Source organism: Vibrio sp. J1-1 (genome assembly GCF_021728395.1).
In the GTDB taxonomy this organism is placed as follows: Bacteria; Pseudomonadota; Gammaproteobacteria; order Enterobacterales; family Vibrionaceae; genus Vibrio.
Window position 1 is genome coordinate 1 of sequence record NZ_JAKKCM010000004.1, and the last position, 56,157, is coordinate 56,157.

Consider the following 56,157-nt stretch of genomic DNA (forward strand, 5'->3'; position numbering starts at 1 on the left):
TCGATGAGGACGGTAGGTGCGCAAACATCAAAGGTTAGAAGGTAGCTCCTTCAATAGAAACCGAATATACGTACGCATCTTAACTTTGAATTGCTAAATCACTTTGTAAATACGTGGATTCCATATACAGAAAGGGGCAGAAATTTGTTAGCCAAGCACGAGCTGAAAGCGCCTCTGGACAACAACAATTTAGAGGATACGAATGCTTCAACGGCGTTCTATGCTTGCATGAGTCAAGCTTACGACAACCAGTGATGGTGTATCGGTATACCAAGACTCAAAGCTGTCGCTTAATCTCTTCTAACTCTTCCTTTGTAATTTCTCCTTTGGCATAACGCTTTTTGGCAATATCCAACGGAGTTTCTACAGTGTTAGAGCTATTTTTCGCTGAGAACAGAAGCCAAGCAATACCACCTATAATTACCAGCCAAATGATCATCATAAAGATATGACCAAATCCAAAACCGTATAATCCATTCATAAGTCACCTCTAAATTTAGTGGTAGTTTTCCGGTTGCTTCATCTATATTTCAGCAAATATCCAACAATAATGCGTGTTAATGTTCTATTTATTTATGACAAATTTTGACGTTAAGTCATGCTGACACATTTGGTCATATTTACTTTCTTTGGTACTTAACAAGCTTTTGGACAAAAATGAGCTAGAGTTACGCTCAGTGTCACCTAATTCAGGTGAGATTAGTTTGGGAAAATAGAAGTAGACAGCTTTACGTTACTTCCAGAGGGTGTCATACGGGATGGCAGTGCGTCTTCTTCATGTTCTTTACTCCACTCTAAAAAATCACAGAAATCATTACAGAAGCTCATTCTATGCTAATTGATTTCTGATGAAGAAATTCTTTCTCATACACAAAGGAGTAATTAATACTCACTACAAGAGCTAATGTGGATCAATCTTTGTATTGAGCTGGAGTAGCAGCTACTAGCTTTTTGAAATTGCGATGAAAGTGACTTTGATCATTGAACCCTAATTCAGTGGCAACAGATACAATATTATGTCCTTTTTTTAGCAATACTTTCGCTTCATTTATCCGCATGGCAATTTGCATGGCATGAGGGGTTATCCCATAAGACTTTCGAAAAGAGTGGATTAGGTGATATTCACTTAATCCAGAATGTTGAGCAATCTCTTTAATTGAGATATTGTTTTTGAAGTTGTCTCGAATAAAGCGATGAGCCTTAGCGATATTTGCTTTTGTTAGGCTCAACTCGTCGATATGTAGGGCGTTAGTGTTACGAAATAAATTGGAGAAAAATGCGATGCTTTCTTGCTCCACTTTCATATGATCGACATTGTTTATGATTGAGTCTGCCAATGATTGAAACTGACCGTAGAGCTCTGGAGAATTAGTATAGATACTCGAGAATGGTATAAAATTTTTTGACGGATTATCTACTATCATGGATTGTATGTTACCCAACCACTCCGGGCACACATACAACATTTTATAGCTCCAATTCGTATCCGGAATGGGGTTACATGAGTGTACTTCCAATGGGTTCACTATGACAAGAGAACCCATTTCAATTTTTCTGTCTATATTGTTGTTAAAATAATCACTTTGGCCTGAATCTACCGATCCAACAGAAAACTCTTCGCGAGTATGTTTGCCGTAACATGCGTTTGAATTAGTGGAACAACGCAGTTCTATTGGAATTACATTGGATCGGTAAAATTGCTGTTTTGCCATATCAATTAATACTGTTTCAACTAGATATAAAGAAAGTATATATAACTGTTAACGCTAGTAGTAGTCCCATAGAAATATTAAACGTCCTAAACTGCTTAGGGGTGCCTATAATAGAACTAATGGTAACCCCAAGTAGTGCCCATGCTGAAATCGAAATGTAGCAAACGACAAAGAATATCCCACAGAATAAAAGTAATATCTCCTGTCCTACGTTTTGTCCCGTATAAAAAACTGAAATACCAGCAAGAGAAACAATCCACGCTTTAGGGTTCAACCACTGACACATCATCCCCTGCAAGAATGATGGCGCAGCACTGCTTTTTTCTGAGTCTTCACTTTTGGTAGTCGGTTCTTGGGTAGCAACTTTATAGGCGAGATATAATAGAAAACCTCCTCCTACATACGTCATCCCCTTTGCTAAATAGGGTGTATTAGTCATGAATTGCGATAACCCGAATCCCAACAAAAACAAAATTGACACGAACCCGAAAGTAGCACCAGTGATATGAGGCACGGTACGGGTATATCCGTGATTAGCGCCTGTTACAGTGGCTAAAATGTTTACTGGGCCCGGTGAGATCGAAGTGACCAAGGCAAAAGCTGCCATCGCTATTGTTAGTGAAATCATTATCGTTCCTTAAAATTCAGTTACTTCACCAGTACCATCGATGAACCGATGCTCTTGTAAATCAACGATTCGGTATCTTTTTGGCTTGATCTTGCCTGTCTTACAATAGCCCGCTTTTCCTTCCCAGTACCCCTGTTCTAACTCGTCGGTTATATGTAACTCAGATAGACACTTAACTCCCTTATAGCGATACAATGAGAAATCAACCAACCTGATTGGATACCTCTCTTCCAACGACAAAGCCGCACCATCAATAGCCCAAATGATCATTGCTCGGTTTTCAAAAGCGTTGCTAAGTTCGATGGTTGAGTCATAAACTCCTTTTGCTGTACCTAAACTGAGTTGTTTTAGATTGTAGCAACGATACCTTGATGGATTGATTCCCAAATAATCGAATAGATCTTCCAGTAAGATACCCGTCCAGTTTCTTCTTATACTCCAATTGCATACACAAACAACTCTTCTATTTTCCGTAATAGTGGCTATCTTTTTGAGCTCTTCAAATGTAATTTGAATTGGTGACGACTCGTAAGGCAAAAATACCTTCAGGGTCCAAGTAGACATATCTATAGCGTCAAGTGATTCTGGCGGTCCTTCTTGATAGTAACGAAGAGAAGAAGGTTTCTTTTCAATATGTGGCGTTTGCATGTTTCGAATATCACCTTATAAATTTTTAACGCAGCGCAATCCGACAATGTTGTCTCGTACTGTTGGTGGGTAATTATCTCTACATGTACAACGCATGTAGTCCTCATCATGAAGACCTGAGCCGCCACGAACAATGTGATCTGCCTGTCTCTCACTGATATAGACAGGATCTGAATGAGTCTTGTCCCATGAATAGTCAGGCTGGTAGTTATCTTGACACCACTCAGCTAAATTACCCCCCATGTCCATACACCCAAATGGAGAACGACTTTGAGGGTGGGCATCCCACTCAGTAGAACATCTATCAAACTCTATTGGTTCACAGTCTGGAGCATAATTAGCTATTGAAGGAGATGGCTGGGAATCGCCCCACGGATATAGCCTATTATCGTTACCTTTGGCTGCAAACTCCCACTGGGCTTCTGTTGGGAGCTCTTTCCCAACGAAATTTGCGTACGCCTCTGATTCATACCAGCTTATCCCTGTCACTGGCTGTTTCGCGCCATTCCACTTTGGATTGCGCCAGTACAACGGCTCTGTTATTTCATTTTCTTGAATGAATTTAAATCCTTCTTCTGACCAATACTCTGCTCTTTCGTAGCCTTTTTGATTGACAAATACCGCAAATTCTTCATTTGTGACAGGATGGACATCAATAAAAAAATCACTCAATGTAACCAAGGACACGGGTTGTTCATCAGGGCTTAAATCTGAACCGCGTTGATATGGAGAACCGGACACGAGTACCATTTCTATTAATTTATTCATCGCATTAACCTCATATTTCCGGTGTATTTCGCAATCACTTTCTTATCTCCATAGACGGCTATACCAAGGTACTCAATATCTTTCGCTTCAGTCCCAGCAATAGCACTTGAATACTCCTCATAATTTTTTGTCCCTTTAGCCACATTCGAAAAATCTACGAGCGTTGTTACAGGTTGGAGCTTGTCTCGAATAATTTTGATCTCGTCACTACTGCTGGCCAGAATGGGAATCGGAATTCGAGTTATACCAAGATGCTCTCCACCGTCTCGGTTTATAATACTCTCACCAACCAGTTCAGGGTGAACCTTACCTAAGCTAAGGGTGAGTACCGCAGCAGTGTTTGCTATAACTCCTAATGGGAGTTCCTTATCAATAACTAGGACGCACTTGTTGCTTTCCATTATCAAATTCCTTTTGAGTGATTGTGTTTTTAGAAAATGCAGCCCATGTCATTTCAATATGTAGGGGCTGAGAAATGACGTTGAGATTGTGAAGGTTTATTGCATCGATATTTGCGAGACAGCAATCTACTCTCCCTGAGGCGGCTTTTGGGGCACCAACGCTTGTGGAGTCAATAAGCTGCACATCAATTTGAGATTTACGTATACCAGAAACTCTTTCTTCAGATGATTGTATGAGGTCTTCTAATCTAGATAGTGGTGCATGGTGAGACGCTATAGATATTGTCTTCTTACTCGATATTTTAAATGTCAGTTCAGAGATATCTTTACATGCCAAGTAATAGGTAGGAGGAGCAAAAAAAATGAACCTAAAAGGAGCGTTTGATTATTCATGTAGAAGTTATCGACCCTTTGATATGCATTTGCAACGAGGAGTAAACATGTATCATTGGACTCTACATGCTCTGACGCTTGTTCAAAGGTACTGAATAATAATATTTCTAATTGCTCTCCAATAATACTGGATAGATATCTTGCGGCACATTGGCTGCTTGAGCCTTCTGGTCCCAGTGTTGCTATGGAGGTTATATGTGGGGTTTGCCTAAGCCAAAAATTGTCGTTGTTTGGTATCATTATGTAGTCCTTTTACGTAATGCCCTACACAATAAAACCCTCACTAACGTCAGTATTGTACAAAATTGTTGTTTATTTCCTCAATTTTGAATAATCAAAAAGTCAGCTGTATACTTAAACAGCAAGTCATCGATCGTAATAAATGCCTCGAAAAATCTGCACCAAAGCTTGGTCATTTTTTCTAGAACAAATTGAGGTTGCCACCCCAAAAAAGGGGGGGGGGACTGAAGGAAACCTTACAACAGGTAGGGAGTACGCACAGTAACCTTCACACATACACGCCCCCATGGACACAATAATGCCTATTGATCATTATGACTTGGATAGAAGTGGCCTCCGATTTTCTGTCGCACCTTTTTGTGGGTGGCCATTAGCAAAAGTACGGTGATTTCAGTGGCACGATTCGCCATTGAGTAATTACGTTAACACCGAATGGGGCATTTTCGTGTTACATCCTTTGATAAATCAGTGTGATCACCAAGCGATTCTGTCGTACCTTAACTACCAACCGATTTTGTCGGTTGACTAATTACCAAGGGAAAATGACGGATCCGTTTCTATACCTAACCCTTTGAATAGGTCAAATCACCATTCAGGGGTTAGTAAGGATGATCATCATGGACTCTCGCTCCCAGCTTACTGTTGATGTGATCGCTAAAGTCACTCAAGGTAAGATCAGCATTAACAGTGCTTCCAAACTCCTCAATAAATCCCGTCGTACCATAGAGCGTTATCTCCACCGCTATCGCCGTGAAGGCATACGCTTTGTTGTCCATGGCAATACAGGTCGTGAGCCTGTCAATAAAACCCCTGATTCACTAAAAAGACAGGTTCAGCAACTGATCCAAACTAAGTACTTCGATTTCAATTTGCAGCATCTGGCCGAATTGCTCACGGTCAATGAAGGCTTGACCATCAAGCGTGAAACCTTGCGAAAGTGGGCGCACGCTATCCACCATGTGAAGCGAGCAAAGCGTCGTCGTAGCCGTGTAAGAAAACACAGAGAGCGGATGGAGCAGCCTGGACTGATGCTGCAAATGGACGGCAGTCCGCATCAATGGTTTGGTGAGCATCGCTCATGCTTGATTGCCATCATCGACGATGCGACCAGTGATATCCATGCCGAGTTCTTCCCTTCCGAAACCACGGAAGGTTGTATGAAAGTCATGAAGGCGTATATCGAAAAGCGAGGTCTGTTTAAGACGCTCTACGTCGATAGAGCGGGTATATTCGGTGGTCCAAAACGCAGTAACTTCTCTCAGATGCAACGCGCTTGTGAAGAGCTAGGGATCGAAATCATCTTTGCGAATTCGCCCCAAGGCAAAGGACGGGTCGAACGGGCATTCGATACGTTCCAAGACAGGCTGGTTCCAGAGCTTCGGCTGCATCATATTACCGATATTCAAAGCGCCAACGAGTATCTTCAAAACCAATTCATTCCACTGTACTGGCAACAGAAAATCGCGGTGCAGGCGAAGAACCCGAGGTCGGCGTTCAAGGTTGTACCTGAACACATCAACCTTGATACGGTCTGTGTTCACAAGGAATATCGCAAGGTTCGCCGAGATCATACCTTCAGTTATAACAATAAAATGTATCTCATCGACTCGCCCATACGGCACTCCATCGTCAATCAGAAACTGGAAATACGCTGCCAGTTCGATGGTGCATTCTCAGCCTATTTTGGTCACCGCAAACTGCATATTACCGAGTTAGAAGAGCCTCCAAGAGCGAGTGAGTATGGGATGGAAGTCCAGCGCAAGTTGGATGTCATCGAGCTTGCCGACCGCTTGGGTAATGCGACGGAAGCCGCTCGGATCAGCGGTTGCTCACGCCGAAGTATCTATAACTATCAAAAGGTCTTAGCCGAGGAAGGCATACTTGGCCTTAAGCGCATTAACAAACCGCTGCACCGCAGCAAAAACAGCATACCTGAGGAAACCGAACACAAAATTATCGAGCTGACCTTAAACAATCCGTATCAAACCTCAGTACAGTTGAGAACCATGCTAAAGAAGGAGTACAACATCACCGTCAGCAGTTGCACGATACGAAATATCTGGAAGCGCGAGGCACTGAATACCAGAGAGCTGAGAATACAGCGCTCAACGGCATTAAATAAAGAAGTCTAGCCTTTAGGCTAGACTTAAAGATGAACGACAAAGTCGCTTGGGATTTATCCCGTCAGGCTCCCTTGGTAATCACATCCTTTGATAAATCAGTGCGGGTCTAGCCAGCTCGGATGTAGATCAAAGCAAGATGTAGTGAGTACTACATTAGCAAACAATGGATGACCAAATGTATGGCAAACTCAGTAAACAAATAGAATGTACAGACCTTAAGACAGCAATTATATTTGAGGAAATAGCATTGGTTGCTTGCCAATAGAGATAGCGTCACTTTGCAGCTGAAAACAGGAATGATTAATGGCCGCCTAAGCAAAGCGGCCATTTTGTGCACTTAAGTTATTTATAAGTAGATAATTACAAAATCAGTAAGAATTCTACCACTGCCTATGTTCACTACGACTCCACTTTAAGGTTCGACATAGCCCACTACTTCAAGACCAAAACCAGATAAAGCATGATATTTTTTGGCCGATGAAGACAACAGATTCATCTTGATTACCCCCAAATCAGCCAGAATCTGAGACCCGACCCCGACTTGTCGAGTAGTATGCTCTTTCTTATTCAGCTTAACATCAATACCATTATCTTGATCTTGATAGTGCTTTACACGTGCAATAGTCGATTCTGGGGAGTCCTGATGACCTAAGATGACCAGCACTCCACCTTCAGCGCCAATTTTCTCCATGGACTTGTTTAATGGCCAACTTTGCTTTCTTTCGCGAGACGAGAAAAGAACATCGTTAAACGTATCCTGCACGTGTACTCTGACGTTAGCTGGTTCACTGTTCACCTCACCTTTACTCAATGCGTAATGCACTTGGTTGTCGACCGTATCTCGGTAAGTAGTCATAGAGAACTCACCGTATTTAGTCGGTAGTTGGCATTGAGCGATACGTTCAATGGTGGTTTCTGTCGAGTTACGATATTCAATCAAGTCGGCAATAGTCCCTAATTTTATGCCATGTTTATCAGCAAAGATTTCAAGCTCCGGACGTCGTGCCATCGTGCCGTCTTCATTTAAAATTTCAACGATTACCGAAGCGGGTTCAACACCTGCTAATTTCGCCAAGTCACAGCCTGCTTCAGTATGTCCCGCACGTACTAACACTCCACCTTCTTTCGCTGCAAGCGGGAATATATGTCCGGGCTGTACTAGGTCTACTGGCTTAGCATTTGATGCAACTGCGGCTTGTACGGTTACCGCTCGATCTTCAGCAGAGATCCCCGTTGTCACTCCCTGAGCCGCTTCAATAGAAACGGTAAAGGCAGTTGCCCAAGGTTCAGTTGGGTTTGATACCATCGGGAATAAATTAAGTGACTCACAGCGCTGCTTAGTGAGCGTTAAACAAATCAAACCACGACCATGGGTGGCCATAAAGTTAATATCTTGAGCGGTTACGTGCTGCGCCGCCATCATAATATCGCCTTCGTTCTCACGATCTTCATCATCCATCAGGATGACCATTTTTCCTTGACGATAATCTTCAATAATTTCTTCGATTGTACTAATTGGCATACTACAGCTCACTTAGTTAGTTATTGTTTTGATGTAATCAATACTTTTGTTCAATACTGCCACAATGTTTTCCATACTCTCAGGAGAGCGCCCGCGGATCGGAAAAGAGTCTTTGCGACGATACATTCGTAAAGGTTTTTCTATGCTGAAAGGAATTTGGCGTGACGATAACGACTCCAGAATTGGCTGGTAGCTGATCACTCCTTCTCCAAGTGCTGGGAAAGTAAATTTGTTATCATGAACTTGAACGTCTTTCACGTGGAAGTGACGACAAAACGGCAGTGCCATTTGCGCTTCTTCGCTAGGGCTTAAATTCGGCACCAAAGAGACAGAATTACCTGGATCAAAGTTAAGCGCTAAGGCTGAATTGTCAACTTCAGACAGTATCCGTATTCCATCATGAACGCTGGCAAACGCATTGAAGTTATGATCTCCGCCATTTTCGATACAAATTACGCAATTTTTTTCCTTCGCGTATTCAGCTAACACTTGAAGGTTTTCCACAATGATATAGCGGTCTGCAATTGGACCTGTGCAAGTATTCAGATAAGTCACACCAAGCGCATGAGCAAAGTCGATCCGCTGCTTGAAGTCTTTTATAGCGTTAGGTGCGGCTAAGTTCATAGTACAACCTAGCGCTTGGGTAGTGAGCAGCTCTTTTTCCAACAAAGACAGGAGGTATTGAGCGTGAGTTTCAGAAAACATATCCTTGTCTAAGCTGCCAACGTAACCCTGATTAAATGCAAACTCTACTTGGTTCACCCCAACATTTTTAATCGTTTTTAATGATGTTTTTAGATCATGCCCATCAAATATTGCTGTATTGATGGCTAATCGCTCTAGTACATCCATAGTATCCATCCTTTATGCCACCCACTGCTGTAACAACAGTTCCCAGCCAAACAATGTGATTAGTGAGAAACCAGTGGTAAATAAGATCACACCCGCGGTTGCTTCTTTCGCTACTTGATATCGCTCAGATAACAGATAGACATTCAACCCTGTTGGCAAACTGGCAAGCAACACCAACACTTGAGTTTCAATAACTGAAAGGCTGAACACATACTGTGCGCATATCAAGACGAGCAACGGGAATAGTAAAATCTTAATTATTAGTAATAGTCCTAATTTTTCTTGTACCAGCGAACCGAACGAATAAAAGCTCAGGCTCGCCCCCAATATGAACAAAATAATCGGTATAGCGGCTGCACCAATCACGGACAACCCATCAATAAACATTACTGGTAATCCAACGCCCCACACATTGAGCAACAGCCCAGAGACAATGCCCAACAAGATCGGATCCGTTGCGACCTTACGGTAGCTGTAAAAACCCTGCTCTCCAGAGCGAATCATTAAGATGTTGACCAATGGTAGTACAAGCAACAAATTCGTCACTATGATGCCCATTAACACCAATGTCGCTTTAGCCCCGTACAATGCAAGTACCAATGGCCCTCCTACCCCAACAGCATTAGGGTACAAAGCAGAGATCGCCTTAATATTGGACGAGGCGAGAGAATCGCTCCTCTGGCTCACCAACCAGGCTCTTACCCCTAAGAACAGGCCAGTGAAGCACAAGATGTAAGTCGCGAACACTGAGAAAGAAGGCAGGTTTTCAAGATCCGACCGATATACCGATGAAAAAAATAAACACGGAGCAAGGTAACCAAAAGCGAAACGCCTGACCGAATCAACCCTAGTTTGAGAAATCGCTGAAAAAAGCTTGGCACACCCAAGACCAAGCAAAATCCAGCTCATCAACTTAATTTGCTCCATATAACATCCTAATTACAACAACGCTGAGCAATACTCAGAAGCTCCGAGTAGCCCTCGGCTTCCCATGCGGTTCGTCCAACAAATACCCCATCAATATCTATTTGTTCAATCAAGCCTCCGGCATTGGACAAATTCACGCTACCGCCATATAAAATAGTCATGTCGTTAGCGATTTCTGCCCCATACTGTTCTCTGAGAGCAGTACGTATCGCTTTGTGAATCAGTTGAGCTTCGTCATTCGTTGCTGGCGTGCCATTCTCACCAATCGCCCATACTGGCTCGTACGCGACCAGGACGCTGGTTAACAAGTCACTTGGCACGTTATACAGCGCGATCTTTACCTGTCGAATCACAGATTCGGCCGACACGCCCCACTGCTTTTCTTGTGCGGTATCGCCCACACACACGAGTGGTGTTAAGCCATGCCGTAATGCAGTCTGCACCTTGAGGTTGACCGTTTCATCTGTTTCACCAAACATAGCTCGGCGCTCAGAGTGACCAATTTCAACGATGCTTGCGCCGCAATCTTTAGCCATCAAGGGAGAGACTTCTCCGGTATAAGCCCCTTCATCTTGCCAGCAGATATTTTGCACACCGATACGAATAGGCTGCTCAGTCAATTGATCCGCTACCACTTTCACATAAGGGAAAGCAGGAATAACAAACGGTTGGATGCGTTCCGAACACTGTTGCAACGCCGGCAAGACAGCAGAAACCCATGCTTCTGCTGCGTGCGCGTTTTTATTCATCTTCCAGCTAGTACCGACCCATATTTTTTTCACGCGGTTACCTGCTCTATCACATATTCATTCATGTACTGGAGGATAAACGCCATCGACATAGCACCTGGATCTGGATGACCAAGGGAACGCTCTCCTAAAGTCTTTGCTTTACCTGTGGTTGCAATCATGTCTTTAGTCGCTTCAACACCTTGCGCTGCGGCTTGAGCAATAGCAGGCAATGAATCAGACAATTGACCAGAGAGCTGATCCGACTTTTCAACGGCTGCAACTAGCGCATCGATCATCGTTTTGTCACCAGGTTTCGCACCACCTCGGTCATAAACACCTTGCAGGCCACCTGCAAGGAAAGTGGACAATATAGGCGTATCAAGTACAGTCGCGCCTTTAATAGATTTTGCTCCAGAACGAAACAAAGTGCCAAAAATCGCGCCAGATGCTCCACCCATGGTCGCCATCATGGTCGAGCCGATTTTCAATAACAGTTTACTGACATCTTCTGGTTGGTAATCACTCTCTAATAGCTCGCTTACCGCTTTAAAGCCACGCTCAATCCCGATACCATGATCGCCATCGCCAATGGCTTGATCGTACTTAGTTAATACTGGCTCACTTTCAACCATTTTTTGAGCAACATAAGCCATCATGTTTTTCGCAGTTAATGCATCCATCTTTATTTCCTCAACGCAAATGATTCACAAGGTAAGTCAAACAGTTCTTTCAGCTCATCGTCGAGCTTCATTAGAGTAATAGAGTAACCAGACATCTCTTGAGATGTGCAGTAATTACCAATCAGAGTGTCATGAACTTTGATTCCACGTTCAGCTAACTTTGCGTGTGCCTGGCGGTTAGCGATCAATAATTCCATGTATGTCGATGCACCTAGGTTATTTACCAATAAGCAGACCTCATCGCCAGATTGGTATGGTAAATCATCACAAAGTTGATCAATTAGACGGTCTACGACTTCATCCGCAGAAGTCATTTTTTCACGAGATACACCTGGCTCACCGTGTAAACCCATGCCGATTTCCAGCTCATCGTTTGGTAACTCAAAATTGAATGTATTGGTTTGTGGTACCGAGCCAGCCGAAAGCGCGACACCTATGGAGCGTGTGTTATCGCGAGCTCGTTCTGTTACTGCCACAATTTGTTCGAAGTCGTCAAAGAGCTGCGAAGCCGCACCCGCAATTTTTAAAACGTATAAATCACCAGCGGTACCTCTACGCTCTTGAATTTTTTCGAGAGGGGCGGAGGCGATGTCATCCCAGACTCGTATAGTGTGTGTTTTGATATCATCGTCATCAGCAAGCTCAGCAGCAATATCAAAATTCATATTATCCCCAGCATAGTTGCCGTAGATATAGATAACACCTTTGTCATTGTTGACTGCTTCTGTAGTTTGCAAAATCACATTTGGTGCTGGAGCTGCAAATATGTCGCCTAGCACTGCTGCATCAGCTAACCCTTTACCTACGTAGCCTGCAAACAGAGGTTCATGACCAGCGCCACCGCCAGTAACAATAGCAACTTTGTCAGTTGGGAAGTCTGTTCGCATTGCAGCGGTAATACCTGGTAAGCCTTCCAATTTGCCGTTCATCGCTGACAGCAAACCTTCGAATTGTTCTTTCGCCACATTCATAGGGTCGTTAATTAGTTTCTTCGGTTTTCTCATTGTCATCCCCACTGAATTACTGATTGTTAAATTGGTAGCTCGAAGCCATACGTACCGTTAACTTCAGTGCGTTTTCCATAGCAGGTGTTGAAGCCACATTCTTACCGTAAATATCAAAAGCACTGCCATGGTTTGCGGTTGCAATCGGAATTGGAATTCCGCCTTGAACTGTTACACCGCGGTCAAAGCCCATCATTTTTAACGCTGTAGCACCTTGGTCGTGATACATAGATACAATCGAGTTCATGTTTTCCTTTTGAACTACCCACATCGTCGTATCACCAGGATATGGACCAAACGCCTCAATACCTTTCTCTTTCGCTTTTTCAATCGCAGGCCTAATGACCGTAATTTCTTCATCGCCAAACAAGCCATTCTCTCCACCGTGTGGGTTCAGGGCCTGAACCGCGATACGAGGTTGTTCGAAGCCAGCTGATTTCAATGTATTATTCATCAGTTCAATCGTTTCTAGGACCGTATCAACGCTTAAATTATCCACCACATTTTTAAACGGAATGTGAGAAGTCACACGACCAGCCCAGATATCATCAACCACATTTACTTCACAGCCAAAGCCATGGAATCCGGTTAATTCAGCGAACCATGAAAGTTCGTCACGGTGAGCCAGTCCTGCCATGCTCATGGCTTGTTTGTTGAGAGGAGCGAAACAGATACCGTGTGTTTTATGAGATAACGTAAGATCAACCGCAATTTTCAAAGTTTCAAGAACATACGTTCCACCTTGTGGTGTCGCTTTGCCATATTCAATTTCATCAGCATGAGAGCTAGCAAAGCGCAGCAATACCGGTTTTCCTGGTTGGAAATTAGCTTGTTCAAAGTTATCTACGGAATCGTAGTCAAATGAAACACGAGCGATATCCATGCCTTTGCGCAATTCATACTCGTCAGCAATGACCAGGATATTTGCCTGTTGACGGTTTGCTTCATCGGCCAGTACTTTTACGGCTACTTCAGGACCGATACCTGAAGGGTCGCCAAGAACTAGTGCAATAGTAGGTTTAGTCATTTTTCAAATCCTTGAAGTTATTTATACATATAGTCGACAAAGCCAACAGAAAGTGCTGGTACGTATGTAGCAAGCATTAACACGGCAAACAGCACGCCAATAAACAGTATGTTCACTTTTGTTACTTGCCATATGTCACGCTTCGCTATTGAACACGCGGTTATCAACACACTTGCAACTGGTGGAGTTTGCTGACCAATCGAAATGTTCAGCGCAAGCATGATACCGAAGTGGATTGGGTCGATACCAAGCTCATGAATCAGTGGCAGAACAATAGGAACAGTGAGGATGATGGCTGCCGCGCCGTGTAAAAACACACCGACAACGAGAAGCATGAGGTTCAGCATCATAAGAACAACGTACTTATTCTCTGAAATGCTGAGAATTCCTGCCGCCATCGATTGTGGAACTTCTTGCTCTGTTAGGAATAAGCCTAGAACAGCTGAAGTCGCGACCAGTAACATCACGACAGAAGTACCAGTCACCCCTTCCATCATCGCTTTGTAGAACATCTTGAGATTCATTTCTTTATAAATGAACACGCTGATGATGATCGCCAGCAATACAGCGATGCCCGCCGCTTCGGTCGCTGTCATAAAGCCAGAGAGAATGCCGCCTAAAATCGCGAAAGGGAGTGTGAGCGCCCAGAATGCATCCTTAAATGCCACCCAAAGTTTTCTTAAACTGAAAGACTCTTCGCGTGGAAGGTTGTATTTCACGGCGTAGTAGTAGCACACAGCGAACATACCCGCCGCTCCAAGCAAACCAGAAATAATACCGGCAACGAACAGCTGAGAAATAGATACATCTGCCATTGCGCCATAGATGATCATTGGCAGTGATGGTGGAATAATGACTGCAAGTGAAGCCGAAGAAGACGTTACCGCCGCAGAAAAACTACCGGAATAACCGCGTTTTTTCATTGCTGGAATCAGAATCGAACCAAGTGCTGCGACATCAGCAACCGCAGAACCAGAAATCTCAGCAAAGATCATGGATACACCCACGTTTACCATCGAAAGGCCACCACGCACAAAACCCACAATCGCGTTTACGAAGTTAATCAGACGAAGTGAAATACCACCAGTATTCATCAATGCCCCGGCAAAAACGAACAATGGAATTGAAAGCAAGGTAAACTTAGAGCCACCTTCAAACATCGCTAACGCTGCGTTATAGATAGCATCAACACCTGAAGTTGCAACCATACCTACCAATGCAACAGCACCGATTGCTATTCCAATAGGCACATTGATCATCACTAAGCCAATTAAACAAACTAGTACGATTAGCGCACTCATTTTACTGCCTCCATGACTTCAGCCATATCTTTCTTTGCATCTTTGATGGCTTCCCTGATTTCTTCGCTTTCCTGACTTGAACCCAGACGTACCCAAGCCCACGCTTTAGGGAAAGAACACAATTGGGCCATAACAAATAACACCGCACCAACCGGCAAAGCAGATTGTGCAAAAGCTAAGGGGATAAAATCTAAGCTGGTTAGTGTCTCGTCGCCGAATATTTGCAAAATGTAATAACTGGCCCAAGCAATTACGATAAAGAAAGTTATTACGATAAATTCACTTAGTAAGAAAATTGCCTTCCGAATTCCAAGTGGCATGCTTGCAACGAGCCCACCAAACCCCATATGAGATCGTTTCAGCGCGCAAAGAGCTGAGCCATAAAAGGTTAGCCAAGCTAAAAGAATCGCCGACACTTCATCGTACCAATAGAGAGATGCGCCGCCGAATCGAGAGAAGACAGCAACAATGATAATGGTGCTTAGCGCAAGAAGTATCGTCATCGAAATCACGATAAGCACTTTTTCTAAAATATTTGAAAATGTATTTAAGCTCGCCCAAAAAGACATAGTAAGCCCTCAAACCAGTGACAACGAGACTGTGCCATCTAGGCACAGTCCATAGAGATTAATATTAGTTACTCACTGCCATGGCTTTGTCTAACATCACCTTTCCGTTGTTTACGTTTTTCACGAAATCATCGTAGATAGGCTGACTTGCGTTAACAAACGATTCACGGTTCGCGACGTTCAGTTTCATACCGCCTGCCACTAATTTATCTTTTAGTTCAGACTCTAGCTTTGCCGCTTGTTCATAGCCCCACTGCTGCGCATGCTTGGCAGAGCTTTCCAAAACCTTTTGTACTTCGCTTGGGAACTTACCATAGTGACTCGCGCCAGCAGTCAAGTAAGCCGGGGTATATACGTGGTTAGTTACGCTCAGGTAGCCTTGAACTTCATGCAGTTTAGCTGCGTAAATGTTGGTGTAGGGGTTTTCTTGCCCATCAATGACTCCGGTTTGCAGGCCGATGAATACTTCACTGAAGCTCATAGGTGTAGGATTCGCGCCCCAGTTTTTGAACATCTTGACGCGCCAAGAGCTATTCGGAGTACGCAGTTTCAAACCTTCCAGATCTTCTGGTTTATTAATTGGGCGTTTAGCATTGGTAATATTGCGGAATCCATTCTCCCAAAAACCAATAACCTTATAACCTTTCTTTTCAGCAGCGGGAGCAATATAAGGCCAGAACACCTCTTGCTCGATTTTTGAAACGTGATCACGGTCTGATACTAGGAACGGCAGTTCAAACAGTGCCATTTCGTCGACGTGCGTTGGCAAAGTAGAGGTGAGTAGAGCAAGGTCAACCGTACCCAGCTTCAGTTTCTGTTGAACATCTTTGTCTTTACCTAGTTGAGCAGCACCAAAAAACTTTAAGTTGTAGTCAATGCCTTGCTTCTTAAATTCTTCGTTTGCAACTTCAGTAAAATATTCTGTCGTGTTGTACTGTAAAGAGCCGACTTGTGCACTGGTTGCCACTTTGAGATCTTTAGCAAGTGCGTTAGTTGATAGTAGGGTTGTGATTGCAATAGCAGTAAGCGTTAGTTTGTTATTTTTCATTTTGATTTCCACGTTCGTCCATTAAACATTGAATTTAGATTAACTATTTAACTCTTTCTCTATCTCCTTGATTCTGTCTACTTTTGTGGTCGATGGGCCATCAGTAAACTCAGAATCTAACCAAGCATCTAAAATCGACTTAGCTAACTCATGACCAATTACTCGTGATCCCATCGTAATAATTTGAGCATCGTTGCTTTTACGAGCTCGCTGCGCTGAGAAAGTATCATGGCAAAGAGCTGCTCGAATGCCCGGTACCTTATTCGCAACTATTGAAACGCCAATCCCAGTACCACAGAGAATAATTCCACGTTGATGTTTACCTTCACTGACAGCCACACTGACTGTTTTAGCTATATCTGGATAAAGTGCTGGATTCTGGTGATCGACTCCATAATCAAAAAATTCAATACCTTTCGAAGCCAAATGCGCTTTTAAACACTCTTTCAGCTCAATCGCAGCATCATCACAACCTATCGCTATCATGTTTCCTCCTGTTCATATGACCACGAAAGCTGCAAATAATACTGAACTTTTAATCAACAAAATAACATATGAACATCGACCAATTGAGGTGCCGATCACCAATTAAAAACGAAACATTAACAATAACGTGATCGAAGTATTGATCCTTACTTAATTCCATAGTTATAGACCCCATAATAACTACGCCTCAAAACACAAAACATATAACCTTATATTACAACAACTTAAATTAGGCATAATTCAGATACAAAGTTGAGATTTAAATTTTTCAGCCGATTTCATGAATAAACATATCAGTAAAAATCACATTAAACATTGGTGGCCAACAAGAAAATTTTAACATACTTGTACATTAATTTTCCGTTTTACATTATGATCACCTGAACAGATAACTGTTCACATGAACACAATAGCGTTCAAATGAACGATCAGTAATGCAATATAGGAGTACTTAGGATGGATAATTTATGCTTTGCAATGGCACAAGTAACCGAAAGAGCAGCACTAGCTGGCTACAGTTGGTTAGGAAGAGGAGATAAAGAAAGAGCTGACGCAGCAGCAGTAGAAGCGATGCGACAACAGTTAAGCCATACTCAAATTAATGCCACAATAGTCATTGGTGAAGGAGAAATTGATGAAGCTCCTATGCTCTATATAGGAGAACAACTCGGATTAGGCGGTATTGAAGTGGACATTGCTGTCGACCCGATAGAGGGCACACGTATGACCGCAATGGGACAGTCTAATGCCCTAGCCGTCCTTGCCGCCGCACCAAAAGGGACTTTATTACAAGCTCCAGATATGTATATGGAAAAGCTGGTTGTAGGTCCGCAAGCGAAGCACGCGATAGATCTATCACGAAGCTTAGAAGATAATCTTAAAAGCATTGCCAGAGCTCTTAGTAAACCCATTAATGAGTTAGTCGTCGCGACTCTAGCTAAGCCAAGGCATGACCAAGTCATCGAAAAAATGCAAAATCTTGGAGTGAGGGTTTACGCGTTTCCAGACGGAGATGTTGCAGCTTCGCTTTTAACCTGCCTGGAAGAAAGCGAAGTTGATGCGATGTATTGTATTGGTGGTGCGCCTGAGGGTGTCATTAGCGCTGCAGTAGTCCAAGCGATGGGCGGAGATATGCAGGCTCGTTTATTGCTTCGCGACCATGTAAAAGGGAAAGATTCACATACCTTCGAGTTGGCGAAAATAGAACTGCAGCGATGCCAGGCAATGGGTGTAACCCCGAATACCGTGTTACCACTGAGCCGACTAGCAAAAAGCTCTGACATCATTTTCGCTGCAACCGGAATTACTAAAGGCGATGTGCTCAATGGAGTCCAAAAGCGCGGGAAATCACTAACTACGGAGACTCTTCTTGTACAGGGTCAGTCAAAAAAGATTAGAATAGTGAAATCCACTCACGGTTCAAGTCAGCTAGCCAGTGAGCTTAAGTTAATCGCAATATAAGTCGGAGCCGCTTTAAGCGGAAATGTCAAAAGGAACACCATGGAACCCAATAGTATCGAACAGGCCGAAGAGAACAACCTACTAACGGAAATCTCTGTTGCATATTACCATGACGGCGCCACCCAAGAAGAGATTTCAAAGCGATTTGGCTTATCTCGTGTCAAAATTGGCCGCCTTTTGAAACGGGCAAGAGATCAAGGAATTGTGGAAATTAAGGTTAAGTACCACCCAGTATTTGGCGCTAAGTTGGAAGAGCAGTTAAAAGAACGCTTTGGTCTGAAAAGAGCGCTTATCGCTCTTGATCAGCCAACCGAAGAGGAACAACGTTCATTACTGGCTGGCGTGGTATCTAATTATTTGTCTGCCACACTCAAAGACGGCATGGTGGTTTCCGTCGGCCAGGGACGAAATGTCTCAGCTGTATCTGATCACACTGGCATCGTCAACCCAAAGAAGTGTACTTTTGTGTCCAGTATTGGAGGGATTCATCCACGTGGGGGGATCCTCAATGCCGACCATATTTGCCGTCGTTTCGCGAAAACCTTTGATGGCATCAGTGAAACCTTGTATGCACCTGCTTACATTCGTAACCCAGAGTTGCGTAATGCATTATTAGAAGATGAAACCGTTCAACAAACTATGGACATCGCTCGAAAAGCGGACGTAGCATTAGTTGGTATCGGTGACTTGAATGAAAGCAGCTATATGGTCAATCTCGGCTGGTTTTCAGTACAAGAAATGGTGGAAGCGAGGATTCAGCAAGGCGTTGTCGGTGAGGTCGGCGGTTATGATTTCTATGATATCAAAGGCGAAGTGCAAAACACCAAAATGAGTAACCGTGTTATAGGCTTAACTATCGATGACTACCAAAAGATCCCACAAGTAATTGCTATCGCTGCTGAAAGCAGTAAACCGTTATCCATTGTTGGTGCACTGCGTACCGGAGCAATTGACATATTAGCAACTAGCGTCGCGAATGCCATCACCATATTGAACCTAGATGCTCAAAAATAGCAACCTGAATGCCATTTCAATATGTATCTGGACTATTTGCTAAAAACTATGACAAGACCTGGTCCATAAACAGGTCTTTTTCTTAGCTTCCTCTAAGTCGATATTTGTTCAATAGACGCTTTTGAGTTAGATAAACTAATTCAAAACTAAACTTTAAGTTACATTACGAGTAATCCCCAAACAAGCTGCGGGGCGTTTTTGAGTTATAAAATGCCAAGTGTGATTTGATTGTGATCACCAAACGATTCTGTCGTACCTACAAAGACAAGTACTTATTCTTCATGCGCCTCAACCAGCACGGCTAATAACTGAATCAAAAACCACCAGTTACACCCAAATAGTTGCCTCGCGACCTCTTTAGGTAGTCTACCTCTTTGAAGTGGAATTTTACTTTTTAGTCTTTCAATCCTGTATGGCTCTCCACCGTCAGAGTGCATATCCGCGCTCATGAATCGAACAAACACTCGCAGGATAGGATTGGCTTTCAATTTACCTTTTCGTCGCACATCTCAGGTCGATACACTGAATAAAAAGCTCCTGACAATGACAGGAGCTTTGACTCAACGTATCGCTTTAATCAAGTTAGATTAAGTCAAACCGGTCAGCGTTCATTACTTTAGTCCAAGCCACGATGAAGTCTTTTACAAACTTCTCTTGGTTATCATCTTGAGCGGACACTTCAGCGTAAGAGCGCAAGATAGAGTTTGAACTAAATACCAGGTCAGCACGTGTTGCGGTCAACTTCGCCTCGCCTGTCTTGAGGTCAATGTGAATCAGCAAAATCTCTTTCGAAATTTTCGTGGAGTTAATCCAACAACATTGATAAAGACCGTTCGACATGCACTGATATCTTCGTAACCCACCTGATTGGCTATCTATTTCGGCTTTGCTTTTTATTGCTATCAGCGAACTCGTGATCACCAGATGGTCACAATAAGGTATGACTCAGTACATATTATGCACATAAATATGCAATGTTCAGATGGGGAAATTTGGGCTGGATTAGATAAACCCTAGATACAACAAAGCCCGCTATAAAGCGGGCTTTGTGTTTGTTCATTAAGAACAAAATTTGGTGGGTCCGGGCGAACTCGAATCGCCGACCCCTACCATGTCAAGGTAGTACTCTAACCAACTGAGCTACGGACCCAAATTTTGTGTTCCTACTTACCATTCAAATCAGAATGGTGCGTCCGAGTGGACTCGAACCACCGACCCCCGCCATGTCAAGGCGGTACTCTAACCAGCTGAGCTACGGACGCATTTCTCTGGAACGAGGAGGATATTATCCATAAGCTATCTGGGGTGCAAGCATAAATTCACTAACTTTGAATCGTTTGGCGAAAATGTAAACTCAACACCCGCTTTCAGGCGTTTTTATGAGCGAAAAACACCAGATTCGGATATAAAAATGTGATCTGTGTACCTTTTGATTTTATGCTTAATTATCATAAGGTACTTCATTCAGCATCCAGATCTGCAAAGTGTAAGAAACATCCGGGCAAGAACCGAACAAAATTTGATATTTGGGCTCAAAAGGTGCACCGATATAGGTCGTGCGAATCAACTCCCCGGTTTTTATATCAACTTGAGTACTGACTCGGCCTTTAAAGTTCTGAAAGATAACAAACTGTTCACTGTGATAGACCATTTGATCTCGGTAAAACAAGAAGTGGTCTTGTGGCGTATCAGTGAGCTGACATGCCAACGGCTTTAAATTTGGAAAAGCATTGGCATATGAAGCAAACAGCAACAGAGCAAAAATCCATCCATATCGCATAGCACTAACCTACTTTTGTTTCTTTTCCAAAGTATAGGACTTATATCCGAATGACCTCTAAATGCTTGGCCCTAAGATAAAAAAGGCTTTGACTCAAACAAGCCAAAGCCCCAGCTGCGCTAAATGTTTACTCACCGTTTTCTTGAACGCTCATCACCTATTGTTAATCATCTAGAGCATCAAACACCACATTGTAGTTCTCGGTGTAGGTACAGTTTGGTTGACGACTACAGGTGAAAAAACGTCGCCCTTTAAACTCACCTTGGCTTGCTGTCTTTATGATCATTGGACTGCTGCACTTTTTACAAAAGCGGACCTCTTTATCTGGCTCTATCAAATCAATGTGCGCCGCAAGTAAACGACGCAGTCGACCGACTTGATAGCTGTGTTTTATCGATGTACCAATTAACGGCAAATTGGCTGTTTTACACACGTGAATCAGCAGTTTTTGTCGCTCTGCTTTGCCTTTATGAAGTGGCTTTCCATCATCCAACTCTAGGATCACTCGTGGTTCCAAGGTATGCGGGTCACAAATTACATAGTCAAAATAACTTCTGGAAATACGCTTGCTCGCAACAAAAAGCTGCTTCTTGTTTTTTATTTCCGTCGGTGCCACCAAGCTGGACATATTAACTTTGGTAAATACGACGGCGTGCTCTCCCACGGCGGCTCTTAACGCATTAAAAAACGCACCCTCTTGACCTCTTAGCAAAGCCCCCTTAGAGCGATATGGATAGTCTCGGTTGTCATCATGCTTGAGCACATACTTTTGAATAATGAAGAAAAAAACAACCAGAAGAACAACGATAATAAAGATGTTGGTCATAGATAAAGTGAGCCGAAAACAACAAGTTGCTCAAGCCTAAATGGAAACGGTAACCAGAGCAATAAAAGCGCTTAATTTTTCAGTAGTGGTGAGAGGTAAGTGGGGAAAGAGCTTAATAGGATTCTCTCTATTAAGCTCTAATATTTAACTATCCGCATCTGGCTGATGCTCTGGCATGGCATCAATGAAAGCAGGAAGTTGGTAGCAGGCCTCAACAATCGAATTTATGACTGGGTAAGGCGACAAATCAACGCCAAACCTCAAGGCATTGTAAACTTGCGGTACCAGACAAATATCGACAAGAGACGGCGTATCGCTCAGGCTGAACTGGAAATCACCATACGTTTTTCGATGGTTCGCCAGTTTCTCTTCTAATGAAGAAAAGCCTCTGTTAATCCAGTGATGAATCCAGGCTACTTTACGCTCCTGGGTGCAGGCTAACTCCCCTTCCAAATACTGCAATACTCGCAAGTTGTTCAGAGGGTGAATCTCCATCGAAATATCCTGCGCCATTGCAAGTGCTTGATAACGCAACGGGGAGTGCTTTGGAATAACAGAAACATCCGGATAATTTTCGTCGAGATACTGAATGATCGCCAAAGATTGGTTTAATCGAAGTTCACCATCCACCAGCACAGGTACCAGTTCAGTAGCATTCAGTTCATGATACTGCTGGCTGTGCTGCTCCCCTCCGTCACGTACTAAATGCACCGATTTGGAATCATACTTAAGCCCCTTAAGATTCAGGCAAATACGTACACGATAAGACGCTGAGGAGCGCCAGTATCCATAAAGCGTGATCTGTTCGCTCATTCATCTTTCCCATATAAGATTGCGCATTAATGCTTCAAATACTGGCTAACTTGTTGATCAATAGAACCGAAAATGCTGTTGCCATCCGCATCAAACATCTCAAGCTTGATTGAGTCACCAAACGACATAAAGCTCGTTGACGGCTTGCCATCACGGATGGTTTCAATCATGCGCACTTCAGCAATGCACGAGTAACCAACACCGCCTTCTTCAATCGATGTGCCATGATCGGTACCTTGCTTGTTAGATACAGTACCCGAACCAATGATTGCCCCCGCTGACAACGGACGCGTTTTGGTAGCATGGACAATGAGATCCGCGAAGTCGAACGTCATATCTACCCCGGCATTCGGACAACCGAACGGCTTATGGTTGTAGGTAGAAATCAGCGGTAAATGGACTTTGTTTTCGTACCATGTATCGCCGAGTTCATCTGGCGTTACCGCTACCGGTGAGAATGCCGATGACGGCTTGGATTGGAAGAAGCCAAACCCTTTTGCTAACTCAGCAGGAATCAGACCGCGCAGCGAGACATCGTTAACCAACATGATGAGCCTGATCGATTCTTGGGCCTCTGCTATGCTCGCGCCCATTGGCACATCACCAGTGACAACCGCGACTTCGCCTTCAAAGTCGATACCCCACTCGTCGCTGGTAAACTCGATATTGTCACAAGGACCGATAAACGCATCAGAACCACCTTGGTACATCAGTGGATCTGTCCAAAAGCTTTCTGGCATTTCTGCCCCACGAGCTTTGCGAACCAGCTCTACGTGGTTTACATAAGCACTGCCATCTGCCCACTGGTACGCTCGAGGCAGAGGAGATTCACAATAGTGTGCCTCAAACTCTTCGAATCCTGCGACCGTACCGTTATTAAGCGCGGTGTACAGTTCTTCCAGTTGTGGTGCTACAGCTTCCCAATTATCCAGTGCGACTTGCATCGTTGGCGCTAAATTCCTTGAATGGAAAACTTCTGTCGCGGGTACGCATCGCGTTAGGTCTTTGCTCACGACCATCAATAGACCATCACGAGTCCCATTTTTCTTGGTTGCTAATTTCATCCTTGCCTCTTATTTTTCTTGCCAGCTATAGACGTATTCTTTGTTTTCTACCTTTTCCAGTTCATCCGAGAACTGAAGCGCGTGGCGCGTATCAATCATCACCGCCACCTCGTCAGTAAACTTCTTCTTGTATTCCTGGCCTGCTTTAAATGCTTTTGGGTGAGGACCGTGCGTAAAGCCAGCTGGGTGGAATGTCACCATACCCGCTTCAATATTGTCACGGCTAAAGAAGTCACCTGCGTGGTAGAACAAGACTTCGTCATAGTCGTCATTGTTATGGTAGAACGGTACTTTAAGCGCTCCAGGGTCACTCTCTATCGGACGAGGAACAAAGGTACACACCACAAATCCTGCTCCTACAAATGTAGTATGTGCAGAAGGCGGTAAGTGGTAACGATGTGACATAAGTGGACGAATATCACGCCAGTTCACTTTAACTACGGCTAAGTCACCATGCCAGCCAATTGCGTCTAACGGATTAAACGGATAAGTGATCACGCTAACTTTATCGTGACGCTTCACCTGTACCTGTGTGCGATTCTCAGAATATTGCGCTCTGAACTCGTCGTTGATCGACGGAGTTTCCAGTACCGCAGGATCAAATACGGCATGATTTCCCACCATGCCCTTTTCAGGCAAGGTATAAGCCGCATCGGTGTTTTCTATCATCAGAATGAACATCGGCTCGCTAGGCTCTAAACGCCAGCTCGTCGAGCGTGGGATCATAACATAATCCCCTTCACTCACCTTTAAGTGTCCGTAGTCACAGTAAAGATCGGCAGTACCCTGGTGGATAAACAGCAGCTCATCACCATCGGCATTTCGTACCAGAAAATCCATCTTTTCATCCATGCGCCATACACGGATTTTGCAGTTAGCGTTATGCATTAAATGCGGCACCGCCCACGGCGTTATATGGCTGGCTTTTTCGACCAGATTGAAGTCAAAAGCACGTGGTCGTAATTCGCCTTCCCACTCAGCCCAACCTGTTGGCGCGTGTTGATGATGAAAGTGTGCCGCAGGGCCAAAGAATCCACTTCGACCCGCTTCACGTTCATAAATTGCCTCTTCCGGGAAATCAGCATGTGCTTGTTTGGAGCACACTCCCTCCCGATGAGGGAATGTTATCCATTTATGCATCGTTCAGTACTCCTCGGCGAATTTGGTCTTCTTCAATCGATTCAAATAACGCTTTGAAGTTACCTTCACCAAAACCTTCGTTACCTTTGCGCTGAATGATTTCGAAGAACACCGGACCAATTACGGTTTGCGTAAAGATTTGCAGCAAAATACCGTCTTTTGTTGGTGCGCCATCAATAAGGATCTGCAACTCACGAAGTTTATTCACATCTTCTCCGTGTCCTTCAACACGCTGGTCAACTTTCTCGTAGTACGTGTCTGGGGTTGGCATAAAGTCCATACCACGGTCGCGCAACGTTTGAACGGTTTGATAGATGTCATCGGTTGTCAGAGCAATATGCTGGATGCCTTCGCCATTGTATTCGCGAATAAACTCTTCGATTTGCGATTTATCATCAGAGGATTCATTGATCGGAATTCGGATCTTGCCACAAGGTGCGGTCATCGCACGGCTCACAAGACCAGTAAGCTTACCTTCAATGTCGAAATAACGAATTTCACGGAAGTTACCGATACGTTCATAGAAACCAGACCACACATCCATGTTGCCTTGTTTAACGTTGTGCGTCAGATGGTCGATTTCGTAAAGACCCACATCGGATTTAGCTAAGCGTTCTTCCGCATCATCATAAAAACGGAAGTCGACATCATAAATACTTTGTTTACCGTATCGGTCGACAAAATAGAGCAAGCTCTCACCAATACCGTAAATACCTGGAATACTAAGCTCCATCGGTCCAATTTCAGTTTTGTACTCTGTACCACCATTTTGTATTGCGTGCTCTAGCGCCGCCGTTGCATCTTTTACGCGAAAAGCCATACCACACACTGACGGGCCGTGTACTTTCGCAAACGCTTCAGCTTGACTATGAGGCTGCGCATTGACGATAAAACTGATGTCACCTTGACGATATAACCATGCTTCTTTCGAGCGGTGCTTCGCGATCTCTGCAAAGCCTAACGATACAAACAGTGCTTTCAGTTGTTCGATGCCTTTACTGTCTGCAGCCGTGTACTCAACAAACTCAAATCCGTCTGTACCTAATGGGTTGTATGCGTCCACCATGACTTTCTCCTTGCGTCATTAATTTGTTTACAGCGTTACTAATCTATTTTTCTAACTTGGCGCAGGTGGATGAAAATTGGAATACATCAACAAAAATCTCTGTTTTTTGGTTTTTAACCCACAAATGTAAAATATTTGTTACGGGTAAATTTTATTCAATAACCACTCATTAGAAATGCATATAACTCTATTATTTTCAATGATTTACAGAAATCATATGGAATTTTCTCGAAACGAACTTATGTAAACAGATTGTTACCATGGTGATATTTATTGGCAGTATGGTGATGTTTTAAACAAATCATTCACTTATAGATTAAAGCAGCGTGCTCAGCACGTCTGGTTATAATTGTGTCATCCTCCCCACTTTCTTGATTCATCTCAGTATCCCTCGCTCTCCAGTATGTAATAACAATGATTCTGTTCTGTTTTGAGGACGTGTTCTAACTCCTCGTTTGCACCCTCGCCCTACATGATGAGACATCCAAATGACACAAATTAATCAAGAACGTCTAGTTGAACACTTCTGCCAATTGGTTCGAATTGACAGCGAATCGATGAATGAAAAGCAAATTGCAGAAACTCTGGCTGAACAACTGGGTGAGTTAGGCTTTACCGTTCACAAGCTTCCTGTTCCAGAGCATATTTCAAATGGCTTCAACGTATATGCTCGTTTGGAAGGCAAAAAAGAAGGGTCTATCCTGATGAGTTGCCATATGGACACAGTCACTCCGGGTGTCGGTATTGAGCCAATCATTGAAGACGGCATTATTCGTTCAAAAGGCAACACTATCCTTGGCGGTGATGACAAATCTGGTATCGCCGCAATTATGGAAGCCGTACGCTGCATTCAAGCGGAAAATCTCGCGTATAAAACGTTAGAGCTTGCTTTCACCGTGCATGAAGAAGGCGGTCTGTTTGGCTCTGAGCACTTCGACATGAGCCATGTAACATCAAAAGACGCGATTGTGCTGGATACTGGCGGCCCAATCGGAACGATCGTGACAGCGGCTCCGGGCCAGCAAAAGATCGTTGCGACAATCAAAGGCCGCCCGGCGCACGCAGGCCTTGCGCCAGAAGAAGGCATCAGCGCAATCATGGTTGCGGCAGATGCAATCAATCAGATGAAACTCCTTCGTATCGACGAAGAAACTACGGCTAACATCGGTATGGTAAATGGTGGTCAGGCGACCAACATTGTTATGCCTGAGCTAAAAATTGTGGCCGAAGCGCGCTCGCTAAATGGCGACAAATTGGATGCACAAGTCAACCACATGATCTCGACCTTTGAGTCTGTTGCAGAAAAACACGGTGCAGAAGTCGACATCGAATCTAAACGTGCATACGATGCGTTTGTTATTGAAGAAGACAATGCACACGTTACTGATATCAAAGCAGCATTCGCGGATATGGGCATCGAAGCGTTTACCAAAGGCACGGGTGGCGGTAGCGATGCGAACAACTTCAACAAGAAAGGCCTGACAACCGTTAACCTTTCGACTGGGATGGCAAAAGTACATACCACGGAAGAGTACATCGCCGTTGACGATATGGTGAAAATCACTCAGTTCATCAAGCACTACCTGCTGAAATAATCGAAAACAGAGATATCGTCTCTTACTGGCGATACTGGTTGGATATAAAGGCTCTCGCTTTCGTCGAGGGCCTTTTTTATTCAGAATCCAAAACACTCACATCGTTCAAAAGCTGCGTTTTATGGACGAATGCCATCACGCCACGCTAAAATGCGCTACTTTTGATAACTTCGTAAAACTCTATGACCGACGCTGATATCGAGCTTCAACACATTTGGCTGGAAGTTCAGGCAGAACGCTGGCAAAACATCCCTCGCTTCCTTTTTAGTTATTACTGTTACAAACACAACCTCGTCAGCAAGACAAATAAGCCTTGTTGGGAAACTGCGCGTAACAAACTACCTGCATCGAATACTATTCAAGCGCGCAAAAACAGTGTGATTGAGCCTCTTGTTCCCGAAGATGCTGTGGTTGGTTTGCTAAAGACGCTGAGTAAAGATGGAGAAATGTCTTTCAACGCTGTAGCGAAAACACTAGAAACGTTTTTGCACTACGTAGTGATAGCTAAACAAGAGCAAGCGAAGCTCAGGCCTAATATGCCAACAAGCTGGTATCAGGAAAATGAGAAGCCGTTAAAGGCTCGTTTTGATCTTGCAGGTATTTCAATCAAGGGCCGCTGAGCTCTATAAATAAGCTAGCGAGAGACTTAGTCACCTATTCACTTTTAGTAAATGAGTAGCGCGAAGTAAAAAGCCGAAGTGAATCTAGAAAGACTCATTTCGGCTTAATAAATATTAGTGCTTTAGATTAAAGCCCAGTCATAAACGTGCCAACTGGTTTAATCGGCAGGTACTTTTCATAAAAGTTGTCGTAAGCCGCTTCTGGATTTAAATCGCTGAACACATCTGGGTACAGGATTTTGGCATAAAACTGTATCAACGCACCGTCAATGATCGTACGGCAAGCACCGTGGTAAGCCGCGTACATACGGTTGTTTTGTACCGCAGAAATTGACGACCAGCCAGTGCGATTTTTAAAGCCCGCTAATCTCTCTTTTGCCAATGATTCGTCAATACCTTCGCCCATGATCATCGAATCATCCGCACTGCCAGACTCGTAGCCAGTCATTACGATAACATCAGGGTTTGCAGCAATGATCTGTTCTGGGTTTAGTTTACCCCACCACTCAACGAACGGTGCAGAAATATTGTCACCGCCTGCTATTGTCGCAATAGCGCCCCACATGTTCTTACCGAACGTGTAGCCAACGTCACTAACACCAGAAGCGCCGTATTCAGTGTAAACTTTTGGTTTATCCAGATTTGCTTTTGCTAATCGCTCACTGATCATCTCAACCTTCTGTTTGTATTCGTTTGCGATCGTTTGTGCACGCTCTTGCTGGCCCGTGATTTCGCCAATTAGCTTAGTCGTCTGAACGTGGCGCTCTACCGTTTGAGCGTTGTAGTCCACCACTACAACCGCAATACCTGCACTCTTCATGCGTTCAACGTCAGACTCCAGCGCTTTGAACTGCCAATCCGCCAGCATGACTACATCAGGACTCAGACTTATTACCTTCTCAACGGAAAACGCGTTGGTATCCACACGACCAATTTCTGGAATTTCATCAAGTGAAGGTCGATGCGTCACATACGCCTGCCAACTGGCTGAACGAGCCTGCCAAATGTACTTAGACATGCCGACCACATTGTCATACGCCGCTTCAGTACCGATCGCCATGTAATCTTCTGGGTAAAACCCGACTACCACTCTTTTCGCTGGCGAATCAAACGTCACCTCACGTCCTAATACGTCTGTGACGGTAGTTTGCTCGGCAAAAGACAACGTGCTGACGCATACAGCAGCAAGCGCGAATAAGTGTTTCAACATCAAGAAGGTTCCTTTTTATTCTATAATCCAGACGGACAATTTCCGCCCTCGCAGCGTATATTAATTCTTTTACTAACGATAATGCAACTAACTATCATTAATGCTAATATTGCGAACTTATCACGAGCTCTGTAGGCCTCTCTACTGGTCGTAACTAAATAATAATTAGGTAGTAAGTCGTGCAATCTGCAGTTTTAGAACAACTCATCCAGCAGCAACGTAAGAGTGAAAAGCGTCGAATTTTGGTTATCGGTGCTTTCAGCATACTCATTCTGACAACCTTCATTCTGGACATCATGACGGGGCCATCTTTATTAGATGCAACCAAAGTTCTTCATTCTCTTTTTCAGTTTCTTGGCTTGCCATATCAAGTTGAGCCCTCAACTCAAATCATTGTGACTGAGCTAAGGCTTCCCATTGCAATCATGGCTATCATTGTGGGTGGCGCGCTCGGTATGGGCGGCGCAGAGATGCAAACCTTGCTCAATAATACAATGGCCAGTCCGTACACCTTGGGTATGGCGGCTGCCGCTGGCTTTGGTGCTGCGATTACCCTGTATATGGGGTCGTTCGGCTTAAGCAGCTATTACGCAGTACCTATGGGCGCATTCTTATGCTGTATGCTCTCGGCGTGTTTTCTTTTCTCGTTAGCGTCGGCGCGTCATATTAGCTCTGGACAACTCATTCTAGCGGGTATTGCCCTGCTGTTCTTGTTCCAGTCACTCTTGTCTCTGGTTCAGTTTGTTTCCTCTCCAGAGCTTAGTCAGCAGATCCTGTTTTGGCTGTTTGGTAGTTTGACGAAAGCAACCTGGAACACCGTCGCGATTACCTCTGCTGTCGTTCTCGCCGGTGGCGTTTTATTACTTAAAGATGCGTGGAAGCTTACTGCTCTTAGACTGGGTGAAGAACGAGCGAAAAGTGTCGGCGTGAACATCACTCGCTTGCGTCTAAAAACGCTGTTTATCGTCGCAGTCATCACAGCCACTGTCACCAGTTTCGTTGGGATAATCGGATTTGTAGGCATCGTTGCACCAAACATGGCCAAATCGTTGGTAGGTGAAGATCAGCGCTTCTTCTTACCACTCTCCTTCTTGATCGGTGCTTTCTTGCTTTCTGGCGCTTCAGTACTGTCAAAAATCATCGTCCCGGGTGTGTTATTCCCTATCGGTATCGTTACGGCTATCATCGGCGTGCCATTCTTCTTCTGGTTGATTTTAGCGAAGCGAGGTTAACAATGCTGGTAGCAAATAACGTAAATATTCAGATTGAGACTCTTACCCTTGCCAATAACTTCAATTTTAAACTGGAGCCGGGTCAGGTAACGGCCGTTCTTGGGCCAAATGGTGCGGGGAAAAGCACCCTACTTAAAGCCATTTTTGGCGATGTAAATATGGCGAGTGGTTCCATTTCTCATTACGGTGATGAACTGGATAGTAAGTCTCTCTCTTCATGGCGCGCTAAGTTTGGTTACATGCCACAGGACATCGGCTTACAGGTTAGTTTGACCGTCATTGAAGTGGTTTTGATGGGTCGGTTAGACAGCCTGAGCTTGCGCATTGATGACAAGCTACTTGGTGAAGGCTTGCAGATACTAAACAGTATCGGTATGGCGCATTTGGCCAACCGCAACGTTAGCTCTCTGAGTGGTGGTCAGCGTCAAATGATCCTGTTTGCACAAGCCATCATGCGAAACCCACAAATCATGCTGCTTGATGAACCCGTCAGTGCGCTCGATCTTCATCACCAACATGTGTTGCTCAATCACCTCGTTACTCAAACTCGCGCTGAGAAATACGTCAGCATTATGGTACTCCATGATCTCAACCTCGCCGCTCAGTACGCCGATAATCTATTAGTGATAAAACAGGGTGAACTGGTCAGTGTAGGTGCACCAAAAGACGTCCTGACCACAGAGTTAGTGAAAGACATTTATCAAGTGGAAGCGAATGTTCACCATGATGATGACGGCGTGCCATTCGTTAGAACGATGAAGGCCAGTTAGACAACTTGCTTCCCAAGCTCTCACCATTGGCCTCGATGTTTAACTTGTGCGCTAAGATTGAAACTTCACAATTAATTTTCAATTGTCTTATGACCACAGCGTTCACAAATCGTATGGCGAGAAAACTCATCCATTGAGGCCAAAAATGGGCCTACTGCCCAACCTTTTATTAGGCCAGCGATAAATTCTTTGTATTTTCGGTGTATCGACCCAGAGAAAGGGCTAGGTTTTCTGACCAATACAGTAATATGTTTAGATTTGGTACGACAAGCCGCACATTCGTAACTGTCTATCTGATAATGCATTAACTTTCCTCCTGCATACTAACGCCTTGTTAAGGCGTTAGTAACGCAAGTAACCTCAACCACTACACCATAATCTCGAAACCTTGACCCAAGCAAGAAATGCCAAACGTTTTGAATCGGTATAAAGCGTTTATTCTGCGACGCCTATTTTGCTTTATGCTTTTCTAAAAAAGGGGTCAATTTCTCAATAAGTTGTGGTTGAGCACGCTCAGCTTCTTGCATCCCCAATTGGGCGCCTGCTTGCATCAATGCAGGAGCTTTTTCTACAAACTTCTGACCTGCAGTTGTCGAGTAGAACTCTGTCATTAATTCAATTTCTTGTTGGTTGAAAGTTTGAGCATAAAGCGAAGCTAGTTCATCTATGATCTTTTGGCGATCAAGATCATTGATGAACCAATCTCTATAAATGTTAACGAGCTCCTCCTTCTCAGCGTTATTCAACTGAAGGTTATTCGCTAATTGTTCAATTACTGGTGCCATTGCTTCAAAGCCACCAGTAAGTTGTTCCTCAGCTTTCATCACCTCTAGCAAACGTTCGGCTGGAACCTGTTTATCAGCAGCCATTGCACCAAATGGGCTAGCGACAAGTAAAGCTACCACTACAAACTTGCGTAAATTTTTCATTTTAACTCTCTAGTTTTTTAACATTCTGTTAAGGGATGAGCAGCGCAAAGCAAAAAGGCCACGCGTTGCGAATCAATTTTATGCGCTTTGTTATAAGCATTCGTCACACATCAATACGTCTGAAATGTGGTGTGAATTATTTTCCAAATATTCGATATCAGCTAAATACGCCAAGTGATGGCCATCTTTAATATTTGCGATAAAAGCTTCATTTCCTTTACTCGCTTCATTACGCATATGATCGACCAACGCTTGGACTCGGTGGCACATATCAGTAACAAGAGAAATTCGTTCCGCTTTACTCAAACCATAAGCATCACAAAACTGCTTTGCCCTAATCGACTGCGAATATAGATCCCCCATTGCATCGTATTTATCTGTTTTGAATGGAGCCCAACAATAAAGTGCGTAAGCAATATCCCAATTCCTTGGAGCCGGGTGAGCAGTGTCAAAGTCAATTACCCCTACGACTTTGGAACCAACCAAAGCAACATTATATGGCGCATAGTCACCATGGCAGATAACCTCCATCGGTTCTCTACATGGGAGCATCCAAGTTAAAATTTCCGCTGAATTTTCTGATATAAATGAGCAAGACGCATCGTGATACTGACGTAATAACTGACCAGCTGAAACTAAAGCTTCTGTGGTTGCGATATTACCTGTCAAAGGATAATTGAAAACGTCTCCCTCAACGTATGACAGAATTTCATTGCCATTGTTGTCAAAGCCGAAAGGTTTTGGGGCAGAAGTAAAGCCTTTATTGGCGATATGTAATAGCAACTTTTGAACGGTTTCAGACCATTTACCACTTGGGCGAGACACCTTGTCCCCTAAGCGATAAATTGCATTTTCTCGTCCGCCATGCAGTTGTTCCATTTAATTCCTTATATATATTTTACTTGTAGCCAAACGCCTCGTAAGTACATCATCATGTGCGTACTTTTTTGGTTTGCGAGTTACTGTTCAACCACGCCAACTTTCGATTCTTGCTCGGGTTTTGACCACTTGATAATTGCTCTTAGGTTCATTGAGAAAAAGATGATATTTGCAATAATCATGGCAACACTGCCTGTAAGGTAGCCAACCGCGACCCAACTCGTATTTCCGCACATCATTAGAATGAAGCCAATTTTGTTCTTATTCCCGATCTGCCAAATTGCGAGAAATGTAAGCACCATAGCAATCCAGTCGATCCCATAGTACTGAAAGTATTTCATTTTTCCTCCTGGTCTATAGCGCCGTGTTAAGTGGTTTTCAGAAGCTCAAACACATTGTTCGTTCTGGTTGTCCAGTATGTTCATCTAGTTGTTCGCTGACCACTTTGAACCCCTGAGACAAATAAAACTGACAACTAGCTTGGTTTTCCTTGTATACGGACAGACTTAATACCGTTCTCTGCGCTTTAGCATGGCTCAACAACTGCTTACCAATGCCTTTACCTTGACGTTCGGGAGCAACAAATATGGCAGCCAAGTTATTTTCATACAACGCATAAAAACCAACTACTTTAGACTCAACTTCATAAACGTAGGTCTCTGAGGATGGGATATAGATATTACGCATGTTATCGAGTTGAGATTCCCAGAACTCTGCTGAAACGAAATTATGGGCTTGAACTGAAGCGTTAAGCCAAATTTAAAGAACTGAATCTAAGTCATTTTCGTTGTACTTTCGTATCATTTTTAAACTCTAGACAATCAAATTTATTGGGCAACTTAATGCCCTGTTAATGAGTGAACAACGAATACCGAACTAACTACAAACCGCCTTAATCACTCAAGCCAACGCATAGTAAAAACACCACGTGTGCCGAATCGCTTTTAAATTATTTGTTACGTACGATACTTAACCAGCTGTTGCCATACAGTAGAGCTAAATACAGTACTTGGAATTCTAACCATGCGTCTATTCATACCCTCCATGTAAGTCAGTTCTAAATATGACCATATGCTAAAACCTGAAATCTCAACATCACAACCATGTCCATCCAAAAAAATAATCCCGCGAGTTGTATTGACAGAAAGATTTTTAAAGATATTTTGAAGATACTTTCGTTTATCAAAAGCTCGCCAAACAGATGATAGAACGAAACATACAAACAGAAATAAGCCAAACTCCCTAGACATCGCATAAAGCGCGCAAAAAAATACAGCATCTTTAACTAACTCAATTCCCAAATACCTATCAATCTTTAATAGGTCTCGCTCTTCCATATTTTCTCCAAAGCACATTACACCACATTACTGTGTGAGCGACGCAGTAACCTGACCATAACCATTGCGACGTAAACACATGACCCAATCCTGAGCTGAGAATGCCAAGCGTTGGGAATCCCTCTTGAACGCTTTATTAGCTTTATTAGCTATGTATCTAGTTAGATGCATATTTTTTTGCAAAGTTACGCAAAACTTGCGCATTATTGGCTGAGAGCTGAACACCACAAACTTCGCCATCAACACTAATATCTGGACTCGAATATGCAGGAATTATGTCTTTTTCATAAGACATTACTGTACCTCGGTTTGAGCACGTAGCACCAAAGCTATACCGCTCATTTTTATGAGGGAAGGTATTCTTGACAAAAGAGTCCACATCAAATTTTGGACTGTTCTCAAGTACTGTTTTCATATCGTGATTTGCCCCACTTAAATGCCCTATTTCATGCTCCATCGCACTATCGTAGCAATTTAGACCAATTACAAAGTAGTTGGCACTCGCCGATGCAACTCCACACCATTGCGATTTAAAGCTGTCAGCCGCATTTGAAAACAAAATTGCCTTAAAAATTGGAACACCAGAGCTGTTGGTTTCAGGAATTTCATATGCCGAATGATATTTCAGAAGATCTTTGGCGACATCAACATGTTGAAACCATGTGCTATCTATATGCGAAAGGTACTCTACTTTTGTAACTTTTCTTTTTATTGGGATACATGAATTCTCTAGCGTAAGATTTGAATATTCCACCCAAGTATTAATTTTAGAGTCAACAAATTTTTTTGAGTACTCATCAAGCACATTTTCATCAATGTAAAAATAAATTTCCGTCTCCAATTTAGGAGAGTTAGGGCAATCAGGAAGCTTCAGCTCTCCTGCAACAGCGTAAACGCATTGAATTGATAAGATGACTATGAATATTTTTACTGCTCTCATTACTACCTCAAAAATAGCTAACGCTTTTTATACGTCGCCAAGCTGCTTTTTATGACAAATATGATGTCGTCTTTTTTTCAACACTTCAAAGGATAATCAGTAAGTTAGCGATCGATACTACGAATTTGACTATACAATATTGCATTATTCTGGACTTTCGATTTGAAGCAGCCATTAAGGAAAATTTTGTTAGCGAAAGACGCACAATCACCTAAAAAGGTCGCAGGCAGAGCACCTCATTATTCACCTGCTCCAACCATGTGTTAAACGCTGATATTCAGCCATTAATGTTAGAAATAACAAGACTTAGACATTAGATGGGTTCACATTGCATATAATTGGACTATTGTGATCACGTAGAACGGTTTAACTGGTTATAATAAGGTGTTTTTCAGTTTCTTTGGTATTGAAAATCCCCTCTTAACGTGACGTTAAATTTTAGTCGGAGATATGAAATTGGCGAGAACAGTAATTATCATAACCATGCTTATGCATGGCGTGTTTTTCATTGCACTAAAAAATGTGTGGCTCCATGGTAGCGATCGTCACATCATACTATTCACGGCAATATGGTTTTTGGGTTCTGTCATCTCTCTAGTCAGGCTGCGAGAGGCGATTAAAGTTCAGAGTATTACTTCACTTTTTGACAAAATCGGAAGTGTTGCTTTGTGTTTAATCACATTGATTCCTCTTAGTTTGGGGGGCGTCTTCATTTTTCACTTTATTTCTTCGAATGGCTTAGATTTTTGGTGAACGCTGGCGGCTAGATTGAATTGAAGAAATCCATCAGCTCTAAATACAAACGTATATTAGAGCTGACTGGTGAAAAGGATAAATGCGAAAGAATGAATAGAAATCAATGCGAAACCTTCAATCTCATATTTCAAATCTCACCTATTTACCATCCGAAACGTTGATAGTGATCACACCAGCTTCAAGCGCCATATCGACCACTTTTTGAAACTCGGCAGGGTGAAGCATGACATACCCTGTCAAAGCGTACCCATCATGTTTGGACGTTGGATCTCTTTCACCACTACCACTTATGCGAATCTCACCGGCGACTAGCTCCGCCTTTCCCAACATGACTACACATTCGTCTTCTTCGATTTTACCCGTTGAAGAATATTCTCTAACAATTCCTACCTTCATGTTTATTCACTCATACAAGGGAGTTTATTGAATAGTAGTAACACGCTGAAAGTTCGTCAAAATAGAAAGTGATGTTATGGGCTTAAAGTAAAAATTGATAGGATGAAGGAATAAAGGCGCAGAATCTGCCAGCTCTGATTACATGGTGAATAAAGAGCTGACAGATTGGAAAATAATGGGTAGCTAGTTTTCTTTATTTGGCTATTTAAGCGCTCTCCACGCCTTGCGCTCTTCTTTATCCATATAAGACCATGCGATAAAGCGGCTTACTTTTTGACCTTGACTCATTTCTACCACGCGAATGGCTTTAACGCCCAGCTTTTGCAGCTGCTTGCGCATTGGACGGACATTGTCTTTTTTCGAAATCAGCGTCGTGAACCAAAGTACTTGGGCACTGAAAGCTTGGCTTTCGTTGGCCATTTTTCGGATAAATGCCGCTTCCCCGCCTTCGCACCAAAGCTCCGCGTTTTGACCACCAAAGTTAAGTGTTGGTTTTGCCGTATCTACGCGCGTTGGTTTCACGCCTTTCTTACGTTGGTTGGCTCTTAGATTGTCCACTTTACGTTGGCTTCCCATCGCCGCATCTTCCGCTGAACGATGGAATGGTGGATTACATGTTGTGACATCGTAACGTTCATTGGGCTGAATGACCCCGCGATAGATATTTGCTTGACTCATCTGTCGAACGAGTTCGATTCTGCCATTGAGCGACACATTGCCATCGACAATTGCCTGTGCCGATTCAATTGACTTCGGATCAACGTCGCTTCCGGTATAGTGCCATCCGTATTCTGTCACTCCAACAATTGGGTAGATACAGTTTGCACCGACGCCAATGTCTAGAGCACGCACATCATGATGTGGGTATTTACCTTTCACTTCCCCATCCAGTAACTCAGCGATACGGTGAATGTAGTCCGCACGCCCGGGAATTGGTGGGCAAAGATAGTGTTCGGGGATATCCCAAAATTCAATATCGTAATGCGCCGCTAGCAAGGCTTTGTTGAGCATTTTGACCGCTTTTTGATCAGAGAAGTTGATCGAGTCTTCCCCTTTCGGATTTTTAATCACAAAAGCTTTTAATCGAGGCTCACTCGCAGTCAATTTTTTAAAATCATAACGGCCACGATGCTGGTTACGCTCGTGTAATCCACTTTTAGCCACTTTAATGAAGTCCACATCGCTTTTCGTTGCCACTGACGACTTTGCTTTGGCAGAGTTTTTTGGCTTCACACGTTTCTCGCCTTTTGCATCACCTTTACCCTGCTTTGGCTTGGCAGTTTTTTTAGATTTTTCTGGCTTAGCGGTGTGGTTATTGTTCTTCATTCGAATTCGCTTTTAAATCGAGGTAAATCATAAACAGACGGGCATCAAACTCTAACTGGTGATACTCGGGTTCCATATAACAGCACAGTTGGTAAAACGCTTTATCATGGTTTTTCTCTCGCGTATGAGCCAGCTCATGAACCACCAACATTCTCAGTAGTGGTTCCGGTGCTTCTTTAAAGACATTCGCGATACGAATCTCGTTCTTCGATTTGAGCTTGCCACCATGATTACGACTGATCACGCTGTGCAGCCCTAGCGCATTATTGATCAAGTGAATTTTCTTATCGTAGACCACTTTACTGATCGGTGCTGCTTTCTTCATGTAACGATTTTTTATCGCTATGGCGTACTCATACAGCGCCTTTTCACTTTTAATTTGATGACGTTCTGGATAGCGCTTTTCAAACCAAGGAACCAGTTTACCGCTGTCTACCAGCGAGCTCACTTGCTCAACAATGTGTGGAGGGTAACCCTGAATGTATCGAAGTGACGGATGCATGGTATAAAGTCTGCTATGACAAGGGAAAGGCGCTAAATATACCTGAGATAATCAGCACTTTCACCCTCGCTTTGACAATAGATTTCGCCTTTCAATTGTCGACAAAGGTCGTTAAACTTCGCATCCCAAAGATAATGGAGAGAAATTCAATGAAACGTGTCGTTCTTTACGTTAAAGACAAATGCCCCCACTGCAAAGATGCTCAACGTTATCTGGACTCGAAAAACATCACTTACCGTCTGTGCAACGCGAAAATGCAGCGCGGTCGTAAAGAACTGGATGCCTTGGGTGTCCGCTCACTTCCAGTCCTGAAAATTGGCGATCGATTGATGATTGGCTGGAATCCCAAAAACTTCGAAAAGATGTATAAAGGTGACTAGTTTTTAACTGGCTACAAATAACGTTTAACGAAATCAATAAACGTCCTGTCGGCAATCGATAAGTAACCGTCTTTCCGCCACGCTAGCGCCAGATCGAGCGTGACTGGCGGATTAAACGGAATCCCCACCACATCTTTTTCATGCTGAGTGACCAATTCCAGTAACGCCGTGATCGCAAACTCATGCTTTACGATGCTGAGGATCAATGGCAATAAGTTGGTTTCAAATGACGACTTCATGGTAAAGCCGTGCTCCTCGCTGACCTGGTCTAAAAACTCACGGTGGAAATAGCCGCGCTGGAACATCACCAATTCATGTTCAAAAAACTCATCAAAGGTGAGTGATTCACGCTGTGCTAATTCGTGCTCTGGCGCGACAACCGCAACCATCTGGCTGGTAAACAGATGATCGGTCTCGAGATCGTCAGGTACATTGTCACAACTTATTACCCCGATATCTAACCGCCCATCAAGCAACATACTTCTTATCGAATGCGTTCCTGCTTCCACCAGCGTTAATTTCAAATCCGGGAACCGGCTCTTAAACGCCATGACGATGCGTGGGAAAAAATAGCTTCCCATCATCGACGGCGTTCCCAAGCGCACCTCGCCTTTGGCCAACCCTTTCAGTTCGTTAATCGCTAGCTGCGCGTCATGCAATTGCTGAATGACACGCTTCGCGTGAACCAGCAGGGTTTCGCCCTCTTGAGTTAAGCTAATTTTCTTATCTTCTCGCCGAAAAAGCGTCACTCCCAACGACTGCTCGAATTTTTTAATCGAGATACTTAAGGCAGGCTGAGCAATGTTCAGCACCTTAGCTGCATGGGTAATATTGCCTTGCTCTGCGACAGCAAGAAAATGTTTCAGTTGCTTCGATTCCACTAGATCAAAAATATATGTTAACCATATTTTTAATATATTTTTTTAATCCACGATAAGCTGATAGATTGATCACAGTTTCTTTATATTTGCGCTCTCGCATCAGGCAGGACACATGGTCATCTTCGGCACGCCAGAATACAAACGAATCACGCTCGCGCTTGCGCTGGGTTCATTCTTAGTCTTCTCTAATTTATATCAGTTGCAGCCAATGTTGCCGACCTTTGCTCAGTTGTTTGCCATTTCTGAAACGCAGGTGAACTGGTTGTTTGCCTCCTCCACGCTGGCGCTCTCTTTCAGCCTGGTACCAATGGCAGTCTTGTCTGAGTCCATTGGACGAAAACCGGTCATGATGGCAGGTTTATTCGCGATCCCGGTTCTATCTGCACTGATGCTACTTGGTGATTCATTCCTGTTTTTGGTTATCTGTCGCGCCCTTATTGGTGTCGCATTGGCGGCTTTTGCTGCCGTAGCGGTCGCCTATATGGCAGAAGAACTCGATAAACACGCGTTCTCTATGGCGATAGGGACTTATATTGCAGCCAACTCATTAGGTGGCATTGTAGGACGTATTAGTGGCGGCTTATTGGCTGACAACTTCAGTGTTGATGTTGCGATTGAAGCAATAATGGTAGTAACACTTTTAGGGGTTATCTGTGTACATTATTTGCTGCCAAAACAACGTAACTTCACCCCGTCTTCGAGTGGATTAAGACAACAAAACCGAGCCATCTTAGGTCATTTCAAGAACCAGCGTATATGGATCGCCATGTTGATTGGTGGCCTTAATTTCGCACTATTTGTTAACCTGTATTCGGTCATGGGCTTTAGATTGGTGAGTGAGCCCCATAATATTCCGGTCGGCTTGGCATCACTTATCTTCGTTTGCTATCTGGGCGGTACGTTCTCTTCCCGTTGCGCAGGCCACTGGAGTAAACGTTACTCGTCTATTTTGGGTATGTTCTTAGGTGCTATTCTCAGCATAAGTGGCATGTGGATCGCCGCAATCGAAAGTGTTACTGCAATGCTCTTCGGCTTGCTACTGATTAGCTTTGGTGCTTTCTTCACCCACACTTTGGCGTACGGCTGGGTTGGCCAAAAAGCAACAACCGCGAAAGCGACTGCAACGGCTCTGTACCTCGTGCATTACTATGTGGGCGGCAGTCTTGGTGGATTCTTACTGCTTTACTGCTGGCAACATGGCGGATGGTCAGCAGTACTTATCGGCGGTAGCGTGGTCTATCTAGCGATGTTTAGCGCGATAGCTTATCTCAAACGCATCACACAGACACACGACACAAAGGAAAGCGAAGAGGTAACGGGATTGAGAAGAAGTTAATCTGGATCTCTGCTATGCTTGCGCCACTTTCAAAATGATTTAAAAATCGTATGTCAACGCGCTCAACACCAACTAACCAAACTACAGATATAAACGCGATCACCCAACAAGTGGATCAATGGCTGAATGATGTCGTTATCGGACTGAATTTATGCCCGTTTGCTGCCAAACCGCAACGCAATAAACAAATTAAAATCTTTGTTAGTGAGGCGTCTCAAGAAGAATCCTTACTGGAAGATATTTTGTTGCAGTTAATTGAACTAAGCAATACAGAACCAGAACAACTGGAAACGACCTTAGTCGTAGTTCCAAATATGCTCGACGATTTCTGGGACTACAACCTATTTATTGACTGGGTTGAAGGCTTAATCAAGCAGCAAGATTGGGAAGGTATTTTCCAGGTGGCCACGTTCCATCCGGATTACTGTTTTGGTGGTGCAGAGCCAGAAGACGACGAGAACCTCACTAACCGCTCGCCTTATCCAATCTTCCATCTTATTCGTGAAGAGAGTATGGAAAAGGTGTTGAAACACTACCCTGACCCTGAGTCAATCCCAGATACCAACATCGCGCGTGTTTCTGCACTTTCAGAGGAAGAGCGCAAAACGTTGTTCCCATATTTATTTAGATAAAAACGGCTTATAACGTTCAGAACAGCACCCTACTTCACTCCACGAGGCAGATTTAATAATCAGTTAGAATCTTGTCTCTTGGGGAATAAAGAGCGGTTTGTTATCATTACCGCTTCAATCGATTCAATGGATATCAGAATGCAACTGTCAAAGCTAACCCAAGAGATTTTTGATCACTTATACCGTGACATCACCGAGTTCCGTAGCACGTTTGACCTTCCGGTCGCTGACGAAGCGAGCCTGGATACACAGGCGGATACGCTACACACATCTTTGGCGATCGAAGAGCTGACTGAGCTGGCTGAAGCAGATTGTAAAACAGAACAAGCAGACGCAATTGTAGACAGCGTTTACGTTCTTATGGGTCGTCTTGTACACCTTGGTAACAGCAAAGTGGAAGACAACCTAGCGATCAGTTACCTGATTGACCTGCTACTGAACGTTGCGGTAAACCGTGGTATCGACTTTATCCCTTGCTGGGACGAAGTGCACTCAAGCAACATGAGCAAAGTGTGCCGCAATGAAAAAGAATACACAGAAACAGAAGCATTCTACGCAGAACAAGGCATCAAGCTGATGGCCGTTCACCAAGGTGAATACATCATCGCTAAGTGCGCAGAGGACTTTGTATCTGAAGGCAAAACCGTACGTAAAGGCAAAGTGCTAAAATCGGTTTACTACCGTCCGGCGGACCTTAAGCCACTGACGCAATAAACAGCGACAAAAATCACATCGAAAAAACGACCCGAGTGGGTCGTTTTTTTATTGCTTGAAAGCTAAGAGAGAATAGGAAAACCTATTCGAAAAGCAGATACGGTTTCTCTTCAACCATCACCCTTCTGACCTGAGTATTGAATACCTCTCCCAACCCCTCTTCTGTTAATACATCTTCAGCTTTGCCTGATGAGTGCAACACGCCATTACTCAGCAACAGCACCTTATCAGCATGCCTTAGTGTTCGGTTTAAATCATGGTTCGCGACCAACACACCAACACCTTGAGCAGCGACTTCGGCAATCAGCTGATAGAGTAGCCCCTCTTGGGCGATATCTAACGGGGCTGCGGGCTCATCCAAAATCAGTAACTGCGAATACGGATTGATACTGCGCCAAACCTGTAAGCAGACGCCAGCCAATCTCACACGTTGCCACTCACCTCCAGAAAGCGTCTGAATGCTACGGTGTAACTTATCCTGCAACTGAACAAGCTCTATTACCGCGTTTACGGCATCACGCACTTTACTGTCGGCAATCTTGACCCCAGTTGGTAGAGACAGTGCTAAGTACTGGAACACGTCGACGTTAAACACCGGTCTGGATTGCTGACATAAATAACCTCTGAGGTAAGCCTGCTCAGACAGAGGCATAGCGAGCAAATCTCCACTATTAACGCTGACTTCACCACTCACTGAATCGTGACCGGAAAGCGTGCCGGAAATAGCGGCTAGCAACGTGCTTTTCCCAGAGCCGTTGGGGCCCACGACGTGTACTATCTCCCCTGCATCACATTCAAACGATAATGGCAATAGTCGGTTACCCACCGCTATGTGCTTAACGTGCATCATGACTCTTCACCAACATCCAAATGAAAATAGGCGCACCAATCGACGTAGTCATCACGCCTAGTGGTAGCTCAGCAGAGTCGAGTAATAACCTCGCGCCAATATCCGCAAACACTAATAACGCCGCCCCCGCGATAGCAGACAGTGGCAACAAGTATCGATTCTCTGTACCAAATGCCAAACGCAACAGATGAGGCACAACTAATCCAACAAAACTGATTATTCCGCCAAGGGCAACAGAGCCTCCGACAAGGATTGAAATCGCTAAGATCAATTTCCAACGCATTTGATGAACATCGATGCCGAGCTGAGTCGCATGAATTTCACCCAGCATCAGCTTATCAAGCGGCTTACCCTTACAGCACAGCCAAATCAAAACGGGTAGCATCACCAACGTGACAGAATGCTGATACCAACTCGCTCCGCCAATGCTGCCCATCAGCCAATACATTAACTGGCGAAGGCTCAGATCATCACTGAAGTAAAAAGCCCAAGTAACAATGGAACTGGAGAAAATCCCCAACGCAACCCCAACGAGCAACAAGCGCGCGGTTGTCAGGTGCATCACTCTTGCGATAGAGACCAAGATAAAGGTAAACAACATAGAACCCGCGATGGCTGCCAGCATAAAGATCAGCGGCGTCGGCAACGTAGGAATAGCAAACATCACCAATACCATCGCGAGGCTAGCACCACCGGAAATACCAAGCACGCCCGGTTCTGCAAGTACGTTTCCTAACAGCACTTGCAACGTTGCACCAGAAACGGCAAGCGCAGCGCCAATAATGGCGGCAGACAGTAATCTTGGTAAGCGTAAATCCACTAATAACTTGTGCTCAAATGCGGAAAGTGATTGAAAAGGAGAAAGGAAAATCTCTCCGACCATCAAGTGAATGGCAGAGAGTAGTATGAGCAAGGCGGACATAATCAAAAGATTGCGCTGCCAGCGACGCTCCTTGTTGAGGATAAGTTGTTGAAAATCCATAATAGCCGATAAAAACAAACGAGGCCTAACCTTACAGTTAAGCCTCGGTAAATTGCAACGACTTCGCAGTGTTACACGTAATATTTCGAGTTATACGTCTGAAAGCTATGCTTTAATCGTAAACCAGTTCACCGTCTTCAAAGCGGGTTTTCACTTCACAAACCATTAAAGCTGCGCGCTGGCCAATGGCCACCTTGCGATTTGGAAATACAATGGCTTCGTTATCATTCTTAGCCATCAATGGCTTATCACCGTCATGACCGAACACTTCGCCATGAACGAACGACGTAAAGTTTTCAACATTATCGTCAAACATAAAATCGAAGTCATCGTGTAAACGTACAATGGTACGACTGACGCGATATTTAATACATGGCTTAGGCAAATGCTCGGCTTTTGTACCTGAAACTAAGTTGCGCAGTGCGAGATCAAACGCCGTCAGCTTGTCTAAATCATTCTCTCCAATTCTGGCAACACGTCCAAGCTCCATTGTCAAAGCTTGAGCGCTAAAGTTTTCTGCACTGTACCAGCTGAACGTACTTGACGGAGAGTTTGATAATAGAACCGCTTCAATATGACCGCTATCCAGGAAATCCATCAAAGCTGGACTACGGACCGGATGGCGAGTCTTTGGACTTACGGCAAACGTGTAATGTTTGGAACCACGAATGGCACAGTGTAAGTCAAGATGCCAACGAGTTTCTGGCTCTGTACCTTTAAAGAAGTTGCTGACGTGCAACTTCAATAAATCTGCAATCACCAATTCTTTGGTAATTGCATGTTCTTTTTCATCGAATAAACGGTTGAGGTTTTCCTCGAGAAAACGCGTATGCGCCAAGGTAGACTCAGGGTGCGCGATGATGAACAGACAACGAGCATCAACCTTCATAAAACCAGATTCAATGTCTCTTATCATTGAGTCAACCAGTTCCATCGGTGCCGTTTCGTCGCCGTGAATACCTGTTGAGATGATGATGTTTTTCGTCTCCTGAGTATAGTTCTCAGGGACCACTTCTAGCACACCACGCTGATAGAGTTTTAGTGTTACTCCATTAGATAAAGCCAGCTCTGCTGGTTCTACATCAACATGCATATCTAACGTATCAGCTAAAAACGATTGGCGAAAGAAAGACTTCGTCATGCGTTACTCCTTAATTGCACGGCGGGTATGTTAATAAATTGTACAAAGAATTTTTGTTGCTGTGATCCCACTTATGAGTAGAAATCGACATTTTCAACGAAAATCCAATACCATTTCGAGCCATACACTCAAACCAAGCAACAAACCGCTTATTTCTTAATCAATTACAAATTGTTATACCCAAGTAACTTATAGAATGGCATCTCAAGTCACTTGGGTATAAGGCTGTGAACTTTAACACAGCCCTGGTTAAGATCATTATGATTTCACGATAATTTTCGCATCAAGCTCATATACCATCACAATATTATGCTGGCTAGCCTCGCTGAGTAAGCAGACGTTCAAACTCATCGACCTTCTGCTGAACCAAAGCGACACTCTGCTGCCAAAAATCAGGTTTCGTCAAGTCCATCGACAAGTGCTTATCAACCACCTCTTCCGCGGTCATGTTGCCTGTATCGCGAAGCAAGTTAATGTAATCCGAGTAAAAATTTTCACCCTTTGATTCACGCTGAGCATAAATACCTTTACTGAATAGGAAGCCAAACAGGTACGGGTAGTTGTAAAAGCTCACACCTGAGATTGAGAAATGTAACTTGCTCGCCCAGAAATACGGATCAGCTTCGCTCATCACATCACCATACCAATCTTTCCAAGTTTCAGACATCAAATCACAGAACTCTTGCGCAGTCAGTTCACCGCTTTGGCGGCGTTCATAGAATGCTTTTTCAAATTCGTAACGAACTGGAATATTAACCATTAGGGCAAGCGTAGAAGACAGCTCTTCCCACAGCATTTCCAGTTTTTCATCAACACTTTCAGCTTTTGAAATCAGATGATCACGGACGATGTTTTCCGCAAAGATTGAAGCGGTTTCCGCCAACGTCATTGGGTAGTAAGTCTGACAAAGCGGCAAATCACGGATAACCCAGTTATGGAAAGCGTGACCTAATTCGTGTGCTAGCGTCATCAAATCTGAGCGACTGCCACTCCAGGTCATAAATACCAATGGCGTACGTGTTGCGGGTAACTTAGTGCAGTAAGCTCCTAAGCGCTTATTTGCGTTTGGCTTCGCGTCTATCCAACCGTTCTTGACCATCATTCGAACAAACTCTGACATGTCAGGGTTTACCGTTTCAAATGCTTCACAAATCACATCGATAGCTTCGTCAAAATCGTAGACTTTAGCGTCTCCACTGAGCACAGGCATGGCAGCAAGGTGATTCCACGGTTTCATCTCATCTAAACCATGCACTTGCGCCATCAGTAAACCCGCTTTTTGGCCAATACTGCGGCTTTCTTTCGCCACAGCCATCATCGCATCCAGCGTTTCAGCTTGAATACGACTGCCGTGCAAACTCGGGTCTAAGAAATGGACTTCACGTTTTGTCGAGCGTTTTTTGTTTTCAGTCAAACGCCAACCAGCGAGTGCGTTGAGAATGGCAGCAAAGGACTCCTGGTGAGTCGCCATTGCTTTTTGGACACCGCGCCAAGCGGATTCTTGTCGGTGAAAGTCTGAGCCATAAAGAATGCTGGCGGCTTGAGAGAAACCAAGCTCTTCACTGCTTCCATCATCGTAATCCAAGGTCACTTTCAAAGAACCAGTCAGGTTGTCATACAACTTACCCCATGCAGACTTGCCATCAACACTCATTGCCGCCAACAGTTTTTCTTCTTCTGTGCTTAGGCGAGTATCAGCCAGCTTTCTTAAGTTTTGAATGGAGAACGCCTGACCACTGACATCTGGATTTTTATGACTTAAAACACGCGTAATAAATTCATCATCCGCGTGGGTTAGCGTTAACTCAAATGCGCTGAATGCCTGCGATAGTTCAGAGAAAATACGAGTCATACGCCCTAACAACGCTTTTGCATCCGCGTTGCTTGAATCAACGGATGAATAACAATTAGCGAAATTATTAATCGTGCCGGCTAATCGAGTTGCTGCCTCGTTGGTTAAAATGGCGTTTTGCATCACTTCAACATTTTGGCAATCCAATGACTGCTTATTGAGAAGCTCAATACATTGCTCTACCAAAGCAATGTCATCTTGAATTCGCTGATCAGCGAGATCTTGATATGCGATGGATAAGTCCCAACTTGGAGTGGTCATTTGTCTTTCCTTTTTCTGTAACCTGGCCAACTCTTCCTCACTTCAGTTGCAAAGTGATAGAATTGACCTCTTCCGTGACTTCTACTATCTATGCTCAATCAACGGCACACCTATCGAACGAACGGAGGCGTAGATTTGGTCATCAATAGTTATTGTTATATGTGTAACTGACGCATTGCCAATCGCTAACGTTGAGTACCAACGAGGGTTGCGCCAATCAACGTCTAAAATATGAGCGAGAATCATTCTAATAACGCCACCATGCGTGACAATGAGCAGGTTGTCATTGATATCATTGACAATTTGAGACCAAACACTAGTTACACGCTGCGAAAATGCGTTAAGGCTCTCAGCATTGGGTAAGGTGTGCTGCGACGGAGATTGCCAGAAGGATTCAAGCTTTTTCCATTTATCGCTCAACATATCGAACGGTACACCATCGAAGTCGCCAAAATTCATTTCTTGCAGTTCAGAATTTTCACTCACAGGTAGCATTTGCTGCTCAGCGATGATTTGTGCCAAGTCACTGCAGCGGGAAAGTGAAGACGTAATAATACCACTGACTTCACGCCCCTGCTCTTCCCAAGCCTGAGCAATGATTTGCTGCTCGGACTCTTTCACCTTTAAATCAGACTGACCGTGCAACCCGGGAGCGGCATCCACTTTGCCGTGACGCATGAGATAGATATTAAGCGTTTTCATGTTGTTGAGCCCTATGCTTTGAGTACGAGCGGTAAGCCAGCAGCAACAAATGAAACTCGCTGGCATACTTGTGCAAGCTGTTGGTTCATTCGTCCGGCATTATCGACGAAATAGCGGCTAATTGCGCCAAGTGGGACGATGCCCATCCCGACTTCATTAGAGACAAAGATCAACGTCGCTTGTGAGTTAGACACCGCTTCTACCAGTTTATGAATTTCTGCTTCTAACTTTTCATTTGAGCATTCGTCACCCAGCTCGAAAATCCAGTTGTTCAGCCACAGTGTCAGGCAATCAATCAAAACGACATCATCGTGATTAAAGCTTAATAGCAATTCAGAAAGATGCAGCGTACATTCGTGTTCCTGCCACCCTTCTCCGCGCTGTTTTTGATGGTGATGAATCCGATCTCGCATCTCATCATCAAACGGTAATGCCGTCGCGACGTAATGTAAGCAAGCGTGTTGATCATCAGCAGCCTGCCTCGCGGTTTGTTCTGCTAACTTGGATTTTCCGGAGCGTGCTCCACCTAATATTAGTTGCTTCATGATGTGTGATAAAAGGCAATGAGAGTAAGATAAACCAGCAGTTCAGATAACTGCTGTGCAGCTCCTAAGCAATCGCCGGTAAAACCGCCGATCCGCTTGGTTAGCCAACGTTTAAAGCCAATGCGAAATAGCGTCAGAACCAACATAATCCATACCGCTTGGGTAACACCCAGCAAAAGGGAAACAACCCCACCAGTAAAGAGCAGAATCGACACTTCTAATGACGACTGTTTGTTGGCAAGGGGCTTACTCTTTGAGGTATCACTGTCGCTGACATACGGCATGTCGTAAATGAGCGTAGCTGCCAGAGCACGGCTGGCGGTGTATGCGACAACAATCATCAACAAAAATGTTGGCTCATTAACCAGCTCACCCCAAAAGACAAACTTCGACAATAAGGCCATCACCAAGGTTACAGCGCCATAAGTGCCAATGCGGCTGTCCTTCATGATAGACAGTCGTCTGTCTACGGTCATACCGCCGCCGATACCATCCGCCATATCGGTTAAACCGTCTTCATGAAATGCGCCCGTCAGCAACAGACTAAATACCATGGTTAAAACGATAGAGACGGGCTCAGGAAAAACCAAACTCAAAAGCTCAAAAGTCGCTGCGCACAGTACGCCTAACACAACACCAACCAGCGCAAAGTAGCGCCCGGCTTGGTTCATTCGGCTTTCACTATAAGGCAAGTTTTCAGGAACAGGTAAGCGACTAAAGAAACTCACCGCTAACAGGAAAAGCTCCCATTGATAACGCCAGTTACCTGTCTTTGCTTCATGAGGTGTTTCTGACACTAAACGGTTACTCCCGCGCTCTCGAAGCTCGCCATGTTGTTGTAAAACTGTGCTGCCGCTTTCACTAACGGTAAAGCCAGTGCCGCACCTGTGCCTTCACCCAAACGCAAACCAAGGTCCAGTAGAGGTTCTGCTTGCAAATATTCCAGAACAAACTTATGTCCGGCTTCTTCAGAGCAGTGAGCAAACAACATGTAGTCTCTGGTCTCCTCGTCCAGCAGTGTAGCTATGTAGGCTGCGACAGAAACAATAAAGCCGTCGACTAATACTGGTGTTTTAAGACGTTTTGCTTCCAGAAATGCGCCCACCATTTGTACAATTTCAAATCCGCCTACTTGGGCTAATACTTCTTTCGGATTAAGGTCATGACAACGTGCCACGCCGTGAGCGACGGCTTTTATTTTGTGGTTCAACTGTTGTTGATTGATACCAGTCCCCAATCCGACACAATGATCCACTTCAAGTGGGCTAAGTGCGGTTAACAACGCAGACGCGGAACTGGTGTTACCTATCCCCATCTCACCGAACATAAGCAGATTGGAGCCAGACAAAATGGCTTGCTCTGCTACTTTCGCGCCATATTCCAAACCAAGCGCCACTTGTTCTAAAGACATCGCGGTTTGTTTTGAAAAGTTCGCGGTACCGTTGCCTAGGCGTTTCTCTATCAGGTTCGGATGCGATTTAAACTCAGGTACCAGCGTATCTATCGGTGATAACATGCCGCAATCAATCACTTTAAACTCAATTTGGTTTAGATCGCAAAAGCAGTTTATTGCCGCACCGCCAGCTAAAAAGTTGGCCACCATTTGTTGAGTGACGGCGCTTGGCGCAATGCTTACGCCCTCTTCAGCAACACCGTGATCGCCAGCAAATACCAGCATGGTTGGCTGACGAATGGTAATCTGTTCTACCGCTGCGTTTTGATCCTGACTTTGTATCAATGCCAACTCCAATGCGACTTTTTCGAGAAGTCCTAAAGAGCCGACTGGTTTGGTTTTATTATCAATACGCGCTTGAATATCAGCGGCGAAAGTGCGGTCCATGTGTTTGGTTCCTTTTATTTATTGGGGGCGAGCAATTGAGAAAGTCTTGTCTAAAGTAGCGTATTCACTTCCGCCTAAACGAGAGAGTGGGTCAACGGCTAATGCGTCCACTTTCAACCGGTCGCCTTGCGTTGTTATCACTTTCTCATCTACGTAAATGTGTTCAATTTCAGCGAAAATTAAGCTCTGAGGGGTTTCACCCATCTCAATGACTTCATGCAATTTACAACCAAATGCAATAGGCGCGTCTTTTAATCTAGGCAGTTCAAATCCACTGAACCCGACCGTTTCCAGATTTGTCAAAGCTAATTCTGATTGTCCGTGATCTAAAACGGCAGAAGAGTCGGTGACCTTTTGTGCCAATTCACTGGAAGCAATGTGAATGACCAGTTTTCCCGTCTCTAATACATTACGAGCCGTGTCCTTTACTTCGCCATTTGGCTTCTTACCCACGGACAGCATCAGCAAGGGAGGACGGCTAGAAACCGCAGTGAAATATGAAAATGGCGCTAGGTTGTAATTCTCTTCGCCAGAATCCGTTAACACCCAAGCAATCGGTCGAGGAATAACCGTCTGCGTCATTAAGTGATATACCTGCGTCGGAGCGAGTGTGCTTACATCTACATTCATTTTTCTTCCTTGATTCGCGTGTGCCAAAATAATATCGCAAATTCAAACGATAAAGAGAAACAGTGTACCTTTCTCTAAGGGTAATTCACCTACTTTCTCCTTAATACGAAAACTTTTCACCAAATAATGTCGATTTGTTCTGAAAAGCGGGAATACGGCGTTCAGAAATGCCTGAATTATTCGCCAACTAATTGTGTTGCCATTCTCAGTCCACGTAAAAGCTGGGTATAAGTTATTGAAATCGGCTACAATTAGTTCACGCTTGCTGCCATAGAGGAGAAGAGGCATGAGTAACAATACCTGTGTGATCATTGCTGGAGCCTCTGGCTTAGTTGGCAGCAAAGTGTTGACACAATTGGTTTCCCAACCGGGTATCCATACCCTATATTCACTTTCCAGACGCCCTCTTACCGGTATATCGGATCCTGAGCAAAAAATCGTTGCGATGATAGACGCCGATCTTTCTATTCTGAATTGGGACGAGCAACACCTGACCCCGGAAATCGGCTTTATCTGTTTAGGAACAACGCTCAAACAAGCAGGCAGTAAGGAGAACTTACGCAAGGTAGACGTAGACCTAGTCACAAACGTTGCCAGGCAAATGAAGATGATCGGTGTGAAGCGAATCGCTGTTGTTTCTAGTCTTGGTGCTAACGTTAAATCGCCCTCTCATTACCTAGCTTGCAAAGGCCAGATGGAACAAAACATTGAAGAGATGGGGTTTGAAGAGGTCGTCTTCGTCCGTCCGGGACCACTTGTCGGCCAGCGCGCTCAGTCGAGAAGCGACGAGAAAATCGTCCAATGGATTTTCCGAGTGATTCGTCCATTCATGTTGGGGAAACTATCTAACTTTATTCCGATTGATGCTGAAGTGGTCGCCAAAGCAATGATTTTTCAGGTTTTTAGTTATCAAGAAGACTCAGTGATTTATTTACAACGCAGAGAAATGCTCGATTTATTGCAACACTACGACTAGCCAGAACTGCAATCAATGCGTACCGAGCAATTATCTAATGGATAACTTACGCCAAAATATATTCCATTTAGATATATCTAATGCCCGTTAATCATTTTAAAAGTTATATGTTGAAAGTTATCTTACTGCCCCTTTATCACCCCGTATACAACCCTCAGCATATTGACTGAGTACTAAGGTAAGAGTATGAATTTTGCAGTAATTGCCTCACTTGCAGTCTTTGTTGGCATATTATTCTTTCTTTTTAACCAGCAACAAAAACAAAACACACTTTCTCGTCTCGTTTTAATTGGTCTTGTCACAGGTTCACTTTTCGGCCTTGCACTTCAACTGTTCCACGGGGAAGGCAGCAACGCTATTTCTGAAACCCTTTCTTGGGTTGCCATCGTTGGTAGTGGTTATGTTGGTCTGCTGAAAATGGTGATCATGCCACTTGTGTTGGTATCGATGATCTCAGCGGTTGTGAAACTGGAAAAAGGCGGCTCACTGGGTAAGATTTCTGGCCTGACAATTTCAGTCCTACTTATCACAACGGCTATCTCTGCGTTGATTGGTATTTTCGTCACATCTGCGTTTGGTCTGTCGGCAGAAGGTCTTACTGAAGGTGCTCGCGAGACGGCTCGCATTGCGGTATTGGAAAGCCGTGCTGGCTCGGTAAGCGACCTGACGATCCCACAAATGCTGGTTAGCTTTATTCCAACTAACCCATTTGCCGATCTAACTGGCGCGCGCTCAACTTCTATTATTGCTGTTGTTATCTTTGGTGTTCTAACTGGTATTGCCGCACGTAAGGTAATGGTGGAAAAAGCGGAATTAGAAACACCAATCCGCACTTTCGTCGAAGCGGCGCAATCTATCGTAATGCGCTTGGTTAAGATGATCATGGCTCTGACACCATACGGCATCGCAGCGTTAATGACCAAAGTAGTAGCGACATCAAGCGCAGGGGATATTTTAAATCTGCTTGGGTTTATCGTTGCGTCATACGTTGCGATTGCATTGATGTTTGTTGTACACGGTATCCTTGTTTCTTTTGTTGGCGTTAGCCCAGCTGAATACTTCAAGAAAATTTGGCCTGTACTGACGTTTGCCTTCACTTCACGTAGCTCAGCAGCAACGATTCCTCTGAACGTAGAAGCGCAAATCACTAAGCTGAACGTACCACCAGCTATTGCGAACCTTTCTGCATCATTTGGTGCAACGATTGGTCAAAATGGTTGTGCAGGTATTTACCCAGCAATGCTAGCGGTGATGGTTGCACCAACAATGGGTATTAACCCACTAGAGTTCAACTTTATCCTGTCACTGATTGCTATTATCACGATCAGCTCGTTTGGTATCGCGGGTGTTGGCGGCGGCGCAACCTTTGCTGCTCTAATCGTGCTTCCTGCTATGGGCTTGCCTGTGACTATCGCAGCGCTGCTTATCTCTATCGAACCATTAATCGATATGGCGCGCACCGCACTCAACGTTTCAGGTGCAATGACGGCAGGTACAATCACAAGCCGACTATTGAAATCAACTCAGACTGATGCTGACGCCAAGCCAGAAGAAGCAAAAGCGTAAACTACAAATTGTACTAAAGTAGTTCAGCACCAATATCCAGCCGATGGTTCGCCATCGGCTTTTTCATATCTACTAATTTACATTATCTATATTAGATAGAAACCAACCTCATAGCCTTAATGCTTGATATGTACTGTGTTCATTGAGGACGGTCTTGTGGATGTGTTCTATACCAAGCTTCCAATAACTCTTCACCGTAAATGATTTCCGTCTGCATATGCATGTAAAACAGAAACACGGCCAAAATAAAACTTATCCCGCTTAGCCAGAGCTGTGCCTTCTTTCGCTGTCTATCGTAAAAATACACACTGACACCAACAAGCAAGAACGGATAGACGACTATTAATACTAAAAGCCAACCCAAGTAGGCCGATATTGCCATCTCTGTAAGTCCGCCAGTCATTCAGTTCACCAAATCAATCATAAAAAACATGGTGCATACTAAACTAAGAGCACTAAATACTGACGGAGTAACCAAAGAAACTCGACTCACTTCATATCGTTGTGCCAATAGACGAGTTATTCAGGAGCCACGCAATACATAGCTACATTGTCTCGGGATAACTCAGCCAATGTGAATCCAACCCGTTTAAGTTTATAGCCCTTATTGAGTCGACTGCTAGGCGATATTTCTTTGCATTATATGTTGGGGACCCGCTGGACCGCTTAAATACAATTTTTCGGTATCTTCAAAGCCACATTTGGAATAACAATAATAAGCAGCTTTGTTGCGACAATTGACGGTTAGCTGAAGAACGGAAAAATCTGGATAATGTGAGCGAACGTAGTCAGGCAATAGCTTTATTGCTTGGGTCGCAATACCCTTTCCTTGAGAGCGATGGTCAACCAAAAGAGAGCGTATCCCCAACGCTTTACCACTGCTGAAGTTATACGTTTCTGAATAAGATAAATCCAGAATAAAGAAGCCAACCGCTTTGTTATTTTCAACGATCAAATGAGGATGTTCGTGCTGCTGCAAAGCCCGAATCACTTCGTCTACATTGCTCACCGTGAATTCAGCCTGTTCCTGCTTTACACTCAGGAACCCTACTTCTGACTTCCATTTATCACTGTATTTTTCAATCGATATCATCTTTCCCTCGATGTTTACATGCCCATCATTTTGAACCAGTGTGTTGTACCGACAATAATCGATATTGCTACATAAATTAATAAGAACGCGGAATATACGGATGATCTCAGATCAAACCTGTTGTGCGGTATAAACTTAAACTCAATTAGACCAAACTTGCCAAGTGTTGGGAATCACTCTTAACTACTTATTCGCAGCGTGTCTGATGCATGCTTGTTTATAGTTGTTGTTGATAAACCAAACCGACACCATGATTAAACCTACGTGCAAGGGCCAACCCAACACCAGTGTGTAGCCCACCAATTCTGACTCAGAAACTGAAGTGATACTTAGCAGAAAAACACTCTTACAGAGATAGCTCAATACCCAAACCCCGTTGACTTTTTGCCACGTCATCAAACTTGGAATACCCATTGATTCCCTACTTTCCTTTAAGGCTGGAGTCGTTATTTCTGCGACCAGCATAGGAATAGGCTTTTTAAGCAACGAAAAAACCAAAAAGACACTCGCCGTGCTAAGCGACCCCATTGCTAACTTTAGCACCACGGCTTCCACTAGAAGCGCCCTAGGAACGAAAGAAGCGATGGTCAATTCAACCATGCCTGACAAAGCAAAGGCTAATGCAATCACTCCCAACTCTTTGCGAAACAGAATGGTGAGGAAGCTATATATTGAGGTGACGACCACTGCCGAGATTAAACCAAGATATTGATAAACTAATAAATACAAAATTGATGGCAGCAAAATAGTCAGAAACGAGTCACGACTTGCGACTAAACGATAGATGACTTGAAACACAGTGACTCCATTATTAATTGCATACTCCGCTTAAACACTTGGTAATGTGCGAAAATCATTGATATATGCCTTTGCTTCTCGTGGGCTTGAGAGACGAACAAATTGAATATGGCTATGGTTTGGGCTTGAGAACATTTCCTGATAACGAATCCGATTCCTTTTGTACGTTTTCAATGTCCAAAGAATGACTGAGTCTTTGCTAAAAAACGACTTTTTGAACGATTCAACATTCCCTGTTTTGTGCCAAAGTTCTTGCTTGGTT

At 44.0% G+C, this 56,157-nt stretch carries 61 protein-coding genes, 2 tRNA genes and 2 pseudogenes (1 of these 65 only partly in view); 13 read left to right on the forward strand and 52 right to left on the reverse strand.

Annotation, left to right across the window (positions count from 1 at the left end; genetic code table 11):
- Positions 1–277: 277 nt before the first annotated feature.
- From L3V31_RS07155 to L3V31_RS07180, 6 genes are all read right to left on the reverse strand, one after another.
- Positions 278–481: an SHOCT domain-containing protein gene (locus L3V31_RS07155; protein ID WP_237315408.1), complete on the reverse strand. Its 204-nt coding sequence runs from the start codon at positions 479–481 to the stop codon at positions 278–280.
- A gap of 430 nt (positions 482–911) precedes the next feature.
- Entirely contained in the window at positions 912–1,712 is an 801-nt protein-coding gene (locus L3V31_RS07160; RefSeq protein ID WP_237315409.1) for an AraC family transcriptional regulator, read from the reverse strand.
- A 16-nt stretch (positions 1,713–1,728) separates the two neighbouring features.
- Positions 1,729–2,340 (reverse strand): LysE family translocator, encoded by a 612-nt coding sequence (locus L3V31_RS07165; RefSeq protein ID WP_237315410.1) that lies wholly within the window; start codon positions 2,338–2,340, stop codon positions 1,729–1,731.
- Between the two features lie 9 nt (positions 2,341–2,349).
- Positions 2,350–2,988 (reverse strand): molybdopterin-dependent oxidoreductase, encoded by a 639-nt coding sequence (locus tag L3V31_RS07170; RefSeq protein WP_237315411.1) that lies wholly within the window; start codon positions 2,986–2,988, stop codon positions 2,350–2,352.
- A 15-nt stretch (positions 2,989–3,003) separates the two neighbouring features.
- Complete coding sequence (locus tag L3V31_RS07175; protein WP_237315412.1) at positions 3,004–3,756, reverse strand: formylglycine-generating enzyme family protein; 753 nt, start codon at positions 3,754–3,756, stop codon at positions 3,004–3,006.
- On the reverse strand, positions 3,753–4,157 hold the full coding sequence (locus tag L3V31_RS07180) for a DUF2000 domain-containing protein (protein ID WP_065298972.1): 405 nt from the start codon (positions 4,155–4,157) through the stop codon (positions 3,753–3,755). Before L3V31_RS07180 ends, L3V31_RS07175 begins: the two co-directional genes overlap by 4 nt.
- A 1,241-nt stretch (positions 4,158–5,398) precedes the next feature.
- On the opposite strand from L3V31_RS07180, the gene L3V31_RS07185 reads away from it, so the two are divergent.
- Complete coding sequence (locus L3V31_RS07185; RefSeq protein WP_237315413.1) at positions 5,399–6,922, forward strand: ISNCY family transposase; 1,524 nt, start codon at positions 5,399–5,401, stop codon at positions 6,920–6,922.
- A gap of 403 nt (positions 6,923–7,325) precedes the next feature.
- Here L3V31_RS07185 and ribB read toward each other — a convergent pair whose 3' ends face one another.
- From ribB to rpiB, 11 genes are all read right to left on the reverse strand, one after another.
- Positions 7,326–8,435: a 3,4-dihydroxy-2-butanone-4-phosphate synthase gene (gene ribB, locus L3V31_RS07190; RefSeq protein ID WP_237315414.1), complete on the reverse strand. Its 1,110-nt coding sequence runs from the start codon at positions 8,433–8,435 to the stop codon at positions 7,326–7,328.
- A 12-nt stretch (positions 8,436–8,447) separates the two neighbouring features.
- Entirely contained in the window at positions 8,448–9,287 is an 840-nt protein-coding gene (locus tag L3V31_RS07195) for a sugar phosphate isomerase/epimerase family protein (protein ID WP_237315415.1), read from the reverse strand.
- A gap of 12 nt (positions 9,288–9,299) precedes the next feature.
- Positions 9,300–10,214, reverse strand: a complete 915-nt coding sequence (locus L3V31_RS07200) for an AEC family transporter (protein ID WP_237315416.1) — start codon at positions 10,212–10,214, stop codon at positions 9,300–9,302.
- 8 nt (positions 10,215–10,222) lie between these two features.
- Positions 10,223–10,996 (reverse strand): triose-phosphate isomerase, encoded by a 774-nt coding sequence (locus L3V31_RS07205; protein WP_237315417.1) that lies wholly within the window; start codon positions 10,994–10,996, stop codon positions 10,223–10,225.
- Positions 10,993–11,625, reverse strand: coding sequence for a dihydroxyacetone kinase subunit DhaL (gene dhaL, locus L3V31_RS07210; protein ID WP_237315418.1), 633 nt, complete (start codon positions 11,623–11,625; stop codon positions 10,993–10,995). The genes L3V31_RS07205 and dhaL overlap by 4 nt, the downstream gene beginning before the upstream one ends.
- Positions 11,626–11,627: 2 nt before the next feature.
- On the reverse strand, positions 11,628–12,629 hold the full coding sequence (locus tag L3V31_RS07215; RefSeq protein WP_237315419.1) for a dihydroxyacetone kinase subunit DhaK: 1,002 nt from the start codon (positions 12,627–12,629) through the stop codon (positions 11,628–11,630).
- A gap of 16 nt (positions 12,630–12,645) precedes the next feature.
- Entirely contained in the window at positions 12,646–13,656 is a 1,011-nt protein-coding gene (locus tag L3V31_RS07220) for a 4-hydroxythreonine-4-phosphate dehydrogenase PdxA (RefSeq protein ID WP_237315420.1), read from the reverse strand.
- Positions 13,657–13,673: 17 nt separating this feature from the next.
- Positions 13,674–14,957, reverse strand: coding sequence for a TRAP transporter large permease (locus tag L3V31_RS07225; protein WP_237315421.1), 1,284 nt, complete (start codon positions 14,955–14,957; stop codon positions 13,674–13,676).
- On the reverse strand, positions 14,954–15,526 hold the full coding sequence (locus L3V31_RS07230; RefSeq protein ID WP_237315422.1) for a TRAP transporter small permease: 573 nt from the start codon (positions 15,524–15,526) through the stop codon (positions 14,954–14,956). The genes L3V31_RS07225 and L3V31_RS07230 overlap by 4 nt, the downstream gene beginning before the upstream one ends.
- 64 nt (positions 15,527–15,590) lie before the next feature.
- Positions 15,591–16,574: a TRAP transporter substrate-binding protein gene (locus L3V31_RS07235; protein WP_237315423.1), complete on the reverse strand. Its 984-nt coding sequence runs from the start codon at positions 16,572–16,574 to the stop codon at positions 15,591–15,593.
- Between the two features lie 39 nt (positions 16,575–16,613).
- Complete coding sequence (gene rpiB, locus L3V31_RS07240; protein ID WP_237315424.1) at positions 16,614–17,060, reverse strand: ribose 5-phosphate isomerase B; 447 nt, start codon at positions 17,058–17,060, stop codon at positions 16,614–16,616.
- Positions 17,061–17,516: 456 nt separating this feature from the next.
- On the opposite strand from rpiB, the gene glpX reads away from it, so the two are divergent.
- Together glpX and L3V31_RS07250 are read left to right on the forward strand one after the other, a co-directional pair.
- On the forward strand, positions 17,517–18,521 hold the full coding sequence (gene glpX, locus L3V31_RS07245) for a class II fructose-bisphosphatase (protein ID WP_237315425.1): 1,005 nt from the start codon (positions 17,517–17,519) through the stop codon (positions 18,519–18,521).
- 39 nt (positions 18,522–18,560) lie between these two features.
- Positions 18,561–19,535: a sugar-binding transcriptional regulator gene (locus L3V31_RS07250; protein ID WP_237315426.1), complete on the forward strand. Its 975-nt coding sequence runs from the start codon at positions 18,561–18,563 to the stop codon at positions 19,533–19,535.
- Positions 19,536–19,882: 347 nt separating this feature from the next.
- On the opposite strand, the pseudogene L3V31_RS07255 reads toward L3V31_RS07250, so the two are convergent.
- From L3V31_RS07255 to hppD, 10 genes and pseudogenes are all read right to left on the reverse strand, one after another.
- A pseudogene (locus tag L3V31_RS07255) lies at positions 19,883–19,975 on the reverse strand (NAD(P)-dependent oxidoreductase); the annotation flags it as partial.
- Between the two features lie 142 nt (positions 19,976–20,117).
- A pseudogene (locus L3V31_RS07260) lies at positions 20,118–20,303 on the reverse strand (hypothetical protein); the annotation flags it as partial.
- A gap of 305 nt (positions 20,304–20,608) precedes the next feature.
- Positions 20,609–20,685, reverse strand: a tRNA-Val gene (locus L3V31_RS07265).
- A gap of 35 nt (positions 20,686–20,720) precedes the next feature.
- Positions 20,721–20,797, reverse strand: a tRNA-Val gene (locus L3V31_RS07270).
- A 179-nt stretch (positions 20,798–20,976) separates the two neighbouring features.
- On the reverse strand, positions 20,977–21,315 hold the full coding sequence (locus tag L3V31_RS07275) for a hypothetical protein (RefSeq protein ID WP_237315427.1): 339 nt from the start codon (positions 21,313–21,315) through the stop codon (positions 20,977–20,979).
- Positions 21,316–21,478: 163 nt separating this feature from the next.
- Positions 21,479–22,141: a DUF2726 domain-containing protein gene (locus L3V31_RS07280; RefSeq protein WP_237315428.1), complete on the reverse strand. Its 663-nt coding sequence runs from the start codon at positions 22,139–22,141 to the stop codon at positions 21,479–21,481.
- A 144-nt stretch (positions 22,142–22,285) separates the two neighbouring features.
- Positions 22,286–22,954 (reverse strand): maleylacetoacetate isomerase, encoded by a 669-nt coding sequence (gene maiA, locus L3V31_RS07285; RefSeq protein WP_237315429.1) that lies wholly within the window; start codon positions 22,952–22,954, stop codon positions 22,286–22,288.
- Positions 22,955–22,980: 26 nt separating this feature from the next.
- Positions 22,981–24,018: a fumarylacetoacetate hydrolase family protein gene (locus L3V31_RS07290; protein ID WP_237315430.1), complete on the reverse strand. Its 1,038-nt coding sequence runs from the start codon at positions 24,016–24,018 to the stop codon at positions 22,981–22,983.
- 9 nt (positions 24,019–24,027) lie between these two features.
- A complete protein-coding gene (locus L3V31_RS07295; protein ID WP_237315431.1) occupies positions 24,028–25,158 on the reverse strand; it encodes a homogentisate 1,2-dioxygenase in 1,131 nt (376 codons plus the stop codon).
- A complete protein-coding gene (hppD, locus tag L3V31_RS07300; protein WP_237315432.1) occupies positions 25,151–26,224 on the reverse strand; it encodes a 4-hydroxyphenylpyruvate dioxygenase in 1,074 nt (357 codons plus the stop codon). The genes L3V31_RS07295 and hppD overlap by 8 nt, the downstream gene beginning before the upstream one ends.
- Before the next feature lie 488 nt (positions 26,225–26,712).
- On the opposite strand from hppD, the gene L3V31_RS07305 reads away from it, so the two are divergent.
- Together L3V31_RS07305 and L3V31_RS07310 are read left to right on the forward strand one after the other, a co-directional pair.
- Positions 26,713–27,819 (forward strand): M20/M25/M40 family metallo-hydrolase, encoded by a 1,107-nt coding sequence (locus tag L3V31_RS07305; protein ID WP_237315433.1) that lies wholly within the window; start codon positions 26,713–26,715, stop codon positions 27,817–27,819.
- Between the two features lie 182 nt (positions 27,820–28,001).
- Complete coding sequence (locus L3V31_RS07310) at positions 28,002–28,439, forward strand: hypothetical protein (protein WP_237315434.1); 438 nt, start codon at positions 28,002–28,004, stop codon at positions 28,437–28,439.
- Positions 28,440–28,566: 127 nt separating this feature from the next.
- Here the strand turns inward: L3V31_RS07310 and L3V31_RS07315 are convergent, their stop codons facing one another.
- Positions 28,567–29,649 carry an ABC transporter substrate-binding protein gene (locus tag L3V31_RS07315; protein WP_237315435.1) on the reverse strand — a complete coding sequence of 361 codons (1,083 nt, stop codon included), beginning with the start codon at positions 29,647–29,649 and terminating at the stop codon, positions 28,567–28,569.
- A gap of 179 nt (positions 29,650–29,828) precedes the next feature.
- Between L3V31_RS07315 and L3V31_RS07320 the strand changes: the two genes are divergently transcribed.
- A complete protein-coding gene (locus tag L3V31_RS07320) occupies positions 29,829–30,881 on the forward strand; it encodes an iron ABC transporter permease (RefSeq protein WP_237315436.1) in 1,053 nt (350 codons plus the stop codon).
- A 2-nt stretch (positions 30,882–30,883) separates the two neighbouring features.
- A complete protein-coding gene (locus L3V31_RS07325) occupies positions 30,884–31,651 on the forward strand; it encodes an ABC transporter ATP-binding protein (RefSeq protein ID WP_237315437.1) in 768 nt (255 codons plus the stop codon).
- A gap of 71 nt (positions 31,652–31,722) precedes the next feature.
- Here the strand turns inward: L3V31_RS07325 and L3V31_RS07330 are convergent, their stop codons facing one another.
- The 10 genes from L3V31_RS07330 to L3V31_RS07375 form a co-directional block, all read right to left on the reverse strand.
- The gene (locus L3V31_RS07330) at positions 31,723–31,956 is read right to left on the reverse strand and encodes a hypothetical protein (RefSeq protein ID WP_237315438.1); all 234 of its coding nucleotides are present in this window, start codon (positions 31,954–31,956) and stop codon (positions 31,723–31,725) included.
- A 144-nt stretch (positions 31,957–32,100) separates the two neighbouring features.
- Complete coding sequence (locus L3V31_RS07335) at positions 32,101–32,580, reverse strand: DUF2059 domain-containing protein (RefSeq protein ID WP_237315439.1); 480 nt, start codon at positions 32,578–32,580, stop codon at positions 32,101–32,103.
- Positions 32,581–32,670: 90 nt separating this feature from the next.
- Positions 32,671–33,459 carry an aminoglycoside phosphotransferase family protein gene (locus L3V31_RS07340; RefSeq protein WP_237315440.1) on the reverse strand — a complete coding sequence of 263 codons (789 nt, stop codon included), beginning with the start codon at positions 33,457–33,459 and terminating at the stop codon, positions 32,671–32,673.
- Between the two features lie 80 nt (positions 33,460–33,539).
- Positions 33,540–33,800 carry a nicotinamide mononucleotide transporter gene (locus tag L3V31_RS07345; RefSeq protein ID WP_237315441.1) on the reverse strand — a complete coding sequence of 87 codons (261 nt, stop codon included), beginning with the start codon at positions 33,798–33,800 and terminating at the stop codon, positions 33,540–33,542.
- A gap of 37 nt (positions 33,801–33,837) precedes the next feature.
- Positions 33,838–34,218 carry a GNAT family N-acetyltransferase gene (locus L3V31_RS07350; RefSeq protein ID WP_237315788.1) on the reverse strand — a complete coding sequence of 127 codons (381 nt, stop codon included), beginning with the start codon at positions 34,216–34,218 and terminating at the stop codon, positions 33,838–33,840.
- Between the two features lie 197 nt (positions 34,219–34,415).
- Positions 34,416–34,796, reverse strand: coding sequence for a hypothetical protein (locus L3V31_RS07355; RefSeq protein ID WP_237315442.1), 381 nt, complete (start codon positions 34,794–34,796; stop codon positions 34,416–34,418).
- A 157-nt stretch (positions 34,797–34,953) separates the two neighbouring features.
- Positions 34,954–35,736, reverse strand: coding sequence for a hypothetical protein (locus tag L3V31_RS07360; protein ID WP_237315443.1), 783 nt, complete (start codon positions 35,734–35,736; stop codon positions 34,954–34,956).
- Between the two features lie 894 nt (positions 35,737–36,630).
- Entirely contained in the window at positions 36,631–36,888 is a 258-nt protein-coding gene (locus L3V31_RS07365) for a hypothetical protein (protein ID WP_237315444.1), read from the reverse strand.
- 201 nt (positions 36,889–37,089) lie between these two features.
- Positions 37,090–38,214 (reverse strand): 23S rRNA (adenine(1618)-N(6))-methyltransferase RlmF, encoded by a 1,125-nt coding sequence (rlmF, locus tag L3V31_RS07370; protein ID WP_237315445.1) that lies wholly within the window; start codon positions 38,212–38,214, stop codon positions 37,090–37,092.
- A complete protein-coding gene (locus tag L3V31_RS07375; protein WP_020333119.1) occupies positions 38,201–38,716 on the reverse strand; it encodes a M48 family metallopeptidase in 516 nt (171 codons plus the stop codon). The genes rlmF and L3V31_RS07375 overlap by 14 nt, the downstream gene beginning before the upstream one ends.
- A 149-nt stretch (positions 38,717–38,865) precedes the next feature.
- On the opposite strand from L3V31_RS07375, the gene L3V31_RS07380 reads away from it, so the two are divergent.
- Positions 38,866–39,096, forward strand: coding sequence for a glutaredoxin family protein (locus tag L3V31_RS07380; RefSeq protein WP_237315446.1), 231 nt, complete (start codon positions 38,866–38,868; stop codon positions 39,094–39,096).
- Positions 39,097–39,107: 11 nt separating this feature from the next.
- Here L3V31_RS07380 and L3V31_RS07385 read toward each other — a convergent pair whose 3' ends face one another.
- Positions 39,108–39,977, reverse strand: a complete 870-nt coding sequence (locus L3V31_RS07385) for a LysR substrate-binding domain-containing protein (protein ID WP_237315447.1) — start codon at positions 39,975–39,977, stop codon at positions 39,108–39,110.
- 112 nt (positions 39,978–40,089) lie between these two features.
- On the opposite strand from L3V31_RS07385, the gene L3V31_RS07390 reads away from it, so the two are divergent.
- The 3 genes from L3V31_RS07390 to L3V31_RS07400 all read left to right on the forward strand — a co-directional run bounded on the left by L3V31_RS07390 (position 40,090) and on the right by L3V31_RS07400 (position 42,659).
- Positions 40,090–41,313 (forward strand): MFS transporter, encoded by a 1,224-nt coding sequence (locus L3V31_RS07390; RefSeq protein ID WP_237315448.1) that lies wholly within the window; start codon positions 40,090–40,092, stop codon positions 41,311–41,313.
- A gap of 50 nt (positions 41,314–41,363) precedes the next feature.
- Positions 41,364–41,945 (forward strand): DUF1415 domain-containing protein, encoded by a 582-nt coding sequence (locus L3V31_RS07395; protein ID WP_237315449.1) that lies wholly within the window; start codon positions 41,364–41,366, stop codon positions 41,943–41,945.
- 138 nt (positions 41,946–42,083) lie between these two features.
- Positions 42,084–42,659 carry a nucleoside triphosphate pyrophosphohydrolase family protein gene (locus L3V31_RS07400; RefSeq protein ID WP_237315450.1) on the forward strand — a complete coding sequence of 192 codons (576 nt, stop codon included), beginning with the start codon at positions 42,084–42,086 and terminating at the stop codon, positions 42,657–42,659.
- A gap of 82 nt (positions 42,660–42,741) precedes the next feature.
- Here the strand turns inward: L3V31_RS07400 and btuD are convergent, their stop codons facing one another.
- The 9 genes from btuD to L3V31_RS07445 all read right to left on the reverse strand — a co-directional run bounded on the left by btuD (position 42,742) and on the right by L3V31_RS07445 (position 51,462).
- Positions 42,742–43,509, reverse strand: a complete 768-nt coding sequence (gene btuD / locus L3V31_RS07405; RefSeq protein ID WP_237315451.1) for a vitamin B12 ABC transporter ATP-binding protein BtuD — start codon at positions 43,507–43,509, stop codon at positions 42,742–42,744.
- Positions 43,496–44,491: a vitamin B12 ABC transporter permease BtuC gene (gene btuC, locus L3V31_RS07410; RefSeq protein WP_237315452.1), complete on the reverse strand. Its 996-nt coding sequence runs from the start codon at positions 44,489–44,491 to the stop codon at positions 43,496–43,498. The genes btuD and btuC overlap by 14 nt, the downstream gene beginning before the upstream one ends.
- Positions 44,492–44,603: 112 nt before the next feature.
- Positions 44,604–45,632: a succinylglutamate desuccinylase gene (locus L3V31_RS07415; RefSeq protein ID WP_237315453.1), complete on the reverse strand. Its 1,029-nt coding sequence runs from the start codon at positions 45,630–45,632 to the stop codon at positions 44,604–44,606.
- A gap of 316 nt (positions 45,633–45,948) precedes the next feature.
- Positions 45,949–47,745, reverse strand: coding sequence for a M3 family oligoendopeptidase (locus L3V31_RS07420; RefSeq protein ID WP_237315454.1), 1,797 nt, complete (start codon positions 47,743–47,745; stop codon positions 45,949–45,951).
- An 84-nt stretch (positions 47,746–47,829) separates the two neighbouring features.
- Positions 47,830–48,447 carry an alpha-ribazole phosphatase gene (gene cobC / locus L3V31_RS07425; RefSeq protein WP_237315455.1) on the reverse strand — a complete coding sequence of 206 codons (618 nt, stop codon included), beginning with the start codon at positions 48,445–48,447 and terminating at the stop codon, positions 47,830–47,832.
- Between the two features lie 11 nt (positions 48,448–48,458).
- On the reverse strand, positions 48,459–48,992 hold the full coding sequence (cobU, locus tag L3V31_RS07430) for a bifunctional adenosylcobinamide kinase/adenosylcobinamide-phosphate guanylyltransferase (protein ID WP_237315456.1): 534 nt from the start codon (positions 48,990–48,992) through the stop codon (positions 48,459–48,461).
- Positions 48,989–49,789: an adenosylcobinamide-GDP ribazoletransferase gene (locus L3V31_RS07435; protein ID WP_237315457.1), complete on the reverse strand. Its 801-nt coding sequence runs from the start codon at positions 49,787–49,789 to the stop codon at positions 48,989–48,991. The genes cobU and L3V31_RS07435 overlap by 4 nt, the downstream gene beginning before the upstream one ends.
- A complete protein-coding gene (cobT, locus tag L3V31_RS07440; RefSeq protein WP_237315458.1) occupies positions 49,789–50,832 on the reverse strand; it encodes a nicotinate-nucleotide--dimethylbenzimidazole phosphoribosyltransferase in 1,044 nt (347 codons plus the stop codon). The genes L3V31_RS07435 and cobT overlap by 1 nt, the downstream gene beginning before the upstream one ends.
- Before the next feature lie 18 nt (positions 50,833–50,850).
- Positions 50,851–51,462, reverse strand: a complete 612-nt coding sequence (locus tag L3V31_RS07445) for a flavin reductase family protein (RefSeq protein WP_237315459.1) — start codon at positions 51,460–51,462, stop codon at positions 50,851–50,853.
- A 286-nt stretch (positions 51,463–51,748) separates the two neighbouring features.
- On the opposite strand from L3V31_RS07445, the gene L3V31_RS07450 reads away from it, so the two are divergent.
- Complete coding sequence (locus L3V31_RS07450) at positions 51,749–52,438, forward strand: NAD(P)H-binding protein (protein WP_237315460.1); 690 nt, start codon at positions 51,749–51,751, stop codon at positions 52,436–52,438.
- Between the two features lie 186 nt (positions 52,439–52,624).
- A complete protein-coding gene (locus tag L3V31_RS07455; RefSeq protein ID WP_237315461.1) occupies positions 52,625–54,004 on the forward strand; it encodes an L-cystine transporter in 1,380 nt (459 codons plus the stop codon).
- Between the two features lie 139 nt (positions 54,005–54,143).
- Here the strand turns inward: L3V31_RS07455 and L3V31_RS07460 are convergent, their stop codons facing one another.
- The 4 genes from L3V31_RS07460 to L3V31_RS07475 form a co-directional block, all read right to left on the reverse strand.
- Complete coding sequence (locus L3V31_RS07460) at positions 54,144–54,407, reverse strand: hypothetical protein (protein ID WP_237315462.1); 264 nt, start codon at positions 54,405–54,407, stop codon at positions 54,144–54,146.
- A 216-nt stretch (positions 54,408–54,623) separates the two neighbouring features.
- Positions 54,624–55,097, reverse strand: a complete 474-nt coding sequence (locus L3V31_RS07465) for a GNAT family N-acetyltransferase (protein WP_237315463.1) — start codon at positions 55,095–55,097, stop codon at positions 54,624–54,626.
- A gap of 183 nt (positions 55,098–55,280) precedes the next feature.
- A complete protein-coding gene (locus tag L3V31_RS07470; protein ID WP_237315464.1) occupies positions 55,281–55,895 on the reverse strand; it encodes a hypothetical protein in 615 nt (204 codons plus the stop codon).
- A gap of 30 nt (positions 55,896–55,925) precedes the next feature.
- On the reverse strand, positions 55,926–56,157 hold the end of the coding sequence (locus L3V31_RS07475; protein WP_237315465.1) for a shikimate kinase. Its footprint extends 314 nt past the window's final position; 232 of the gene's 546 nt are visible here — the last part of the coding sequence; its start codon lies off the right edge, out of view; it ends in the stop codon at positions 55,926–55,928.

What these genes read in the sequence shown, in the direction of transcription:
- L3V31_RS07290 (WP_237315430.1), bottom strand. Translation starts at nt 24,018, where the DNA reads ATGAAATTAGCAACCAAGAAAAATGGGACTCGTGATGGTCTATTGATG.
- L3V31_RS07165 (WP_237315410.1), bottom strand. Translation starts at nt 2,340, where the DNA reads ATGATTTCACTAACAATAGCGATGGCAGCTTTTGCCTTGGTCACTTCG.
- L3V31_RS07355 (WP_237315442.1), bottom strand. Translation starts at nt 34,796, where the DNA reads ATGGAAGAGCGAGACCTATTAAAGATTGATAGGTATTTGGGAATTGAG.
- L3V31_RS07230 (WP_237315422.1), bottom strand. Translation starts at nt 15,526, where the DNA reads ATGTCTTTTTGGGCGAGCTTAAATACATTTTCAAATATTTTAGAAAAA.
- L3V31_RS07360 (WP_237315443.1), bottom strand. Translation starts at nt 35,736, where the DNA reads ATGAGAGCAGTAAAAATATTCATAGTCATCTTATCAATTCAATGCGTT.
- L3V31_RS07170 (WP_237315411.1), bottom strand. Translation starts at nt 2,988, where the DNA reads ATGCAAACGCCACATATTGAAAAGAAACCTTCTTCTCTTCGTTACTAT.
- L3V31_RS07235 (WP_237315423.1), bottom strand. Translation starts at nt 16,574, where the DNA reads ATGAAAAATAACAAACTAACGCTTACTGCTATTGCAATCACAACCCTA.
- L3V31_RS07310 (WP_237315434.1), top strand. Translation starts at nt 28,002, where the DNA reads ATGACCGACGCTGATATCGAGCTTCAACACATTTGGCTGGAAGTTCAG.
- L3V31_RS07215 (WP_237315419.1), bottom strand. Translation starts at nt 12,629, where the DNA reads ATGAGAAAACCGAAGAAACTAATTAACGACCCTATGAATGTGGCGAAA.
- ribB (WP_237315414.1), bottom strand. Translation starts at nt 8,435, where the DNA reads ATGCCAATTAGTACAATCGAAGAAATTATTGAAGATTATCGTCAAGGA.
- L3V31_RS07180 (WP_065298972.1), bottom strand. Translation starts at nt 4,157, where the DNA reads ATGGAAAGCAACAAGTGCGTCCTAGTTATTGATAAGGAACTCCCATTA.
- L3V31_RS07185 (WP_237315413.1), top strand. Translation starts at nt 5,399, where the DNA reads ATGATCATCATGGACTCTCGCTCCCAGCTTACTGTTGATGTGATCGCT.
- L3V31_RS07390 (WP_237315448.1), top strand. Translation starts at nt 40,090, where the DNA reads ATGGTCATCTTCGGCACGCCAGAATACAAACGAATCACGCTCGCGCTT.
- L3V31_RS07395 (WP_237315449.1), top strand. Translation starts at nt 41,364, where the DNA reads ATGTCAACGCGCTCAACACCAACTAACCAAACTACAGATATAAACGCG.
- L3V31_RS07445 (WP_237315459.1), bottom strand. Translation starts at nt 51,462, where the DNA reads ATGAATGTAGATGTAAGCACACTCGCTCCGACGCAGGTATATCACTTA.
- L3V31_RS07280 (WP_237315428.1), bottom strand. Translation starts at nt 22,141, where the DNA reads ATGACCAACATCTTTATTATCGTTGTTCTTCTGGTTGTTTTTTTCTTC.
- L3V31_RS07330 (WP_237315438.1), bottom strand. Translation starts at nt 31,956, where the DNA reads ATGCATTATCAGATAGACAGTTACGAATGTGCGGCTTGTCGTACCAAA.
- L3V31_RS07315 (WP_237315435.1), bottom strand. Translation starts at nt 29,649, where the DNA reads ATGTTGAAACACTTATTCGCGCTTGCTGCTGTATGCGTCAGCACGTTG.
- rlmF (WP_237315445.1), bottom strand. Translation starts at nt 38,214, where the DNA reads ATGAAGAACAATAACCACACCGCTAAGCCAGAAAAATCTAAAAAAACT.
- L3V31_RS07415 (WP_237315453.1), bottom strand. Translation starts at nt 45,632, where the DNA reads ATGACGAAGTCTTTCTTTCGCCAATCGTTTTTAGCTGATACGTTAGAT.
- L3V31_RS07340 (WP_237315440.1), bottom strand. Translation starts at nt 33,459, where the DNA reads ATGGAACAACTGCATGGCGGACGAGAAAATGCAATTTATCGCTTAGGG.
- L3V31_RS07295 (WP_237315431.1), bottom strand. Translation starts at nt 25,158, where the DNA reads ATGCATAAATGGATAACATTCCCTCATCGGGAGGGAGTGTGCTCCAAA.
- btuC (WP_237315452.1), bottom strand. Translation starts at nt 44,491, where the DNA reads ATGGATTTTCAACAACTTATCCTCAACAAGGAGCGTCGCTGGCAGCGC.
- L3V31_RS07345 (WP_237315441.1), bottom strand. Translation starts at nt 33,800, where the DNA reads ATGAAATACTTTCAGTACTATGGGATCGACTGGATTGCTATGGTGCTT.
- L3V31_RS07275 (WP_237315427.1), bottom strand. Translation starts at nt 21,315, where the DNA reads ATGCGATATGGATGGATTTTTGCTCTGTTGCTGTTTGCTTCATATGCC.
- L3V31_RS07365 (WP_237315444.1), bottom strand. Translation starts at nt 36,888, where the DNA reads ATGAAGGTAGGAATTGTTAGAGAATATTCTTCAACGGGTAAAATCGAA.
- cobC (WP_237315455.1), bottom strand. Translation starts at nt 48,447, where the DNA reads ATGAAAACGCTTAATATCTATCTCATGCGTCACGGCAAAGTGGATGCC.
- L3V31_RS07200 (WP_237315416.1), bottom strand. Translation starts at nt 10,214, where the DNA reads ATGGAGCAAATTAAGTTGATGAGCTGGATTTTGCTTGGTCTTGGGTGT.
- L3V31_RS07465 (WP_237315463.1), bottom strand. Translation starts at nt 55,097, where the DNA reads ATGATATCGATTGAAAAATACAGTGATAAATGGAAGTCAGAAGTAGGG.
- L3V31_RS07335 (WP_237315439.1), bottom strand. Translation starts at nt 32,580, where the DNA reads ATGAAAAATTTACGCAAGTTTGTAGTGGTAGCTTTACTTGTCGCTAGC.
- cobT (WP_237315458.1), bottom strand. Translation starts at nt 50,832, where the DNA reads ATGGACCGCACTTTCGCCGCTGATATTCAAGCGCGTATTGATAATAAA.
- L3V31_RS07305 (WP_237315433.1), top strand. Translation starts at nt 26,713, where the DNA reads ATGACACAAATTAATCAAGAACGTCTAGTTGAACACTTCTGCCAATTG.
- cobU (WP_237315456.1), bottom strand. Translation starts at nt 48,992, where the DNA reads ATGAAGCAACTAATATTAGGTGGAGCACGCTCCGGAAAATCCAAGTTA.
- L3V31_RS07375 (WP_020333119.1), bottom strand. Translation starts at nt 38,716, where the DNA reads ATGCATCCGTCACTTCGATACATTCAGGGTTACCCTCCACACATTGTT.
- L3V31_RS07450 (WP_237315460.1), top strand. Translation starts at nt 51,749, where the DNA reads ATGAGTAACAATACCTGTGTGATCATTGCTGGAGCCTCTGGCTTAGTT.
- maiA (WP_237315429.1), bottom strand. Translation starts at nt 22,954, where the DNA reads ATGAGCGAACAGATCACGCTTTATGGATACTGGCGCTCCTCAGCGTCT.
- L3V31_RS07420 (WP_237315454.1), bottom strand. Translation starts at nt 47,745, where the DNA reads ATGACCACTCCAAGTTGGGACTTATCCATCGCATATCAAGATCTCGCT.
- L3V31_RS07250 (WP_237315426.1), top strand. Translation starts at nt 18,561, where the DNA reads ATGGAACCCAATAGTATCGAACAGGCCGAAGAGAACAACCTACTAACG.
- L3V31_RS07325 (WP_237315437.1), top strand. Translation starts at nt 30,884, where the DNA reads ATGCTGGTAGCAAATAACGTAAATATTCAGATTGAGACTCTTACCCTT.
- L3V31_RS07155 (WP_237315408.1), bottom strand. Translation starts at nt 481, where the DNA reads ATGAATGGATTATACGGTTTTGGATTTGGTCATATCTTTATGATGATC.
- L3V31_RS07225 (WP_237315421.1), bottom strand. Translation starts at nt 14,957, where the DNA reads ATGAGTGCGCTAATCGTACTAGTTTGTTTAATTGGCTTAGTGATGATC.
- rpiB (WP_237315424.1), bottom strand. Translation starts at nt 17,060, where the DNA reads ATGATAGCGATAGGTTGTGATGATGCTGCGATTGAGCTGAAAGAGTGT.
- L3V31_RS07455 (WP_237315461.1), top strand. Translation starts at nt 52,625, where the DNA reads ATGAATTTTGCAGTAATTGCCTCACTTGCAGTCTTTGTTGGCATATTA.
- L3V31_RS07220 (WP_237315420.1), bottom strand. Translation starts at nt 13,656, where the DNA reads ATGACTAAACCTACTATTGCACTAGTTCTTGGCGACCCTTCAGGTATC.
- L3V31_RS07400 (WP_237315450.1), top strand. Translation starts at nt 42,084, where the DNA reads ATGCAACTGTCAAAGCTAACCCAAGAGATTTTTGATCACTTATACCGT.
- btuD (WP_237315451.1), bottom strand. Translation starts at nt 43,509, where the DNA reads ATGATGCACGTTAAGCACATAGCGGTGGGTAACCGACTATTGCCATTA.
- dhaL (WP_237315418.1), bottom strand. Translation starts at nt 11,625, where the DNA reads ATGGATGCATTAACTGCGAAAAACATGATGGCTTATGTTGCTCAAAAA.
- L3V31_RS07380 (WP_237315446.1), top strand. Translation starts at nt 38,866, where the DNA reads ATGAAACGTGTCGTTCTTTACGTTAAAGACAAATGCCCCCACTGCAAA.
- glpX (WP_237315425.1), top strand. Translation starts at nt 17,517, where the DNA reads ATGGATAATTTATGCTTTGCAATGGCACAAGTAACCGAAAGAGCAGCA.
- L3V31_RS07195 (WP_237315415.1), bottom strand. Translation starts at nt 9,287, where the DNA reads ATGGATGTACTAGAGCGATTAGCCATCAATACAGCAATATTTGATGGG.
- L3V31_RS07160 (WP_237315409.1), bottom strand. Translation starts at nt 1,712, where the DNA reads ATGGCAAAACAGCAATTTTACCGATCCAATGTAATTCCAATAGAACTG.
- L3V31_RS07175 (WP_237315412.1), bottom strand. Translation starts at nt 3,756, where the DNA reads ATGAATAAATTAATAGAAATGGTACTCGTGTCCGGTTCTCCATATCAA.
- L3V31_RS07460 (WP_237315462.1), bottom strand. Translation starts at nt 54,407, where the DNA reads ATGACTGGCGGACTTACAGAGATGGCAATATCGGCCTACTTGGGTTGG.
- hppD (WP_237315432.1), bottom strand. Translation starts at nt 26,224, where the DNA reads ATGGTGGACGCATACAACCCATTAGGTACAGACGGATTTGAGTTTGTT.